57 protein-coding genes (1 of these 57 only partly in view) are annotated in these 57,105 nt (G+C 52.9%); 25 read left to right on the forward strand and 32 right to left on the reverse strand.

Annotated features, from left to right (window positions below; translation table 11 throughout):
- The 4 genes from AB7C91_RS08035 to AB7C91_RS08050 all read left to right on the forward strand — a co-directional run.
- Nucleotides 1-504 (forward strand): hypothetical protein (locus AB7C91_RS08035; protein WP_428590446.1); only part of this gene is annotated, 504 nt, incomplete at its 5' end.
- 118 nt (nt 505-622) lie between these two features.
- Complete coding sequence (locus AB7C91_RS08040; protein ID WP_332446065.1) at nt 623-1,402, forward strand: DeoR/GlpR family DNA-binding transcription regulator; 780 nt, start codon at nt 623-625, stop codon at nt 1,400-1,402.
- 17 nt (nt 1,403-1,419) lie between these two features.
- Complete coding sequence (locus tag AB7C91_RS08045; protein ID WP_428590449.1) at nt 1,420-2,562, forward strand: Ldh family oxidoreductase; 1,143 nt, start codon at nt 1,420-1,422, stop codon at nt 2,560-2,562.
- Nucleotides 2,563-2,581: 19 nt separating this feature from the next.
- Nucleotides 2,582-3,871: a malic enzyme-like NAD(P)-binding protein gene (locus AB7C91_RS08050; RefSeq protein WP_428590452.1), complete on the forward strand. Its 1,290-nt coding sequence runs from the start codon at nt 2,582-2,584 to the stop codon at nt 3,869-3,871.
- A 46-nt stretch (nt 3,872-3,917) separates the two neighbouring features.
- On the opposite strand, the gene AB7C91_RS08055 is transcribed toward AB7C91_RS08050, so the two are convergent.
- The 8 genes from AB7C91_RS08055 to AB7C91_RS08090 all read right to left on the reverse strand — a co-directional run bounded on the left by AB7C91_RS08055 (nt 3,918) and on the right by AB7C91_RS08090 (nt 12,950).
- The gene (locus tag AB7C91_RS08055) at nt 3,918-5,714 is read right to left on the reverse strand and encodes a hypothetical protein (protein ID WP_332446068.1); all 1,797 of its coding nucleotides are present in this window, start codon (nt 5,712-5,714) and stop codon (nt 3,918-3,920) included.
- Nucleotides 5,715-5,723: 9 nt separating this feature from the next.
- On the reverse strand, nt 5,724-6,863 hold the full coding sequence (locus tag AB7C91_RS08060; RefSeq protein ID WP_332446069.1) for an aminotransferase class I/II-fold pyridoxal phosphate-dependent enzyme: 1,140 nt from the start codon (nt 6,861-6,863) through the stop codon (nt 5,724-5,726).
- A gap of 12 nt (nt 6,864-6,875) precedes the next feature.
- Nucleotides 6,876-8,114, reverse strand: coding sequence for an alpha-L-fucosidase (locus tag AB7C91_RS08065; protein ID WP_428590455.1), 1,239 nt, complete (start codon nt 8,112-8,114; stop codon nt 6,876-6,878).
- 26 nt (nt 8,115-8,140) lie between these two features.
- Entirely contained in the window at nt 8,141-8,836 is a 696-nt protein-coding gene (locus AB7C91_RS08070; protein WP_332446071.1) for a FadR/GntR family transcriptional regulator, read from the reverse strand.
- A gap of 7 nt (nt 8,837-8,843) precedes the next feature.
- Entirely contained in the window at nt 8,844-9,689 is an 846-nt protein-coding gene (locus AB7C91_RS08075; protein ID WP_428590458.1) for a carbohydrate ABC transporter permease, read from the reverse strand.
- Nucleotides 9,689-10,582, reverse strand: coding sequence for a sugar ABC transporter permease (locus tag AB7C91_RS08080; RefSeq protein ID WP_332446073.1), 894 nt, complete (start codon nt 10,580-10,582; stop codon nt 9,689-9,691). The genes AB7C91_RS08075 and AB7C91_RS08080 overlap by 1 nt, the downstream gene beginning before the upstream one ends.
- A 164-nt stretch (nt 10,583-10,746) precedes the next feature.
- On the reverse strand, nt 10,747-12,087 hold the full coding sequence (locus AB7C91_RS08085) for an ABC transporter substrate-binding protein (RefSeq protein WP_428590461.1): 1,341 nt from the start codon (nt 12,085-12,087) through the stop codon (nt 10,747-10,749).
- A 263-nt stretch (nt 12,088-12,350) separates the two neighbouring features.
- Complete coding sequence (locus AB7C91_RS08090; RefSeq protein ID WP_332446075.1) at nt 12,351-12,950, reverse strand: DUF6657 family protein; 600 nt, start codon at nt 12,948-12,950, stop codon at nt 12,351-12,353.
- Between the two features lie 81 nt (nt 12,951-13,031).
- Between AB7C91_RS08090 and AB7C91_RS08095 the strand changes: the two genes are divergently transcribed.
- The 3 genes from AB7C91_RS08095 to AB7C91_RS08105 are packed head-to-tail and all read left to right on the forward strand — an operon-like array spanning nt 13,032 to nt 15,507.
- The gene (locus AB7C91_RS08095) at nt 13,032-13,685 is read left to right on the forward strand and encodes a trimeric intracellular cation channel family protein (RefSeq protein WP_332446076.1); all 654 of its coding nucleotides are present in this window, start codon (nt 13,032-13,034) and stop codon (nt 13,683-13,685) included.
- Nucleotides 13,686-13,699: 14 nt separating this feature from the next.
- Entirely contained in the window at nt 13,700-14,884 is a 1,185-nt protein-coding gene (locus AB7C91_RS08100) for an alanyl-tRNA editing protein (RefSeq protein ID WP_332446077.1), read from the forward strand.
- Nucleotides 14,881-15,507: a YqaA family protein gene (locus AB7C91_RS08105; protein ID WP_332446078.1), complete on the forward strand. Its 627-nt coding sequence runs from the start codon at nt 14,881-14,883 to the stop codon at nt 15,505-15,507. The genes AB7C91_RS08100 and AB7C91_RS08105 overlap by 4 nt, the downstream gene beginning before the upstream one ends.
- Here the strand turns inward: AB7C91_RS08105 and purB are convergent.
- Nucleotides 15,482-16,900, reverse strand: a complete 1,419-nt coding sequence (gene purB / locus AB7C91_RS08110) for an adenylosuccinate lyase (RefSeq protein WP_332446079.1) — start codon at nt 16,898-16,900, stop codon at nt 15,482-15,484. The genes AB7C91_RS08105 and purB overlap by 26 nt on opposite strands.
- A gap of 46 nt (nt 16,901-16,946) precedes the next feature.
- Nucleotides 16,947-18,035 carry an extracellular solute-binding protein gene (locus AB7C91_RS08115; protein ID WP_332446080.1) on the reverse strand — a complete coding sequence of 363 codons (1,089 nt, stop codon included), beginning with the start codon at nt 18,033-18,035 and terminating at the stop codon, nt 16,947-16,949.
- Between the two features lie 317 nt (nt 18,036-18,352).
- Between AB7C91_RS08115 and AB7C91_RS08120 the strand changes: the two genes are divergently transcribed.
- Nucleotides 18,353-19,177 (forward strand): histidinol-phosphatase, encoded by an 825-nt coding sequence (locus AB7C91_RS08120; RefSeq protein ID WP_332446081.1) that lies wholly within the window; start codon nt 18,353-18,355, stop codon nt 19,175-19,177.
- A gap of 43 nt (nt 19,178-19,220) precedes the next feature.
- On the opposite strand, the gene AB7C91_RS08125 is transcribed toward AB7C91_RS08120, so the two are convergent.
- The 12 genes from AB7C91_RS08125 to AB7C91_RS08180 form a co-directional block, all read right to left on the reverse strand.
- Nucleotides 19,221-20,117, reverse strand: a complete 897-nt coding sequence (locus tag AB7C91_RS08125) for a glycine betaine ABC transporter substrate-binding protein (RefSeq protein ID WP_428590469.1) — start codon at nt 20,115-20,117, stop codon at nt 19,221-19,223.
- A gap of 23 nt (nt 20,118-20,140) precedes the next feature.
- A complete protein-coding gene (locus tag AB7C91_RS08130) occupies nt 20,141-20,740 on the reverse strand; it encodes an ABC transporter permease (protein WP_332446083.1) in 600 nt (199 codons plus the stop codon).
- Nucleotides 20,737-21,378, reverse strand: a complete 642-nt coding sequence (locus AB7C91_RS08135) for an ABC transporter permease (RefSeq protein ID WP_332446084.1) — start codon at nt 21,376-21,378, stop codon at nt 20,737-20,739. Before AB7C91_RS08135 ends, AB7C91_RS08130 begins: the two co-directional genes overlap by 4 nt.
- Nucleotides 21,375-22,502: an ABC transporter ATP-binding protein gene (locus AB7C91_RS08140; protein ID WP_332446085.1), complete on the reverse strand. Its 1,128-nt coding sequence runs from the start codon at nt 22,500-22,502 to the stop codon at nt 21,375-21,377. The genes AB7C91_RS08135 and AB7C91_RS08140 overlap by 4 nt, the downstream gene beginning before the upstream one ends.
- A 238-nt stretch (nt 22,503-22,740) precedes the next feature.
- The gene (locus tag AB7C91_RS08145) at nt 22,741-23,100 is read right to left on the reverse strand and encodes a NifB/NifX family molybdenum-iron cluster-binding protein (protein WP_428590475.1); all 360 of its coding nucleotides are present in this window, start codon (nt 23,098-23,100) and stop codon (nt 22,741-22,743) included.
- Between the two features lie 6 nt (nt 23,101-23,106).
- A complete protein-coding gene (locus tag AB7C91_RS08150) occupies nt 23,107-23,874 on the reverse strand; it encodes a P-loop NTPase (RefSeq protein ID WP_428590478.1) in 768 nt (255 codons plus the stop codon).
- On the reverse strand, nt 23,871-24,704 hold the full coding sequence (locus AB7C91_RS08155) for an MBL fold metallo-hydrolase (protein WP_428590482.1): 834 nt from the start codon (nt 24,702-24,704) through the stop codon (nt 23,871-23,873). Before AB7C91_RS08155 ends, AB7C91_RS08150 begins: the two co-directional genes overlap by 4 nt.
- The gene (locus AB7C91_RS08160) at nt 24,701-25,576 is read right to left on the reverse strand and encodes an ATP-binding protein (protein WP_428590485.1); all 876 of its coding nucleotides are present in this window, start codon (nt 25,574-25,576) and stop codon (nt 24,701-24,703) included. Before AB7C91_RS08160 ends, AB7C91_RS08155 begins: the two co-directional genes overlap by 4 nt.
- Before the next feature lies 1 nt (nt 25,577).
- Entirely contained in the window at nt 25,578-26,438 is an 861-nt protein-coding gene (locus AB7C91_RS08165) for a 4Fe-4S binding protein (protein ID WP_428590488.1), read from the reverse strand.
- Nucleotides 26,407-26,769: a NifB/NifX family molybdenum-iron cluster-binding protein gene (locus tag AB7C91_RS08170; RefSeq protein ID WP_332446091.1), complete on the reverse strand. Its 363-nt coding sequence runs from the start codon at nt 26,767-26,769 to the stop codon at nt 26,407-26,409. The genes AB7C91_RS08165 and AB7C91_RS08170 overlap by 32 nt, the downstream gene beginning before the upstream one ends.
- Entirely contained in the window at nt 26,766-27,152 is a 387-nt protein-coding gene (locus tag AB7C91_RS08175; protein WP_332446092.1) for a DUF134 domain-containing protein, read from the reverse strand. Before AB7C91_RS08175 ends, AB7C91_RS08170 begins: the two co-directional genes overlap by 4 nt.
- 8 nt (nt 27,153-27,160) lie before the next feature.
- Nucleotides 27,161-27,376: a DUF5320 domain-containing protein gene (locus tag AB7C91_RS08180; protein WP_332446093.1), complete on the reverse strand. Its 216-nt coding sequence runs from the start codon at nt 27,374-27,376 to the stop codon at nt 27,161-27,163.
- Nucleotides 27,377-27,562: 186 nt separating this feature from the next.
- On the opposite strand from AB7C91_RS08180, the gene AB7C91_RS08185 reads away from it, so the two are divergent.
- From AB7C91_RS08185 to AB7C91_RS08200, 4 genes are read left to right on the forward strand one after another with little or no spacing between them, the layout of a single operon-like run.
- Complete coding sequence (locus AB7C91_RS08185; RefSeq protein WP_332446094.1) at nt 27,563-28,384, forward strand: electron transfer flavoprotein subunit beta/FixA family protein; 822 nt, start codon at nt 27,563-27,565, stop codon at nt 28,382-28,384.
- Nucleotides 28,377-29,372 (forward strand): electron transfer flavoprotein subunit alpha/FixB family protein, encoded by a 996-nt coding sequence (locus AB7C91_RS08190; protein WP_332446095.1) that lies wholly within the window; start codon nt 28,377-28,379, stop codon nt 29,370-29,372. Before AB7C91_RS08185 ends, AB7C91_RS08190 begins: the two co-directional genes overlap by 8 nt.
- The gene (locus AB7C91_RS08195; protein WP_332446096.1) at nt 29,369-30,796 is read left to right on the forward strand and encodes an FAD-binding oxidoreductase; all 1,428 of its coding nucleotides are present in this window, start codon (nt 29,369-29,371) and stop codon (nt 30,794-30,796) included. Before AB7C91_RS08190 ends, AB7C91_RS08195 begins: the two co-directional genes overlap by 4 nt.
- Nucleotides 30,797-30,798: 2 nt before the next feature.
- Complete coding sequence (locus tag AB7C91_RS08200) at nt 30,799-31,437, forward strand: TetR/AcrR family transcriptional regulator (RefSeq protein WP_332446097.1); 639 nt, start codon at nt 30,799-30,801, stop codon at nt 31,435-31,437.
- Here AB7C91_RS08200 and AB7C91_RS08205 read toward each other — a convergent pair.
- Genes AB7C91_RS08205 through hpt form a run of 4 tightly spaced genes read right to left on the reverse strand, consistent with a single transcriptional unit; the run spans nt 31,385 to nt 34,557 of the window.
- Nucleotides 31,385-32,107: a hypothetical protein gene (locus tag AB7C91_RS08205; protein WP_332446098.1), complete on the reverse strand. Its 723-nt coding sequence runs from the start codon at nt 32,105-32,107 to the stop codon at nt 31,385-31,387. The genes AB7C91_RS08200 and AB7C91_RS08205 overlap by 53 nt on opposite strands.
- 53 nt (nt 32,108-32,160) lie before the next feature.
- The gene (locus tag AB7C91_RS08210) at nt 32,161-33,432 is read right to left on the reverse strand and encodes an adenylosuccinate synthase (RefSeq protein ID WP_428590495.1); all 1,272 of its coding nucleotides are present in this window, start codon (nt 33,430-33,432) and stop codon (nt 32,161-32,163) included.
- Complete coding sequence (locus tag AB7C91_RS08215) at nt 33,429-33,989, reverse strand: phosphoribosyltransferase (RefSeq protein ID WP_332446100.1); 561 nt, start codon at nt 33,987-33,989, stop codon at nt 33,429-33,431. Before AB7C91_RS08215 ends, AB7C91_RS08210 begins: the two co-directional genes overlap by 4 nt.
- Before the next feature lie 10 nt (nt 33,990-33,999).
- Nucleotides 34,000-34,557 carry a hypoxanthine phosphoribosyltransferase gene (hpt, locus tag AB7C91_RS08220; RefSeq protein ID WP_332446101.1) on the reverse strand — a complete coding sequence of 186 codons (558 nt, stop codon included), beginning with the start codon at nt 34,555-34,557 and terminating at the stop codon, nt 34,000-34,002.
- A 187-nt stretch (nt 34,558-34,744) separates the two neighbouring features.
- On the opposite strand from hpt, the gene AB7C91_RS08225 reads away from it, so the two are divergent.
- The 13 genes from AB7C91_RS08225 (at nt 34,745) to AB7C91_RS08285 (ending at nt 48,794) form a co-directional block, all read left to right on the forward strand.
- Complete coding sequence (locus tag AB7C91_RS08225) at nt 34,745-35,260, forward strand: flavin reductase family protein (protein ID WP_332446102.1); 516 nt, start codon at nt 34,745-34,747, stop codon at nt 35,258-35,260.
- Nucleotides 35,261-35,333: 73 nt separating this feature from the next.
- A complete protein-coding gene (locus AB7C91_RS08230) occupies nt 35,334-37,319 on the forward strand; it encodes a dehydrogenase E1 component subunit alpha/beta (RefSeq protein WP_332446103.1) in 1,986 nt (661 codons plus the stop codon).
- Between the two features lie 87 nt (nt 37,320-37,406).
- Nucleotides 37,407-38,945 carry a phenylalanine--tRNA ligase subunit alpha gene (locus AB7C91_RS08235; protein WP_428590500.1) on the forward strand — a complete coding sequence of 513 codons (1,539 nt, stop codon included), beginning with the start codon at nt 37,407-37,409 and terminating at the stop codon, nt 38,943-38,945.
- Nucleotides 38,945-40,642: a phenylalanine--tRNA ligase subunit beta gene (gene pheT, locus AB7C91_RS08240; protein ID WP_428590503.1), complete on the forward strand. Its 1,698-nt coding sequence runs from the start codon at nt 38,945-38,947 to the stop codon at nt 40,640-40,642. The genes AB7C91_RS08235 and pheT overlap by 1 nt, the downstream gene beginning before the upstream one ends.
- 331 nt (nt 40,643-40,973) lie before the next feature.
- Nucleotides 40,974-41,837 carry an ATP phosphoribosyltransferase gene (gene hisG / locus AB7C91_RS08245; protein ID WP_332446106.1) on the forward strand — a complete coding sequence of 288 codons (864 nt, stop codon included), beginning with the start codon at nt 40,974-40,976 and terminating at the stop codon, nt 41,835-41,837.
- A 10-nt stretch (nt 41,838-41,847) separates the two neighbouring features.
- The gene (gene hisD, locus AB7C91_RS08250) at nt 41,848-43,164 is read left to right on the forward strand and encodes a histidinol dehydrogenase (protein ID WP_332446107.1); all 1,317 of its coding nucleotides are present in this window, start codon (nt 41,848-41,850) and stop codon (nt 43,162-43,164) included.
- Nucleotides 43,161-44,240, forward strand: coding sequence for a histidinol-phosphate transaminase (gene hisC, locus AB7C91_RS08255; protein WP_428590506.1), 1,080 nt, complete (start codon nt 43,161-43,163; stop codon nt 44,238-44,240). The genes hisD and hisC overlap by 4 nt, the downstream gene beginning before the upstream one ends.
- Complete coding sequence (gene hisB / locus AB7C91_RS08260) at nt 44,233-45,360, forward strand: bifunctional histidinol-phosphatase/imidazoleglycerol-phosphate dehydratase HisB (protein ID WP_428590509.1); 1,128 nt, start codon at nt 44,233-44,235, stop codon at nt 45,358-45,360. Before hisC ends, hisB begins: the two co-directional genes overlap by 8 nt.
- The gene (gene hisH, locus AB7C91_RS08265) at nt 45,357-45,959 is read left to right on the forward strand and encodes an imidazole glycerol phosphate synthase subunit HisH (protein ID WP_428590512.1); all 603 of its coding nucleotides are present in this window, start codon (nt 45,357-45,359) and stop codon (nt 45,957-45,959) included. Before hisB ends, hisH begins: the two co-directional genes overlap by 4 nt.
- Complete coding sequence (locus tag AB7C91_RS08270; RefSeq protein WP_332446111.1) at nt 45,950-46,669, forward strand: 1-(5-phosphoribosyl)-5-[(5-phosphoribosylamino)methylideneamino] imidazole-4-carboxamide isomerase; 720 nt, start codon at nt 45,950-45,952, stop codon at nt 46,667-46,669. The genes hisH and AB7C91_RS08270 overlap by 10 nt, the downstream gene beginning before the upstream one ends.
- Before the next feature lie 4 nt (nt 46,670-46,673).
- Nucleotides 46,674-47,453, forward strand: a complete 780-nt coding sequence (gene hisF / locus AB7C91_RS08275; protein WP_332446112.1) for an imidazole glycerol phosphate synthase subunit HisF — start codon at nt 46,674-46,676, stop codon at nt 47,451-47,453.
- A 15-nt stretch (nt 47,454-47,468) separates the two neighbouring features.
- A complete protein-coding gene (gene hisIE / locus AB7C91_RS08280; protein ID WP_332446113.1) occupies nt 47,469-48,077 on the forward strand; it encodes a bifunctional phosphoribosyl-AMP cyclohydrolase/phosphoribosyl-ATP diphosphatase HisIE in 609 nt (202 codons plus the stop codon).
- Nucleotides 48,078-48,200: 123 nt separating this feature from the next.
- Nucleotides 48,201-48,794 (forward strand): histidine phosphatase family protein, encoded by a 594-nt coding sequence (locus AB7C91_RS08285; RefSeq protein WP_428590516.1) that lies wholly within the window; start codon nt 48,201-48,203, stop codon nt 48,792-48,794.
- Between the two features lie 21 nt (nt 48,795-48,815).
- Here the strand turns inward: AB7C91_RS08285 and AB7C91_RS08290 are convergent, their stop codons facing one another.
- The 6 genes from AB7C91_RS08290 to AB7C91_RS08315 form a co-directional block, all read right to left on the reverse strand.
- A complete protein-coding gene (locus AB7C91_RS08290; RefSeq protein ID WP_332446115.1) occupies nt 48,816-50,258 on the reverse strand; it encodes an MFS transporter in 1,443 nt (480 codons plus the stop codon).
- Nucleotides 50,258-52,261: an alpha-glucosidase gene (locus AB7C91_RS08295; RefSeq protein WP_428590520.1), complete on the reverse strand. Its 2,004-nt coding sequence runs from the start codon at nt 52,259-52,261 to the stop codon at nt 50,258-50,260. The genes AB7C91_RS08290 and AB7C91_RS08295 overlap by 1 nt, the downstream gene beginning before the upstream one ends.
- The gene (locus AB7C91_RS08300) at nt 52,258-54,456 is read right to left on the reverse strand and encodes a hypothetical protein (RefSeq protein ID WP_428590523.1); all 2,199 of its coding nucleotides are present in this window, start codon (nt 54,454-54,456) and stop codon (nt 52,258-52,260) included. Before AB7C91_RS08300 ends, AB7C91_RS08295 begins: the two co-directional genes overlap by 4 nt.
- Before the next feature lie 162 nt (nt 54,457-54,618).
- On the reverse strand, nt 54,619-55,455 hold the full coding sequence (locus AB7C91_RS08305) for a carbohydrate ABC transporter permease (protein ID WP_332446118.1): 837 nt from the start codon (nt 55,453-55,455) through the stop codon (nt 54,619-54,621).
- Entirely contained in the window at nt 55,445-56,338 is an 894-nt protein-coding gene (locus tag AB7C91_RS08310) for a sugar ABC transporter permease (protein WP_332446119.1), read from the reverse strand. The genes AB7C91_RS08305 and AB7C91_RS08310 overlap by 11 nt, the downstream gene beginning before the upstream one ends.
- Before the next feature lie 36 nt (nt 56,339-56,374).
- Nucleotides 56,375-57,105 carry the 3' portion of an extracellular solute-binding protein gene (locus AB7C91_RS08315; RefSeq protein ID WP_332446120.1) on the reverse strand. The gene runs 586 nt beyond the window's last position, so 731 of the gene's 1,317 nt are visible here — the last part of the coding sequence; the start codon falls outside the window, past its right edge; its stop codon occupies nt 56,375-56,377.

Raw genomic sequence — 57,105 nt, forward strand, 5'->3', positions numbered from 1 at the left:
TCCCTGGCTTTCGACGCCTTGCAGCCGTCCGAACAAAGTCTTGGAGCCGATGTCTCCTTGTTCCTGTTTCCTGGGAATTCACCGATCGGCTTTGCTTCCCGCTTCTCCTCTTCCTTCTCACTTTCCGTATCTCCGGCGTTTTCCCGCCTGGCATTCTTTGTCGCGCCGGCCTTCAGAGAAGTCCTTGCCGGGGGCATTGAGGGATACTTCCTGCTGGGGCCGTCCTACACGGAATACCAGACGGTCGAAGCAGTAGCTTCGGTGACACAGGACTTCGGCATTGGAGCCGATGTAGGCGTGCGTTTTCGCCTTTCCAATGCAGAGTATTTCGATTTTGCCTTGGTGGTAGGTGTCTTCGGCGAAGCAAGCTACCTGCATCTGATAGACGGGGTGCGACAGGATGATTGGCCGATGCATGTAGTCCCTTATCTGGGATTTTCCTTTGGCTCCTGGTATTTCCATCCACCTTTCGTCCTTTATCAGCCGTACTATACCTTCTCTTGATCGTTGCTTGGAAAGAAAGCGGACAAAGAGGAGCCTTTTTCGTTGACATTTGAACGTTTATGATTGTATTATGGGGATGTAACGGGTAAAAGATACAAAAACATTCAAGGAAGTGTTCATGTCAATCATTCCGGCAAGCAGACAGCATTATATTCTCTCCTTGATTCAACAGGAGGGGACGGTCAATGTGGCCGCTCTTGCCGAAACACTTTCGGTCAGTGATCTGACCATACGCCGCGATCTGGATCAGCTTGCCAAGAAGGGGTTGGTCGAGCGTACCCATGGCGGTGCTACGATCAGGCGCAATCTTCCGATCGAACCCGATTACCTGCAGAAGGCAGGGGAATTTCCCCAACAGAAAGCAAGCATCGCAACCAAGGTTGCTGCCATGGTGGAAGAGGGAGACACGCTGTATGTCAACAGTGGCTCCACCACCTTCGAGGTGATTCGTTCCATCGTTGCACTCCAAAAGAAAGTCACCATCGTCACCAACAATATTGATGCCGTGTATGCCTGCAAGGACAGCGAGCAGATTCGGTTGATTCTTGCCGGCGGAGTCTACCGGACCCGAAGCCATTCGGTTTCCGGTTCGCTTTCATCAGCTCTGTTTGAACGAATCTATGCCAACAAGGCGATCATCGGGGTGGATGGCTTTTCCGCCCTTGCCGGACTTACCACCCCCATTCTCGAGGAGGCGGAGACCACCCGGGCCATGATCGAGCATACCGTGGGTACGGTCATTGTCGTGGCTGCCTGCAACAAGATCGGGGTGGTGTCAAACTTCCGGACAGTCGGTCTGGATCAGGTGGATGTTTTGGTCACTGATGAAAAGGGTGGGGATATTGTCAAGCAAATGGAGATCCCTGAGGGTCTCGAAATCATAATAGCAACACAGTAGGTTAGGAGGAATGCCGAATGAAGTATTTGGATGAGTATGCCCAACATTACACAGATTGTGCATGGGTGCCGTTTGAGGATTTGGAAGCGTTCATGGTGGAAGCTCTGCAGCATGCGGGAATTCCCACCGAAGATGCAAAGATCATTGGTGATGTTCTGATCGAGAGCGACAAGCGCGGTATCGACAGTCATGGAATTGGGAGACTGAAGCCGATCTACATCGACAGGATCGACATCGGCATCATGAACCCGGTTACCGAGCTTGAAATCGTCAAGGACCAGAATGCGACTGCAGTCATCGATGCCCATAACGGAATGGGACATGTGGCTGGGTACAAGGCCATGGAAATGGCTATTGAAAAGGCGAAGAAGTATGGTATGGGAATGGTGGTCGTCCGCAATTCCAATCACTATGGCATCGCAGGTTATTATGCCACCATGGCGACCAAGGCCGGAATGCTCGGTATCACCGGGACCAACGCCCGTCCTTCCATAGCACCCACCCATGGGGTGGAGAATATGCTTGGAACCAACCCGCTGACTTTCGGATTTCCCACCGATGAGGAATTCCCCTTCGTTCTGGACTGCGCAACCAGCGTCACCCAGCGGGGAAAGATCGAGGTGTACGGCAGAGCCGGAAAGGATCTCCCTGAGGGCTGGGTCATCGACCATGAGGGAAAGAACAGGACCGATACGCAGCAGGTGCTCGCAGATCTGACCACCGGCAAGGCTGCACTGACGCCGCTTGGAGGCATCGGGGAGGTAACCGGCGGATACAAGGGATACGGGTATGCAACGGTGGTTGAGATTCTGTCCGCTGCGCTACAGGACGGTTCCTGGATGAAGGCGCTCAACGGATTCGATGAGAACCACAAGCCGATCCCGTATCCACTCGGGCATTTCTTCATCGCCATCGATCCCGAACATTTCATGGGGCTTTCCACGTTCAAGTTCATCGCCGGCAGCATCTGCCGAGAGCTGAGAGCCAGCATGAAGGCACCGGGCGAAGACTACATCTTCACCGCTGGAGAGAAGGAATACCTCGCCTATCAGTTCCGCAAGGAACATGGTTGCCCGGTTCCCCCTTCCCTGCAGAAGGTCATGGTTACGCTGCGTGACCGATTCAAGATGGATTATCACTGGGATTTCGAGCAGAAATAAGGAAAGGAGCTTCAAGAATATGCAAGACGATTTGACCAAGCGCGCGCTTGAGTATCACATGATGGACGGGGTTCCCGGCAAGGTATCGGTAGTACCGTCAAAACCCTGTCAGACTGCCGATGAACTCGGTCTTGCCTACACCCCTGGTGTTGCAAAACCGGTTCTGGCGATTGCGGACAATCCTGAGGATGCATACAAGTATACCTCCAAGGGTAATCTGGTTGCCGTCATCTCCAACGGTACCGCCATTCTCGGTCTTGGGAATCGGGGAGCTTTGGCCGGCAAGCCGGTCATGGAAGGAAAGGGCGTATTGTTCAAGAGATTCGCCGACATTGATGTATTCGACATCGAGTTGGATGAGAAGGATCCGGATAAGATCATCGCCATGGTGAAGGCGATGAGCCCCACCTTCGGCGGGGTGAATCTTGAGGATATCAAGGGGCCGGAATGCTTCAAGATCGAACAGGAGTTGATCAAGCAGTGTGATATCCCCATCTTCCATGACGATCAGCATGGGACCGCCATCATCGCCACCGCCGGTTTGATGAACAGCTGTGAGATCGTGGGTAAGAAGCTTTCCGATATCAAGGTTGTCGTCAACGGTGCCGGCGCCGCCGGTATTTCCTGCGGCAAGATGTTCATCGCAGCCGGCGTCAAGCGGGAGAACGTCATCATGTGCGACAGCAAGGGTGTCATCTACCAAGGTCGTACAGCCGGGATGACGAAGGAGAAAGAGGAGTTTGCCACCGACAAGCCTGCACGGACCTTGGCAGAGGCACTGGTGGGTGCCGATGTCTTGATGGGGCTTTCCGTCGCTGACTGCGTTACTCCGGAGATGCTGCTTTCCATGGCAAAGGACCCGGTGGTCTTCGCCATGTCCAATCCGAACCCGGAGATTGACTATGCATTGGCAAAGGCGACCCGTGAGGACTTGATCATGGCAACCGGCAGAAGCGATTACCCGAACCAGATCAACAACGTGCTCGGGTTCCCCTTCATTTTCCGCGGTGCATTGGATGTCCGTTCCCGGATCATCAGCGAAGGGATGAAGATGGCCGCCGCCAAAGCGCTTGCTGCATTGGCGAAGGAGCCGGTTCCCGCAACGGTGGAGAAGGCGTACGGCGGGCAGAAGTTCAGCTTCGGCCGCAACTACATTGTTCCCAAACCGTTCGACCCCCGTGTCATCGAATGGGAAGCTGTCGCTGTGGCGAAGGCTGCCTGTGAAGAAGGCCTTGCCCAGAAACCCATCACCGACTGGGATGCGTATCGCGCTACCTTGGTCAAGCGGATGGAAAAGTACTGGAACTAGAACCTTGTTTGTACAGTTTTGAACCTATGCAGTTGAAGGCCGCCTGTCAGGTGGCCTTCACTGCATGAATCTGCGTCAATTCCACCTTCCTCACCTCCCCTGTTCCCTCATGAATTGCAAATAGCAGTGAACCGTTGCTGGGAAAATCCAACTGGAGTGGATAGGAACGGGTAGGGGAGAAGAATGTTGCTTGTATTACATATGGCTGCATCTGCGAAGCATATCCATATGCCAAAGGGTAGCGGAGATTTCGCATCTGCGGGTGTGCGATGAACAGATGATAGGTATCGTCCTGCTGCCTGCACCAGAAATCGAGGGGGATCTCGCTTTGCAATACAGGTCTGGGGTACTTTGCTGATGCATTGGACAGCTGCTTGGCCAATTTGGCATACCCGGCATGCTTGATCGTACCTGGTTCCTTTAGTTCGGTGGGTACAAGCAGAGGGGCCCCCAATTCGGCCAGTTCAGCCAACCGCTGGACGGTCGAGAACAAGAGGAATTTTGCCGGGCAATAGAGAACGCCGAGGTCGCACCCCTGGTACCACAACTTGCCATCGAGAACGGTAACCTCAGATAGCCATTGGGAAGAGAACCAAAGAGGACGATAGGGCAGCAATTCATCGGGTATATCCAATTCCTGAAGCTCCCACCAATATTGGCTGCTCGGCTTTCTCAGATGTTCCGGCAACTCATCGTCCATCCATTGGTCTTCCAATGGCAAAAGGATAGTAAGACGCGAGACCGTTTGTCCTTGCATCAGAACTTGAGAAATGGCTTGCAAGTAAGCATTGAATGAGGTGAAATCGGGTGCCAACGAGCTGTCTGGACTTACCTCCACGGTAGCATAAAATGATTGTTGCTTGGAGGGCATACCATGCCAGACTACGCGATTTACCCCCCAGGCGAACTGGGCATCGGCAACACAACGAAGGTCCTCAACCCGTTCCTGTTTCAGATACGGTGGCGAAGCAGGGCTGGGTACCCACCCGTAGATGCATGAGAAGCTTTCGCTCGAAACCATTGGTTTCTGATGAAATGTGGCAGCGGAGGCGGCCAATAACGCAAACTTCGGGTCGAAGAGAAGCGTTTCCGATTCGGGAATGTCAGACAGTGCATAGGCTGCAAGAATATCGGTAGGGGCGCCATGGCATTGGACACGGCTGGCTGCTCCCAGTTGGTGGCAGATTTCTGAGTAGGGCCGGTAGAAATGATCGAGAACACGATTGCTGATCAAGTGCCGATAATCGAAGCGTTGGTCTGCAGTGGCGTTGTGTGGATCATATGCATAGCCGAATTGCGCAACGAATTGCTCCTGAAATCCTGAGAAGCCTAGATTATGGGGGTCAACTTCCCAGGAATCGCAGAAGAATGCACAGGCATGCTGTTGCGCGAACCGACGAAAGCCATGATCGGCAAGATACTGTGCATACCACCTAAGAGCCTGCTCATCCAGATGATCGAGGACTCCGGCTTCATGCTTGTCATACCGTGACTCCCAACTGCGGTTCACCGTCTGGTTGCTGAATCCCCCAATCCTCTTGCTGCGATACTGCTGGGGAATGAAGGTACCGCAGAACGGCCAAAGCGTACCGAAGGTGAGGTCGCACCCAAGGTTTCTTTGGGCACACGCTTGCTGGGTGTAAGCGATGCATGCTTGGAATGCATCATCGAGAAAGCGTGGGCCTTCGTCAGGCTTTGACTCTGGCTGGGGGTACACCCAAGCCAACTCAACCCCGCCGAACCCATGTTCCTGAAGCCAGTCAAGCTGCTCGTTGATATCCTTGGTGTTGATAGGGCCGGAAAACCACCACCATCGTACATACGGTCTGGCATCGGTATCCATCGGAGCTTCCTATAACCGTGCAAATGCTTGGCCCAGGTCCCCAAGCAACGACTGGGTTTCCTCCAGACCTATGTGCAGACGCAACACGGAAGGATCGCCGTCCTTGGTTGCAAGCGGAGGGAATACCAAACTCTCGTATCCACCCCAGCTTACCCCTATCCTGAACATCTTCAAGGAATCGATGGCCGACTCTATCTTCGAGCGGTCGGTACACTTCAACCGTAGGGAGAGTAGTCCTGATCCCCCCTTCATCTGCGAAGAGGCGAGCGCGTAGGAAGGACTCTTTGGGTGCATGGGATAGAACACTTGTTCCACGGCCGGATGATCATATAAAAAGTCGCACACTTGCAGCGCACTCTGATAATGGTAAGGCATTCGCACCGCAAGGGTACGCATACCCCGTTGGATCAACCAAGCTTGGAATGGATCGGGAACATGCCCGATCGGAAGGAATTCTGTACGGAAAATATGGTCTATCAACGCTTTGCTTCCGATTACCACTCCCCCGATGATATCGCTGTGACCTCCCAGGTACTTCGACGCGGAATGCACTACCAGATCAATGCCGAAGGACAAAGGATTCTGGTACAACGGGGTTGCCCAGGTGTTGTCGACGATGGTGGTGATATGGTGTCGCTTTGCCAATGTTGCCAGTTTCGGTAAATCCAACACCTGCAGGTACAACGTTCCCGGACTTTCCAGATACAAAACCTTCGTATTGGGCTGTATGGCGTCCTCAACCTCTTGCAGGTTGGTGGCATCCACAAAGGTAACGGTAACCCCGAATCGTTTCAAATAGGTGCCGCTGATGTATTTCGCCCAGGTGTAGGCATTGGCCGAGCAAACGATATGATCACCATGGCTGACACAACTGAGAATGCTGCTGGCAATGGCGGCAACTCCGGCGGAAAGCAGCTTTGCAGCCTCTCCTCCTTCGAGGGCGGCGATTCTCTGCTCCACATATTCTACCGTAGGATTGTTTCCCCGAGAGTACAAATGCGTTGATCGTTCGTCCTGTAATGCCGTGCGCAGTGCATCGACGCTCGGGAAAGTGAACAATGATGTCTGATACAACGGGGCCGCAACCGGCCGTTCTTCTGCCAGAAATGAATAGGAATCGTTGGTAATGATGTCAGCTGCATATTTCATGATCTTATTCCTTCAGCCCTTGATGGGCTCGAATACTACAAAATCTTCTGCAATTTCCACACAGACAACCTGATCGATCTCTCCCTTTTGACGGGGTGGGAGGTTGATCAACCAGCTGCTGTCGCCTTCACAGGTGGTACGCTCTTTCAACGTCAGTTCCAGCCCATCGGAAAGACGATAGCAACGAAGTGGCTTGTTGGCAATGTTCAACAGATAGGCACGATCCATCTCCTCAAAAATATGGATGAAGAGCCTGCCTTGCTTTGCGGTGAAAAATCCCCACTCGATATCGTATGGATAAAGTGGCAGCGCACGGGTTTCATAGATGCTCTGCCCGTTTTTCCGCATGAACGAGCCGATGGACTCTAGAACACGAATGCTTTCCTCGGGAATGCTGCCGTCACCTCGTGGGCCGATATTCAACAGATAGTTGCCACCTCTGCTTACGATCTTGACCAAGGAACGAAGGAGTTGCTTGGGGGTTTTCCATTGCGAATCGAAGGCATTGTATCCCCAGGTGCTGTTGATGGTTGCCGGAACCTCGAAGGGGCCGGGATAGGGCAAAGAAGGTATGAAATTATCCCCGGTGGTCATGTAATCACCCAGTCCGTTGCCGATCCTGCCGCTGATCAAGCAATCAGGCTGGAGGCGTTTTACCAACTTCTTGATACGTTCAGACTGCTCCTGGGTCATATACATGGGAGTATCGAGCCAAAGCAACCCGATTTTCCCGTATTTCGTCAACAGCTCGGTTATCTGGGGGAGGCACTTGTTCTGGAAATACCGTTCGAAATCTTTCCCTTCCGGGCCGAAGCCGTCCCGGCAGGCGTCGCTGTCATCCCAATCCTGTGCCTGGGAATAATACAGTCCAAACATCAGATCATGCCGGTCGCAAGCGTCCTTGAGTTCACGTACGAAATCGCGATGAGAAGCAGTCTTTGCACTGGTATAGGAACTGAAATCGGAGTCAAACAGGGAAAATCCCTCATGATGTTTGCTGGTGAATACGATATAACGCATCCCCGCCTGCTTGGCCAGTTGAACAAGCAGGTCCGCATTGAAGGCTTTTCCGTGGAAACGGGAAGCGAGCTGCCGATATTCATCTTTCGGGATATCAAGATCATGCATAATCCATTCTGCAATATTTTCCGTACGCCTGCCTTGATATTCGCCGGCGAGCAGAGCATACAACCCCCAGTGGATGAACAGTCCGAATTTCCCGTCCGTCCACCATGCTTGTGGTGTCCCCATGTTGGTATCAACCTCTCTTTCTGATCTTATGTTTCCGTCAGACTATTCAATACTTCCAAGTCATAACGATAGATATATTCATGCGCCGCAATGGCATAACTTGCCTGACGTTGTTCAAGGGCGGTAACAATGTCCCGGTGGAAGGGGATGGTTCGAACCCAGATATCGGATACATTGCCCAGAATATTGGTGAAACTGTTCAATGAGTCGATCAAGGAAAGCACCAATTGGGTAAGCGTGGAACTGCCGCCGCATTCCAGCAAAGCTATGTGGAATTGTCTGTCCACTTCAACGGAAAACTTGCCTTCATCGGCCATCGCGCACAACCGGTCGGCCAATACTTTCAGGTGGGCAATCTGTTCATCCGTAGCACAGTCCACTGCTCTTCGGATGGCCAATTGTTCGATGCAGATCTTGATCTCCAGCAGATCCTGATAGTTGACCCGCATCAACTTGAGTTGAATGGAATCGGCGGTCACTTCCCGTTTGACGAACGCGCCCTTGCCGACCATCCGCTCAATGATCCCTTTCTCCTCAAGTTGACACAGCCCCTGACGGACCGAATTCCGGCCGACTGCCAGCTCCTGGGCCAACTGCCGTTCCCCCGGAAGCTTGTCCCCGATCTTCAAGCCGCTGCGGTAAATGTAGCTGATCAAGGCATCCGTCACCTTTTCATGGATCAAATCCTTTGCAATCGGTTTGATGGGTTTCTCGCTGTTCATAGTCAGGTCACTCCTTGACGGCTCCTGCCGTCAATCCTTCAACCACGAATTTTTGCATGAATGCAAACATGATGGCAGTGGGCAGCAGGGCGCATACACCTCCGGCCATCAGGACGCCCCATTTGACATCATATTTACCGATCAGCGACTTCAATCCTACCGGGACGGTCCATAGGTTGGAGGTGTTGATGAATATTGTACCAGCAATCAATTCATTCCATGCACCAATAAATGCAAAAACAAAGACGGCGACGATTCCGGGGAACATAACCGGCAGGACGATGCGTACCAGACTCTTCATCTTGGAACAACCATCGACATATGCCGCTTCCTCCAGGGTATAGGGAATTCGTTCAAAGAAACTGCGCATGGTAATGACACAAAACGGAAGATTGGAAATCAGGTAGAAGAAGAACAGGCTCAAACGGGTGTTGATCATGCCCAGCTTGGAAAAGATGACATACAAAGGAATGATTACCAGAATCCCCGGTATCATCTGGGTAACCAGAAAGAAGAGGAGCATCATGTCCTTCCCGCGGAAGGTATATCGTGCCAGTCCATACCCTCCCAGGATTGCGAGCATGGTAATGCACAGCCCCGTGCTGACCGATACGATGAGACTGTTCAGCAGCATCTGTCTGTAATCGTACAACTGGAAGAGTTGTACATAGTTTTCGGAAGTTACCTCATGAGGGTAATAGGTGATTTGCTGTGCATTGATGATCTCTGCATTCGTCTTGAAGGAGGTGACGGCCATCCAATACATGGGCATGATCACCAGAAGCAGGAAGAAAAGCAGAATGAGTGTTCTTCCGAGATTCCCCATGTGTCGTTGCATTCGGTAGGTTTTCATCAGAAGTTCCCCGCTTTGTTGTAATTGGTTGCTTTCAGGAAGACGGAAACATACAACACCAAGGTCACCATCAACAATACGCCCAGTGCTGAAGCAAGTCCGAAATCATAACTTGAGAACGCTTTGGTATACATGTAGGACGGCAGGGTCTGCGAGTAATTCGCCGGTCCCCCGTTCGTAATGACTACGATGAGATCGAAGGAATTGAAGATCCAGATCGTCCTGAGCAGAATCGTTACGATCACCGTTGGTTTGATATACGGCAATGTGATCTGGAAGAAACGCCGAAACGGGCCGCATCCGTCGATATGGGATGCCTCATACACATCTGCAGGAATCGATTGGAGTGCAGCGAGGATCATGATCGCAAAGAAGGGGATGCCCATCCAGATCATAGCCATGATCACTACCGCCAAGGAATATCCCGGCGTTCCGAGCCAAGCAATTTTCTCCCCGATTACCGAAAATCTGAGCAAGAGGTCGTTGACCACCCCATATTCTCCATTGAAGGACCAACGATGCATCAACCCGATCACGAAGGCAGAGAATGACCAAGGAAGGAAGACCAGGGCCTGATACAATCCGCGGAAGGGGAATTGCTTGTTCAATGCCATGGCAAGCGTCATCCCGAGTAGGAACTGCCCTGCAACTGATATGATGACATAGAGAAATGAATTGCGAATGATAAGGGAAATATCCGTTTCCGAGAAGAGCTTTGTAAAATTGGCCAAGCCATTGTAATGGATCTTACCTGGTGCGGTAAGCTTGTAATTCTGAAATGCCATAATGAAGCTGTTGATCAACGGATATCCGAACATCAACAGCAACAAGAGCAGGGTGGGGAGCATGAAAAGATAGGGTTCCGCTTTCCTTTTTGCCGCAAGGTTTCGCATGGTAGTTGTATGCTGATGTTTCGTATGATTTCTGATGAAGGCGATACCCAAGGCGCAAACAAGAGCAACACCAAGCAAATATAGAACCAAAATTCCCATAATCCTCATCCTCTCCAAAATGCCCGACACTGCAGGTTCCCCTGCAGTACCGGGTGATTGTTTTGTTACATCAAACCCTTCGGCTGCTCCACTTCAGACCCCGGATTCTCTGCAAGATACGCTTTCATGCGCTTCTCCAGTTCCTTCACCACATTGAACAAGGAAGTCTGGGCGGACTGCTTGCCCAACAAGTACTTCTGCATCTCCTCATGCATCATTCCCTGGTGCATATCGGTGTAGTTGAACGGGCCGAATGCCACGGGAACCACCATTGCAGGGTCATTGAGCTGTTGCACGAACGCGGCATACGGGCCGTTCGGTCCGTAATACGGATCATTTCCGACCGCTGTCTTGATGGGGATCAATCCGGTCAGCTTGCAATACTCAATATTATTGTCCGGTCTGGTAAGGAATTCAATCAGCTTCCATGCTGCATCCTTGTTTTTTGAGGAGGAGGAAATGGAGTATGCATACGGGGAGTTGACCGTATTGTAAATCTTTCCATCCTTGTCACTCTTGGGCATCGGCATGACCATCCATTGATCATCCTGCATGTTGGCAAGACACGTGGCAGCAACTTCACTGTCATTGATCAGCGTGCCGGTGAGGCCGCCGCAGAAGTTGTCCACCATCTCGACGAATCCCCAGTTGATCGCATCTTTGGGAGCGCATCCATCAAGATACAGACCCATCCACTTCTTGTATGCATCGACCGCTTCTTGGTTGGCGAACAACGTGGACCCGTCAGGAGCGTATGCGGAACCACCATGCAGGCTTTCCAGATAGACGAACAGAGGATCGAATGCTCCGCGGGAACCACGGAAAGACGTTCCATAATGGTTCTTTGCCGGATCGGTGAGTTTGTAGACAGCATCGAAATATTCGGCATACGTCCAGCCTTTCTTCGGGTCCAGCTGCAAGCCGGCATCCTTCGCCCAATCCTTGCGAACGAATACGCCCTTGACCATCATGCCATCGGGAATGGTGTAGATATTGCCGTACAGTTCTTTCTCGGCTTTCCAAACCAATTGGGTTACGGTCGATGCATATTCACTGGTGGTATTGCCGATGTAATCGGAAAGAGGAACCACCCATCCGGCTTCGGTGAACTGACCGAGCCAACCGGCCCATGTGGTCATGACATCAGGCAACTGATTGGATGCTCCAAGAACCGTGAGTTTGTTTGCCGCATCATCCCAGGGAACACTCTCGTACACAACCGAAATTCCAGTTTCCTGTTTGAATTTCTCAAAGGTCTTGGTGAAATACTCCTGACGCGTCGGACTGGGAGATACATCGATGAACCGAAGCGGCTCGTTCTGCTTTTCTGCAGACGGGGCTGCAACCAGTGTCGTCATGACTGCCATGAGTGTACATACCATGAACAACTTCAACTTACCTTTCATATAACCCTCCTTTGGCTATACGTTCCCTGCATACGGGATCCGCGATGGACGTATAAAATGGTCTAAAAAAGAACCACTATTGGCTATATAATTTGTATAATCGGAATAAATCAAGCTAAATTGGTTCTAAAGAAGAACCACTTAACCTTATCCTATCATATCTTTTCTTACTGTCAATGAAAAAAAGAGGCAATTTATGTATGAAACCAACACCAAAAAAAGAGCCTGCCGGGAAGGCAGGCTGTACAACTTGACGGGGAAGGTCATGCAATACCAAGCATTTCCTTGATCTGTTCCTTTGCTTGGCCAAGGATATTGGCATATTGCTCATCGAGCTGGGAAAGTTGTTTGTCAAGCAACTTCATGAACTCAGGATCTTGTTCCGGTCTCAGCGTGAAATTCGGGCCGTATTGCTGTCTGAGCTGGGCTTCCTTCTGCTGGAGGTGCGGCGCGAACTGCTGCTTCATCCGTTCCACCAAATCATCCTGGTTTTGCAGGTATTGGGAGAAGAACCCCTCCAACTGACCGAGCAGTTCAGAGAGTTGCTCATTTCCGGATCCAAGGATGAGCCCAAGATCGATGACCTTGGCAAACGAATCCTTGAACATCTTGTTTCTTGGAAGTGCAAGATTGGACAGAAGGGTAAGGACCATGCCTTCCTTCACTGCTTCCTTGGCCTGTCCTTGGTAGGATGCATACTTCTGCTCTGTTACTTCCTTGGTAGCATCTATATCATTGAGGAATGTTGCAGCCAACTGCCTTCCTTCCTTGACCTTCAGGTCCCGCTTGATCTTCTCCGGGTCGGCTTGGAGTGCTTCGGTTTTCTCCAGTGCCAATTCCCATGCAGATTTGATTATCGCCATAGCTAACTCCTCGTGACGTTACCAAAGATAGTATATCTTACCGTCTTGGACAAGTCTTGCTTTTGGTGATAGGCTCGATGCATGGGAATCGAACAAACCATCATCTATAGCTTCGACCTCTTCGGGACCTTCATCTTTGCCATAACCGGTGCGGTGAAGGGAGTTCGCTGCAAGTTGGACATCCTGGGGGTGGTCGTCTTCGCCTGTACGGTCGGCTGCGGAGGCGGTATGCTGCGCGACATGCTGCTGGGTGCCACACCGGTCGCAGCCCTGACCAACAGCGCCTATATCCTCATCTGCGTGGGAACCGGTCTGGCCGTTTTCTTCCTTGCCCCGAAATTTGTCGGTAAGTGGAGGGTCATCCTGTTCGCCGATTCACTGGGATTGGGCGTATTCACCGCCCTGGGGGTTGCCAAAGGAGCCATGTTCGGCATAGGCCCGGTAGGCCAGCTCATGTGCGGGGTTTTTTCGGCTGTCGGAGGAGGAGTGGTCCGGGATATCATGAGCCGCTCGGTACCTACCGTACTGACCAGCGATTTCTATGCAACCGCTTCCTTGATCGGGGGCTTGGCGTATCTTGGGTTGGAGTTTACCCCGCTGGGACTCTTCGGCAAATTCATCGTCGTGAGTCTCTTGGTTTTCATCATCCGGCTCATCGCCATCAAATATCGGTTTCATCTACCGGTTGCAGACACTGCACTTCCGGTGGATGATTATCTGACCATGCAAGACTAGAACGGAAGGTTTTCATGCATTCACGACCCATGTATTACGAGCAACCCTATCTCCAGAGCCTTGAGGCGACCGTTGTCTCCATCACCGATGCAGGCGTAATCCTCGACAAGACCATCTGCTATCCTGAGGGTGGTGGACAGAGCGGGGACATCGGTTTTCTCGGGTCCTCTGTACTGGAAGACACCACCAAGGATCATGAAGGGACGATCTATCACCATGTGACGGATCCCGGTTTTGCCGAAGGCGATACCGTGACGATCACCTTGGATTGGGGACACCGGTATCAATTCATGCAGATGCATACCGCCCAGCATATTGCCAGCGGTCTCTTGTATTCCCACTTCGGCATTGGTACGACCAGCGTGCACCAAGGCCAGGAAATCATGACCATCGAGACCGATGCAAGTCACATCCCCCTTGAAACCTGCTACGCATTGGAAGACCTGGTCAATGCTGCAGTGTTGGAAGCACATCCAATACGCTATGAAGTCCATACCCAAGCTTCCGCCCAATCCTTGGATCTGAGGCGGTCGATCAAGGTGGAAGGTGATGGTGTGCGGTTGGTGATCATTGAAGGCGTGGATACTATTGCCTGTGGAGGCCTCCATGTCGCCAATACCCGGGAAGTCCAACTGTTCCACTACCAAGGCCAGGAAAAGATGCGTGGTCATATTCGCCTGCTTTTCACTGTCGCCGATGCTGCAAGAAAGGCGATCAGGAAAGCCGAGCAGGTGGGAGAGGAATTGGGAGTGATGTTCTCCTCTCCGCTTGACACCTTGTCTGAAACAGCATTCCAAGCACTGGCAGCTGCAGGTCGCGACAAAGCTGCCTTGCAGAAAGCCCGTCAGACGATTGCCTCGCTTCTGCTGTCGCAGAAGGTGGAAAAAGCTGACCCGATCTCAGGCATCCCGCTGGTACTCTGGCTTGTTGGGGAGGAGCTTGCACTCAAGGAAATCGGGCAGGCGGTCACCGAATATCAGGATCTGGCACTCTGTGCCGTCAAACAGGACGGGGAGCGGGTTATGTGGTTGGTCGCGCTGCAAGGGAAGGGGGCATCCTTGGTGGACTTCTCCCGCATCAAATCATCCCTGCTTGAACCCATCCAAGGTAAGGGAGGGGGACGCCCTCCCCTCTACCAGGGATCGGGAAGCGGGGATGGGCTCACCCTGCTCGATTCCTTTGCGAGGCTGGTGCGATGAAGCTCAGGCAATGGCTGCAGGTCCTCTTCTCCAAGGAAACCTATCTGAAGGAAGATGGAACATTGAACGTGCGAAAGCTGCTCTTTCGGACCCTGCTTGCCATGGTGTGCATCTTTTCCTTGTATTTCATCGCTTTTCAGTATTACAAAAGTCTGGGGCTGGACAAGAATGCACTCATCCAGCAGTTCATCGACAACTTCGGCATATTCGGAGTTGCCCTGTATGTCTATCTGGTTGACTTGGTCGTAGCCCCGTTGTCGGTGGATTTCATCTGGCCTTTCGTGATGCATTGGCCTCCGTTGCAGGCGATTTTCGTCATGGGCACGGCTTCCGTAGCCGGTGCTTTCACTGCATACCTGTTCGGAAGGCTGGTCGGCCTGATCCCGATGTTCCGCCATTGGGTGCTCAAGCAGTCGGGAACCCATACCCAGCAGCTCATCACCCGCTACGGATTGTGGGCCATTGTGATCAGCGGCCTCACCCCCTTGCCGTTTTCCACCATCTGCATCGTAGCGGGCATTCTGGAACTCAAAGCTCCCTATGTGTTGGCTGCCTCGACGATCCGATACGCTCGGATGGGATTGTACTATCTGATCTTCAGCGGCTTGCTTGGTATTGCTTGATCACACTTCTTGCCTGATCGGCAACCCTGCGGGTTCGCTCGGCACTGTCGCCGATGTAGTGACGGGCATCCAAGGTGGCAAGGATTTCTTCCTTGTTCAGGTAGGAGCGCACCACCTGATCATCGCTGAGCATGTCGGCAAGGGTATTGGGTTTCCCCGCCTGTACCTCAGCCCATGCCTTGAGGCTGTGCTCCCTGATCAGTTCATGCATCTCCTGTCGGTTCGCTCCCTGCTTTCCCAGCTCCATCAAGAGTCGTTCACTTGCGGCAAAGATACCGTAGGCATCCAGGTTGCGTGCAATACCAGCCTTATGGATCTGCATTCCTTTCACCACGTTCACCGCGGTGCCCAGAATCTCGTCACACGCCAGGAATACATCGGGCAGGACCAAACGACGGTTGGCACTGTCGTCGAGGGTACGCTCGAGGAGGGTGGAAGCTGCATTCTGCCACAGGACGCCGACCTGGCTTTCCACATAGCGGCACAGGCTGTCGATCTTTTCACTGTTGATTGGATTGCGCTTGAACGGCATGGCCGACGAGCCGACTTGCTTCGCTCCGAACGGTTCACTCCATTCGCCGATCGGAGGACTCTGCAACAGCCTGAAGTCGATGAAGAACTTGTAAAGTGTGCAGCACAAGGATGACAGCGTACTGCCGACTTTGAGATCCTGCTTGCGGCTGTAGACCTGGGTGGCCGCCGTATAGCAGGGGAGTCCCAACTCCTGCATGACGCGATCTTCCAAGGCTTTGGCACTCAGATTTGTACCCTTGAGCAATTCGGTATAACTTGCGCTGGTTCCCACCGCGCCCTTCATTCCTTTGCCTCTGATCGTCATACGCACCCGAAGCAAATCCTCCAGGTCTTCCTTCAGATCCTGGGCGGTCTGGGCAAACCGATATCCGACGGTGGTGGGCTCGGCTGGTTGGATATGGGTGAAAGCCATACAGGGGAACTCGGCGTACGCCTCCATCTTCTCCACGAAGACCTTGAGCAGTTCGACGGTCCGGTCGATGACCAAGGTCAAGGCTTCCTTTAGCCTGATTGCATCCATATTGTCCAGGATGTCCATGCTGGTGGCTCCGAGGTGAATGATCGGAGCGGCAAGCGGGCACTGCTCTGCATACGTTTTGATTTCGGCCATCAAGTCATGATGGATTTCCGCTTCAATCTGCATGGCCCGTTCGATGTCAACGTCATTTTGATGGGCTTTCAACTGGGAAAGCTGGTCGGTTGTTACCAGACCAGCTTCCATTTCAGCGGTGGCCAATGCCACCCAGACGTTTCTGAGGAGTCTGCGCTTGTGCTCTTCACTGAAGATGGAACGCATCTCATCTGTCGCATAGCGCCACGTAAAGGGGGAAATGTAGGTGTCATGGGTAAAGCTTTGCATTCAGTCCTCCGCTTACCCATGACTCTACCGTGTTCGTCCGATTCTTTCAATCTACGTAACGGATGGTCTCCCATGCCTTGTTGTACATCTCCAGGTTCGATCCCAGATCTTCCTTCAATTCATAGTTGGTCAGCATGTCGACCGTGTAGAAGGGCTTGGTGGTCCGATACTTCTCTGCTTCGGTATTCACCGAGGCGGGGAAGTGGAAGCGATCGAGGAATTGGGCATAGTTCTCCGGCTTATGGATGTAGTTGATGAATTCCAAAGCCAGATCGTAGTTGCGTGCTCCCTTGGGAATACACATCGAGTCAATGTACATCGGGCCGCCTTGCTGGGGGAGGAAGAAATCGACATTGTCCCACTGCTGTTGGGGAAGTTCCTCGAAAATGGCTTCTGCATATCCATGGGAAACCCAATATTCCCCGCTGGCAAACGCCTTGGCGAATCCTTCCGCATCGAACTTCACCAAGTTCGGCTTCCACTTGTCATTAACGAGTTTGCGTGCCTGTTCCAACTGGGCCGGATCGGTAGAGTTGACCGAATACCCAAGGTACGCCAGGGCGTCTCCGAGAACCTCACGCATGTCGTCCATCATGACCATGCGGCCCTTGTAGCGGGTGTCCGCAAAGATGTTCCACGTCTTTTCGTACGAGCTGACCATTTGCTTGTTCACTGCAATGCCACTTGCTCCCATATAGTAGGGGACCGAATACTCCATGGTCGGATCGTAGGTGGCCTTGGACAATACCAGCGGGGTGATGTACTGCAGGTTGGGCATCTTCGAGGTGTCGATCTTCTCCAGCATGCCCAGGCTCTTCATGATCGAGACATAGTCTCCCGAAGGGAAGACGATGTCGTATCCGGCATCGCCGCTGGCCATCAGCTTGGCGAACATTTCTTCATTGGAAGCGAAGTAATCCAGAACGACGTCCACCCCATATTCCTTTTCGAATGATTCGATGACCGAGTCGGGAGTATAGTAGGACCAGTTGTACACATACAGCTTCTTGCTGCCGGTGGTATTCTTCGAACTCTCCTCGGTGTTCGTGCTTTTGGAGCAACCGAAGAAGAGCAGGCTGGCAGCTAGGACCAGGAACAGAGAAAGGATGAAGTGCTTGGTGGTAGGTTTGCGCATGGGCTAAACCTCCTGTTGTGATGATGTCTGCCCGTCCAGGTCAACATACGCCATTCCCTGGATCGGTGATAGCTGTGAAGCCTTGTCGATGCAAGGCCCGTTTGAGGATTCTAGGCTGGAGTGGAAAGGAGAAGATAGAATGGGAAGGTCGTTGATCGGCGCATCGGCATCTCCTGTAAAGTCAGCCCCATAATTGGGTATTTCCCCCCTTCAGTCAATTACTTGGGAGTGAATTTTCTCAAATTGGCCAGATTTTTTTCCCCTTCCCGGGTGTTGCACAATTCTTTGATATCCCCGATACTTGCTCACAAACTATCATGGATACGCACACCTATCATCAGGAGGCAGTAAACCTCCATACCCATAGCTTTTATTGCGGTCACGGAATCGGGACGATCGAGGACTATTGGAAGGAAGCTGAGAATAAAAATCTCGGCCTTCTGGGCTTCAGCGAGCATTGCCCTGTACCGGATGGCCGATGGCAGAGAAGCCGAATGCTGTTCGACCAGATGACCCAGTATGAACAGGACGTACAGAAAGCCAAAGCCCTGTCCCCTGCCTCGCTTACCATCCTCACCGGATATGAATGCGACTACCTCCCCGAATACCAAGGCTATTATGGAGAGGTGAAGGAACACGTCGATTACCTCATTTGTGCAATCCATGACCTGTCCTTCGACCTTGATGCTGAATATTCGGTGTTCTGGAATCGTTTGACCAAGGAAGATCTCTTTTCCTATACCGACCTCTACTGCAAAGCCCTTGAGTCGAAGTTGTTTCTTTTCGGAGCCCATCCGGACGTATTCGCCTACAATTACCATCGATGGGATGCTGAGGCCGAGGCGACCAGCCGCGCCATTCTTGACTGTGCCCACTCGATGGATGTGGCATTGGAGATTAACGCCAACGGTATGCGAAAGCGCAAGGTCATCACCGATGAAGGAGAGCGTTATTCCTATCCTATCAAGGAATTCTGGGAACTTGCCTCACAGTATGATGTCAAGATCGTCACCAACAGTGATGCCCATGCTCCTTCTGAATTGACCGACCGTAGTGCAGCTGCCAAGCTCTTTGCCTCAAGCTGCAATATATCCTTTGCTTCCTTTGTGCTCTCGGATACAGGAAAGCCGGTCATCCTTTGATGCCCGGCTTTGCCCGAATGTGTCATACAGTTGCATATTGCACCTAGAGCAGGTTTTGCGATTGTAAAAATTCCTTGGCGACCTGTTCCACCGCCTTGCCTTCGACATCAACCTGATAATTAAGCTCGGTCATGGTGGCGTCGTCGAGTTTTCCCTGCAGCAAATTCAGCACACCCTTCAGTTCAGGATGTTTCTCCAACACTTCCTTTCGGACGATCGGGGCGGCATAGTACGGGGGGAAGAAACCCTTGTCATCCTTCAGTACTTTCAGGTTGTATTGTTTGATGGGGCCGTCGGTGGCGAATGCATCGGTGACGTCCATATCGCCTTTGCCGATTGCCTGGTACTTGAGCGATGCGTTCAGTTTCATCGGTTCTCCCTTGAAGGAGAAGCCGTAGGTATCCACCAAGCCTTTGAAACCATCCTGTCGATCGAAGAATTCATGTTCTGCACCGAATACCAGGTCCTTTGCATAGGGGACCAGATCACTGAAGGTTTGTACCCCGTAGGTTTCATATACCTGAGGCGTGACTGCCAAGGTATAGGTATTGTTGAACCCGAGTGGATCGAGCCAGATGATGCCGAACTGCTTTTCGAATGCATCCTTGACTACTTGATAGGATGTATCCGGATCTTTGATCACATCCATTTTCAGATGGGCGGTCAGACCGGTACCGGTATATTCCGGATACACATCGATCTGTCCATTCTTGATCGCGTTGAAATTAACGAAGGTCCCCCCGAGATTGAGCTTCCGGACCACTTTCAGATCGGTATGGGCTTCCACCAGTTGGGAAAGCATTTCCCCGATGACGATGTTCTCCCCGAAATCCTTCGAGCCTATGGTAATCGTATCGTCCTTGGCACAACCTGTGAAGAACAGCAAGGCCAGTGTTGCCAGAATCAGGGCGAATACGGTTCGTTTCTTTTGTATGTTCATAGAATGTAACTCCTTGTAATGTATCAACGGGTATGTCTCATGAAGCGTTTTTCCGCTTTGGTCATCAACCAATCGAAGATCAGGGCGATGACCACTACCGGAATGGCCCCGATGAGGATCCGGTCCAGGTTTCTCTGCTGGATTCCCCGGTAAATGATGTAACCCAACCCACCTGAGCCGATAAGGACGCCCATGACGGCGATCGACAGGGAATTGACCAAGGCGACTTTCAGTCCGGAGAAGATCATGGGAATGGAGAGCGGTATCTCTACGTGTACCAATCGCTGGACCCTGCTCATTCCCATACCTCGGCTGGCATCGATGATGTGCGGCGGCAGTTGGGTCAATGAGGTGTAGGTGTTGCGTACGATGGGCAACAATGCATAGAGCACCAAGGCTATGCCCATGGTCACATCCCCGAGCCCGAAGACGATCATCAACAATGCCAACAATGCCAGCGAAGGGATGGTCTGGATCAGTTCCGCAACGCTGATGATCACCGAGCCGAGTCTGCGTCTCCAATAGGAGAGGACTCCCAGTGTGATGCCGAGCAGCGAAGCGAAGATCATGGAAACTCCGACGATCGCCAGATGTTCTGTTATGGCGCGCAGCAATTCGTTCATGCCTTCCTCCTCAGTCCCCTCGGCTTTATCACGTGTTGCAGCAGCGCAATGAGGCCGCTGAAGCCGAAGGCAAGTATGGCAGAGGGAATTGCTCCCGCAAGGATATATTGTGTATTGTAAGTAGCCAATCCAGTCCAGATCCAGTCTCCCAAGCCACCTGCACCGATCATTCCTGCAAGTGTCGCCCAACTGACGATATACACGGCTGATATCCTCACCCCACTTACGATGGAGGGAAGAGCCAGGGGAAGTTCAACCTTGAACAGGATCTGGCGTTTGGTCATTCCTATGCCTTTGGCGGCATCCTTGTATGCAGGAAGCACACCGATGATACCTGTATAGGTATTTCTCAGGATCGGGAGGATCGAGTAGAGGGTAAGCACTGCCAATGCAGGGACTGTTCCGATTCCCATCACGACCAAGGCGAAACCGAGCATCACCAGTCCGGGAATGGTCTGTACCGTTCCGGCGAAGGCGAGGACGATTGCAGCAGCCTTTGCATGGCGGGTCAATATGATGCCCAAAGGGAGTGCGATCAAGAGGCCGGCTGATACGGAGAAAAGGACAAGTGCGATATGCTGGCCAAGGCTCTGGAGCATAGCCATTTGGTTTTCTTGGAGAAATAGAAGGAAACTCATGCCGATAAATCCCCCCAGAGGGCTTCGCCCATGGCCTTGGCCGTACTGGTGCGCGTAATGATTCCGGCAACGGTTCGATCATCATTGAGTACCACGACATAGTTGGAGGAGGAGCTGAGCAGCTTGTCCAGCGCATCCTTCGCATCATCGTTTCGTCCCACGGTAAGGGTTTCGGTATTGATCAACTCGGTAATCTGTCGGCCGGCTTTGCCGCGTGCCTTGATATCCTCGATGGAAACGGTTCCCAGGTAGGTTTCATCGTCATCGATGACCACCAGACTGTTGATGTCCCGTTTGCTCATCAATTCGATCGAAGCGAGTGTCTTTGCATTTTTATAGACTTTGTACACCTTGGTCTTCATGAATTCCTGCGCACAAAGCGGGGCTGAAGGGGCGTCATTGAGCATATGCTTACCCATAAAACTCTTGATGACCGGGCTGGCCGGATGCTGGAGCATCTCCTCAGGGCTTGCCATCTGCACGATTTTCCCTTTGTCCATGAAGATGATGGTATCGGCAAGCCGAAGCGCCTCATCCATGTCATGCGTCACGAAGACGATCGTCTTCTTCAACTTCTTCTGGATACGTTTGATCTCTTCCTGCAGGGAATCGCGGGTCACCGGATCCAAGGCTCCGAAAGGTTCATCCATCAGGACAATGGGAGGGGAGGCGGCCAGTGCCCTGAGCACCCCTATTCTCTGTTGTTGGCCTCCCGAAAGTTCAGAGGGGTATTTGTGTGCATAGTGTTCATAGGGCATATCGACCAGGGCAAGCAGTTCCCTGACGATTCTGTTGCACTCTTCCTTGCCGTATTTCAATAATTTGGGAACAACACTGATGTTCTGTTCGACCGTCATGTTGGGAAATAGTCCGATCTGCTGGATGACATAGCCGATCTGACGGCGAAGTTGGACTGCATTCTGTTCGGTGACATCCTTGCCGTTGATGAAGACGGTTCCCGGTTTTGGATCGATCAAGCGATTGATGGTTCGTAGGGTGGTCGTCTTGCCGCATCCGCTCGGGCCGATGAGGATGACGAACTCTCCCGTATTGATCGTAAAGCTCAGGTCATGCAAGACGGTCGCCGACCCATAGCGTTTGGTGACATGTTTGAATTCTATCATGGTTCTCGATAACTCCTGTTGTATGGTAAAGAAAATTTCGTATGCGAATTAATGACAACCTAATAGTAATATATAAGTTGTCAGTTTGGCAACCCGATGCAAAAAATGTTGCATATTCTCTTCTTGACAGCAGGAATTTTACTGATACTGATGAATTTGTACTGATGGAACAACAAAAATATGCAAGAAAAACACCCCATCATAGGGACAGGGTGTTTTGCATTGACTGGATTATGCGTTACTGGTCGCACACATCATGATGTGCATGCTCATGGCACACGCTTCCTGTTGAGTGCAATTGTCCTGCCAGGTACGCTTCAACCGCCAGTTTGCTTGCTCCGCTTGCTCCAAGGATGACCTCGATGTCATGCTCATTGAAAATGTCCACGGCTCCGCTTCCCATGCCTCCACTGATGATGGTATTCACTCCCATTTCATGGAGGAAGTTGGGAAGGAATCCTGGGCGATGTCCAGGATTTGGCACCGACTCTTCCTTGATGATCTTCCCATTCTCCGTGTCGAAGATCTCAAAACTTTCACAATGTCCGAAATGTCCGCATACCTGTGCGGCCTCACTTGCTACTGCTACTTTCAGCATGATGTATTACCTCTCTTCCAATGTATTGCATAAGGCTGAAAGATCACAGCCTTCATACGATTCGATTGCTCCTTGATCACAGGCCAGGCTGAGCTGCTCATCGATTCCCAACCGGGCAAGGACGGGAAGCGCATGACGCTCCCCTATCTCCTGAAGATGGCTTTCTCCGAAGACTGCATACCGTTTCTGGTTGTCGGGGCAGAGGAAATAGGAATAATTCTCCACCAGACCAAGGATGGGAATCTGCATTGTTGCGGCCATATTCACCGCTTTTTCCACTACCATGGAAACCAATTGCTGCGGGGAGGTGACCATGATGAGTCCTTCCACCGGAAGGGATTGAAATACGGTCAAGGGAACGTCCCCGGTTCCCGGCGGCATATCGATGAACAAATAATCGAGGGTCTGCCAGTCAACGTCGGTGTAGAATAATTTCACCGTGTTGGCGATCAAGGGTCCTCGCCAGATGACTGGATCACTCTCCTCGGAAAGCAACATGTTCGTCGAGATTATCTTGATGCCGGTCCTGCTGGTCGCCGGTTCTATCCTTCCTTCCTCGCCGGTGGCCTTGGCCGTGATGCCGAAGGTCTTGGTAATCGAAGAACCGGTGATGTCGGCATCGAGGATGCCGACTTGGTATCCCTTTCTCTGCATGGCGCAGGCAAGCAGGCTGGTTACCGACGATTTCCCGACTCCGCCCTTGCCGCTGACAATGGCAATGATGTGGTTGATGTCACTGCCGGTTTTGGAACTTGCCTTCATGGATTCGTTCATGCGTGCACCTCTTGTAGGACATCCCCTCCATGCAGGTAGGAGATATGCTCCCCCATCAGGTTCTTGAGGAATAGATAGTTCTCCTCTCCGGTACAATGACAGGTAACATACTGCGCACCGCTTTCGAGCAGGATGTCGGCAATGCTGTTCAACGTATTGGCATCCTCCCTCTCGCCGGAGCTGTGGTCGTACAGGTAAAAGCCCCCGATGACCAGATCGGGATTTCTGCCATATCGTGTCTGGAATGACCTGAGAATATTCACGACCCCGCGATGCGAGCATCCGCTGACCAATACGGTTTTTCCCTTTTCCTCCACCACAAGGTATTGTTCATGGGTGAAGGAATCGAGAAGGAACGTTTGTTCTTCCTGCTTGTACAGACTTTGGTTCCCCATGGGTACAAATTGCTTGCCTTCCACCTTCGAGAAGAGGGAAAAGCCTTCGGTGATGGGGGTGAATGCAGAGGTGAAGATCAATCGGTTGCTGCCCAGTAGGGACTGCTCAAGGCCGATGTAACGAAACTGTCCGTCGCTGCGTTGCGAGTAATACGGACCGAAGGCTTCCTTTCTGACATACAGCGGGGCCTTGGTGTTCAATGAAAAGAACGTGCTCAGGCCCCCACCATGATCATGATGCCCATGGGAGAGGACCGCAAAATCGACACGCGAAAGGTCCTCCTCCAAGGCCAGGGCATTCTTGGCGAACAGGTCGCTTGCGCCGGTGTCGAAGAGCAGAACCTTGTTGTCCGACTCTATGAGCAGGCTCAGTCCGTGTTCGGCTCCTACATTCGGTTTGTTGGTGGTGTTCTCCACCAAAGCGGTGATTTTCATTGTATGTGCATCTCCTTCAATACGAGCAATGTTCGTTCATAGATGGCCTTGACGGCAGCTGAGGCAGGACAGTCATACGAAACCAGAACCTGTGCGTTGTTGATCGCCTCCAACACCGTTGGGTCGTAGGGTATGGTTCCAAGGAACGGAATCCCTTCCTTGAAACAATACAGCTCGATCTGTGCACTCATCTTTTTGTTCATATCGGCCTTGTTCACTCCTACTGCAACCGGCACCTGGAGTTGCCTTGCGCTTGCTACCACCCGTTCGAGGTCGGAAAGACCGCTTACCGAGGGTTCTGCAACCATGAGCGCCAGATCGACACCGGTCAAAGAAGCGATGACGGGACACCCGAGGCCCGGACTTCCGTCAAGGATGGCAACCTCCGTCTTTTCTGCCGCATCCTTGAGCCGTCGCTTGACCTCGCTCACCAGCTTTCCGGTGTTTCCACTTCCCATCCTCAGCGTTGCGGTGGAGAAATATGCATCCTGCCGGTGGAAAAGCTTGGTTGTTCCTGCCTGAAAGGGAATGGTGGAGATGGCGTCGGTCGGACAGACATGGGAGCAGTAGGTGCATCCCTCACAGGCCATTGCATCGATCTGATAGGGTTTTCCCGGCTTGATGGCATCGAATCGGCAGACGGCAAAGCAACGATTGCAGAGGATGCACTTCTTGCCGTCGATGACGGCTTTTTCCAGTCCGAAATATCCATGATCCTGTTCCTGTTCGAAGGATCCCATCACCAAGTGCAGGTTGGGGGCATCCACATCGCAATCGGCAGAAGCCTTTGCCTTGCTCAATGCAATGAAACTGCTTGCTACCGTCGTTTTCCCGGTTCCTCCCTTACCGCTGAGTATGAGGATTTGATGCATCCTATACCTCCTGCAGCAGTTCAGCCAACAATGTTGCGAAATAGGCTCGGTATGCATGATCCTCACGCACCGCAATCCGTCCTTCACTGGAAAGTCGGGCAAGATTCTGATCATAAGGTAGGCAACCTATGATTTTCAGATCGTTTGTAAGTGCATACTCCTGGGAGGGGTTTGCGAGTTCCTGGGTCTTGTTCAAGAGAACGGCACAGGGTTTTCCCATCATCGTTACCAGCTCATGGACCATCTCCAGGTTGTGTGCTCCAAAGCGGGAGGGTTCTGCAACCAATAGGCAAAAATCGGCTATTTTGATGGTTTCCTGCACCAGACAACCGCTGCCCGGAGGTCCGTCGATGATGATTAGGCCGTCAAGATGTTGATGCACCATCGCTTTGATGATGGGGACGGCGGAACTTTCTCCAATGCGCATTTCACCGGAAAGAAATCTCACCTGATCACTTTTTCCCTGTTTGACCAACCCCAGTGGTCGTTTTTCTTCATGCAGTGCATGCTTGGGGCAGATGGCAGTGCACAATCCGCAGGAATGGCAGACCTCCTCGAATACCAGCAATTCCTTGCCGATCATGGCCAAGGCGTTGAACGCGCACAAGTCCACGCACCTACGGCAACCGTCGCAAAGCGTTGGATCGACCACCGGCTTGGTGGTATAGACCATTTGTTGGCCAAGTATCGTCGGTTTGAAGAAGAGCTGTCCGTTGGGCTCCTCCACATCAGCGTCAAGGTAGGTTGCTTGGTCGGCTGCAGCGGCCAGATTGACCGATACCAACGTTTTTCCCGTACCCCCCTTGCCGCTGAGAATGACGATGGTGGGCTCAGCGGGCATGATGATACCCGGGATGGACATCGGTCAGCTCGACAAGCGTATGGTCCAGCAAACTGGAGATGTTGTCCGCGATGCTCAGGTTCAGCGCTTTCAGCAAAGTGACCTTTGCAGCCTTCAGGACTTTGGCTGAATTCTCCCCGCACCGAAAGGTGATCAAGGCGTCGATGTGTTGGTCAGCCAACTTCTGTGCGGCCTGGATGCCTGCGCCTCCCTCTTGGTCGACTGCCGTATTGTCGATGAAACGGCTTGTCTGTGCTTTGGTGTCGTACAGACAATAATGCGGTGCACGACCGAATGACAGGCTGATTGCACTGTCCAGGCTTTTCTCTTCTGCAGGAACTGCTACGATCATTGCGTGATTTCTCCTTCTTCGGTGCGTATGTCTTGCGCAAAGCGGCGCCTGCAACCCCTTCCACAGCCATGGAAATGGGGGCCCCCATGGTCGCAGAGACGGTAGTCTCCGCCTTCGATGAAAAGCGGACGGCCTTCCACCAGCGACTGAGCCAGTTTTTTCCTGGCACTCTCATAGATGCCTTGGACGGTCGTCCTGGCAACATTCATTTGCAGCGCGCATGCTTCTTGGGTGAGATTCTCATGGTCTATAAGCCTGATCGTCTCATATTCATCGACGGTCATGTAGAGGATTGAGATTCCATCCAGTGAGGAACCCAACGGACCGAATTTAGTGGTTTCCGGCAACGTGCAGACACTTCTCCATTTACGTGGTCTCGGCATGCAAACTCCTAGGCTTGAGGACGCTCGCCAAGCAAGGTCTCAACGGTTTTCAATTCCTGTTCCAACATCCGCTTCCGTTCTGCAAGCAGGAGTGGGGAGTTGACCCTGTGTCCGTACCCGCTTCCCCCAGCTTGTCCATACCCGAATCCAGTTCGACAAAAGCCCATTCCCTTGTTGCTTCTTGCGCCGCAGCCCAACGGGCCGGTTCCATCTCTTCTTGGCATGGTATGCCTCCTGTATGGAGTATTGTTATTGACATATGTCAGTAACTATCCATACCATACCCCAGTTTCTGGCATATGTCAATAACTAGCTGAGTATACTGGTGAAAAAGAAAAATTGACCGCGGTCATTTTTTTGATTGACGGCAGCAAAAACCCCTTGTAGGATAGGGAAAAAGAGGTGATCGCATGCACATCGTTGTACCAATCAAACAAGTGCCGCAAACCAGCGATGTCCAGATGGACAAGCAGACCGGCACCATGATTCGCTCAGGATCTTCTTCCATACTCAACCCATTGGACATCTATGCGTTGGAAACCGCTTTGCGGATCAAAGAGCAGTGCAATGGGCGGGTGACCGTTCTTACCATGGGCCCGGAGAGCGCCGTAAAAGTGCTGAAGGAAGCGGTGGCAATGGGTGCCGACGCAATGGTGCATCTGTGTGACCGCGCCTTCGCCGGTTCCGATACCTGGGCAACCTCACGTATTCTGGCTGCGGCGATACGCAACATCGGTCCCTTCGATCTCATTCTTACCGGAGAACGGGCCACCGATGGCGATACCGCCCAAGTCGGTCCAGCCATTGCTTCCTGGTTGGATCTACCGGTACTCAGCTATGTGGCGTCGATCGACGAAATCGACGAACCGTTCGTATTGGTGAAGCGCTTGGTGGAGGAGGGGTATCAGCAGGTACGATCGGAATTGCCGCTGCTGATGACCGTGGTCAAGGAAATCGCCATCCCCAGGCTTCCCACCCTACGGGGAAAGAAACGGGCGATCGAGATGCAGATCACCCGATGGAATGCAGAAAATCTGGGGCTCGAAATGCAGGGCATTGGTTTGAAAGGTTCTCCCACCAAGGTGGTGAAAATCGAAACGCCCAAGGTCAGCCGCCAATGCAGGATGGTCAAAGCTGAGCGTGATGAAGAGATTCATGACGCTGTGGCGCAGTTGATAGCTTTCCTGGATGAACGGGAGCTGTTGGGAAAGGGGGATGTCGATCATGCATGATGTATGGACACTTTCGGAAACGTATGGCGCTCAGGTCAAGGATGTATCCTTTGAGTTGCTCGCCAGGTCCCGTGATCTCGCCGATACCCTCGGCGTGCACCTGGGGACCCTGGTCCTGGGCAGCTCAATCCCTGACGAGCAACTTGAGCGCTTGATCGCCCAAGGGGCCGATATAGTGTATGTAATCGATGATCCGAGGCTCGGCAACTTTGTTTGCGATCGATATGCGGCGGTCCTGGCTTCCCTGATCAACGAATACCATCCGCAGATCGTGTTGGGAGCTGCCACCACCACCGGAAGGACGCTGCTCCCCTATGTGGCGGTCAAGGTGCATGCCGGACTTACCGCCGATTGTACCGGTCTGGCCATTGAGGAGGGAACCGGCAACCTCCTGCAGACCCGACCTGCCATCGGGGGGAACATCCTTGCGACGATCAAGACCCCTGACCACCGCCCGCAGATGGCCACCATCCGTCCCCGCTCGACCAAGCCTTTGGCGTATGACCCTACTCGCAGCGGCACCATAGTCAGACTTGCATTCAAGAGCGAATGGGACAGCCGGAAGGTGGAAGTGCTGGGTGTGATTCCCTTTTCCGACCAGCCGTGTTCCTTGGAGGAAGCTCCTCGGGTGGTCGCTGGGGGAAGGGGGTTGAAAAAGAAGGAGTATATGGCATTGGTCGAACATTTGGCCGGCGTCCTTGATGCCCAAGTGGGAGCCAGCAGGGAGGCGGTGGACCGCCAGTGGATCGGCTACCCCCATCAGGTCGGGCTCTCGGGGAAAACCATCAGCCCACGGTTGTACCTTGCACTGGGGATCTCCGGGGCAATCCAGCATCTGGCCGGCATCAAGACATCTGAATGCATCGTAGCCGTCAATACGGACGAACATGCAAACATCCTGGGTTTGGCGGATTTTGCCATCATCGGGGACCTCTTTCGGGTGATTCCGGAGTTGGAAAAGCAACTGAGCGAAAGGAGGAAAGCATGAAAGCTCATTCCTATGGAACATTGAATCCGTCCTTGCTTGCAGCATTGACGAGCATCGTCGGGCCCCAGAATGTGGTTGTCGACAAGCAGCGCATGGAAGCCTATGCGCACGATGAGACTTCGCGGGAGGAATACGGCCACCTACCGGATGTCGTACTTACCCCGAATACCACCGAACAGATCGCCTCCATCATGCGTATTGCCCATGCCTCACGGATTCCCGTAACTCCGCGCGGCGCCGGTTCTGGTTTGAGTGGAGGAGCCATTCCCGTATACGGAGGGATCGTGCTTTCCGTGGAGAAGATGAACAGGATCCTGGAAATCGATGAAGCCAACCTTACCGTGACTGCCGAAGCGGGTATCGTTACCAATGAGTTGAATGAACGGTTGAAATCCTACGGTCTGTTTTTTGCCGGATACCCCATGAGTCTGGAAACCTGTTTCCTCGGGGGAAACATCGCAGAGAATGCCGGAGGCGGCAAAGCGGTGAAGTACGGGGTGACTTCCCGGTATATCCTGGGCCTTGAGGTGGTCACCCCCCAGGGAGAGGTGCTGCAACTCGGGGGAAAGGTGGTCAAGGATGTCAGCGGGTATGACGTGAAGAGCCTGTACATCGGCAGTGAAGGTACCTTGGGGGTCATCACCAAGGCGACAATCCGGCTTCTGGGAATGCCCAAGATTGCCAGCGACCTGCTCATTCCCTTTGCATCAGCCCAACAGGCGATATCGGTGGTCCCCCAAATCATGAAACTGGGCATCATCCCCACCAGCATCGAATTCATGGACCGGATATCGATCGAAATGTCCTGTTCCTATCTTAATGAGCAGCTTCCTTTGGACGGGGTGGGGGCGATGCTGCTCATTGAAATCGACGGTACGGATGAACAACTGGTTGAGCGTCAGCTTGTCCAGGTGGGGGATCTATGCAGTGAAAAAGGAGCATTGGAAGTCTATGTCGCCGAGGATGCAACCAATCGGGAACGCATCTGGTCGGTCCGACGCAACATCGCCGAAGCCATCAAGGTCTACAGTCCCGTACAGAGTCTGGAGGATGTGGTGGTTCCCATTGGCTCGATTCCCTTGGTGCTGCCGAAGTTGGAATATCTGAGCAGGAAATATGATGTTTCGATTCCCTGCTACGGGCACGCCGGAGACGGCAATCTGCATGCAACGGTGATCAAGAACCCGGAGAGCAGCAAGGAATCCTGGTTGGAGATGGAACCGAAGATACTCGCCGAGCTCTATGCATTCGTGGTCGGGGAACTCGGGGGGAAGATCAGCGGGGAGCACGGCATCGGGTGCAAACGGAAGCGCTATCTGAAGGCTTTGACCGGAGCAAGCGAATATGCGCTGTTCAAAACGGTGAAGCAGGCGCTCGATCCGTATGGTATCATGAACCCGGGAAAGATTCTTGACGAGGAGTGATGATGGCTCAGCAGACGAAGGCACAGCGTACCAAGCAGGCGATTTTCGAGAGTGCATTGGGCTTGTTCAGGGAAAAGGGATTCGACCAGGTGTCGATCCAACAGATCACTGAACGGGCGAAGACCGCCAAAGGAACGTTCTATACCTACTTCGCCACCAAAAGTGATATCATCGTAGAGGAATTCTGGGCGATCGATGCGTACTATCGATCGATTGCCCGGGAAGTCGGGCAGGAGAGTTCCTGTTCCGACAAACTGCTGAAATTCACCGAACTGCAACTGACCTACATCCGTGATGTAATCGGTTGTCCCACCTTGAAGGTTCTGTATGCCAATCAGGTCCTGCAGGAAGGCTCTGAAAAGGTCATCACCGACCAGAGCCGGTTCTGGCATACCTTCATCCGGTCCATCATTGAGGAAGGCCAGATTTCCGGTGAGTTCAACCAAGCCCTTGATGCCTATTCCTATGCCATCCTGTTCAATCGTGCAATCAGAGGGCTGTTCTTGGATTGGAACATTGCCTCGGCATCGTTTGACTTGGTGGAGGAAGGCCTCCAGTATTGCAGACATTTGCTGCTGGGAGCCTTGCTTAGTACTCAAGCGACGCAGAAAGGCTTGGTTGGGCGGTCAGATGATTGTTGAATGAGTCCGCAATCCTTTGCAGATACGCTTCATGATCGACCGAAAGTTGGCTCAGCATGATTCCAAGCCCTGCCAGGTCAACGGCAATCCCACTGAAGCCTGTCCAGTTGGCCCAGGTAGGAATGTCGGCATGCTCATCGGAGGCAACATAGGGCACCATAAGCAGGGACAAGCCGGCAAGCTGGGTGATCAGGCCGGCTTGCATGATGTGGTTCTGTTTGGTCATGGCAGTTTTCAGTTGCTCGATCAAGACGGAGGTCTCTTCATCCAAGGGCTGCTGCCTGAGCATATCGAAAAACTCGAGCACCTGGGTTGGTTCCCCCCAACGGGTACCCACCGCATACGTCTGCCCGCGATAGGTGTATCGGGGAGCAAGCTCATAGGCCCCTCCCTTCTTCCGGGGATGGTAGATGATCATATCGTAGGTGGGGGAAAGTGTTTGCGCAATGAGATTGTCCACATCAATATGGGTACGGGTTGCAAGGACCGCAGAACTTGGGTACTCGCTTTTCGTCCCATCGGGTGCCTCAAAGCGTAGACCTGTCTTGCTTTCGTAGGAAAGAATCCGCCCTATATGCACCGAACCGTCGGAAAGCACCAGCAAATCGCTTGCTCCCAGTGAGACGAGTATCCCTATGCCAAACAGGAGCATGAACAGAAGCCTACGCATAGGCACCCTCCATAGCATCGAGGCCTGCCGGAATGGGCAGGCCTCGCAAGGATTTAGAGAATGATGATTTGATCCCGTTCGGGGCCGACGGAAATATACTTGATCGGACAGCCGACCAATTCTCCCAGTCGTTTGCAGTAGATCTGGGCATTCTTGGGGAGATCCTCCCACTTTCGTGCCCCGGTCGTATCTGCCATCCAGCCGTCGAACTCCTCGTAAATCGGTTCGGCGATTTCCTGAAGGGCGGTTTCGGGTAGATAGTTGATGATTTCCCCGTTCACCCGATATGCGGTGCAAACCTTGATCTTCTCAAAGCCGTCCAATACATCGAGCTTGGTAAGGGCAAGGGACGTGAAGCCGTTGATCCAGCAGGAGAAATCGGCTGCCACGGCATCGAACCATCCGCAACGGCGGGGTCTGCCGGTGGTCGCTCCGAATTCACCGCCGACCGAGCGCAGCTTCTCAGCCGTCTCATCAAACAACTCGGTCATGAATGGACCGCCGCCCACACTGGTCGAGTATACCTTGGTGACTCCGATGACCTCATCGATCCGGCCAGGCCCGAGTCCGCTTCCCACGGCAGCTCCGCCGCTGGTGGGGCTGCTGCTGGTGGTGTAAGGATAGATTCCCCAGTCCAGGTCACGCATTACCCCCAGCTGGCCTTCGAGGAGAATCTTGCGGTTCTCTTCATATGCCTGGCGTACGACCGGAAGCGTATCGATGATCTTGTCACCGAAGGCTTCCTTCCATTTGGTGCACAGTTCCATCAATTCGTCGACAGTGTATTCCTTCAGCCCGAAATAGGCGAGCTCCCGATTTTTCTGGGGAAGCGCCATCTGGATGCGGTTTCTCAAGCGGTCGAGGTCAAGCAAGTCCGCGGCTCTGATGCCCGAACGGGTGGCTTTGTCGCTGTAGCAAGGCCCGATTCCCCGCTTGGTGGTCCCTATCTGCATCTTTTCGCTTTTCGAGCCTTCCTGGGCACCGTCGAGTGCGCGGTGATAGGGCATGATCAAGTGGGCGCGAACATCGATGAACAGGTTGTCGACGGTCACCTGCTTTGCCTTGATGGCCTCCAATTCCTCAGCCATCGTCTCAAAGTTGACGACGGTCCCAGCCCCTACGATGTTCATCGTCTCCGGGTTGAAGATGCCTGACGGTATGATATGGAGGGCGAATTTGCCCTTGTCATTGATTACGGTATGCCCTGCGTTGTCTCCGCCTTGGTAACGGATGACCACATCGGAATTCACCGCCAAGTAGTCGACGATTCGACCTTTTCCTTCATCGCCCCACTGGGCGCCAACAATGGAAGTCACGTTGCTCATTGGTACAGCTCCTTGCCTTCTTTCGCGAATGCCTGCAGCATCTCCAGTTCCTTTTGGGTGTGGTCCTCAATATCCTCGGCATCCCAAGGGTATTTGATCCAGACATCGGCAAGTTCCATGCCGGCGAAATACCGTTTGATCTCAACGGGGAAGTCAACATCCTTTTCCTTGGTCTTGTTGTGCAGGACCAGAACGGCGATTTCCTCGGGTTTGTACTTGAGCAGTTCCCCGATGCAGTATGCCAAGGTGGCACGGGTGTCGTCCACCTCGTCGATCAGCAGGACCTTCTTGCCCACCAATTGCGATTGTACTTCGTCGATCCATTGGATCTTGGTAGGATGATCCTTGTGTTTCTTGTCGATTCCATAATAGGAGATGCCGACAGCGTAGATCGGGCGGTTGATGAAGGTTTTCATGATTCTTGCAGGGATGAAGCCGCCGCTTCCGATCGCAACGATTACCTCGGGATCGTAGCCGCTCTCAAGCAATTGCTCACTGAGATGCTTGACCAATTTGTGCACCGAATTGTAACTGACGTAGAATTTATTGTCGTCCATCTCTCACTCCTCAAGCTTGTGGGTACATCTCGGCGATGTAGGGAAGGGTTCTGTGTTTTTCATTGTAATCCAACCCGTAGCCGACCACCCAGACATCGGGAATGGTGAATCCGATGTAATCTATGTCAACAGGGACCACATGCCGGTCCGGCTTGTCCAGCAGGACAGCGGTGCGTACCGACTTGGGGTTACGGGTCTTGAAGTTCCTGATCAGGTAGTCAAGTGTGTTGCCGCTGTCAAGGATATCCTCGACGATGAGCACATGCTTGTCTTCCATGTTCTCCCTGGTGTCCATCAGGAGCCGAACGTTGCCGCTGTGATCTCCCCGGTAGGAAGAGAGTGCGATGAAGTCGACGACATGTTCGACACTCAGTCTGCGTGCAAGGTCGGCGATGAAAATGAAGGAGCCTTTGAGTACTCCTACCAGGATCAGGGTACCTTTGATATCGGCGTAATCACTGCTGATCTGACGGGCTAATGCATCAACTCTTCGGTTGATCGTATCAGCATCGATGAGAACACGGGCGAGATCCTCTGTCAGGGCAGGGATCGCGAGGGAATCTTTCATTGGGCCTCCTCAACGCAACAGCAAGGGCTGTTGGAACATGTTCCGTATGTCTGTAGGAATATACGAAAAGAGATGGAGTGTCAATGTTGCACAACCTGTCCTCTGTTGCCGGGACTGCAACAAAATCAGGCTCTTGACCACACTCTTGTCACGTAGCTACACTGTAAGTGAAATAAGGGGGCCTGCCATGTATGTTGAAGTTCCTGTCGAAATGTTGCAGATGAATCCATTCACTGCAATCGGGACCGATGGGTTTCTGGTTACCGCCGGAAATGCTGAAAAATTCAACACCATGACTGCATCATGGGGAGGCATGGGGGTGCTCTGGGAACGGAACATCATCATTCTTTTTGTCCGCAAGAGCCGCTATACCCATCAGTTTTTGGAATCAAGCGACGGCTTTACCGTGTCCTTCTTCCCCCCCGGTATGCGCGACCATCTTGTCTGGTGCGGACAGCACAGCGGCAGGGAATATGACAAAGTTGCAGAGACCGGGTTGCAGGTATCCTATATTTCTTCACCAAAAGGAGCTGAACGTGTAACCTTCAAGCAAGCTTCCTTGGTTTTCTCTTGTACCAAAGCGGTCGTGATGGACTTTGATGAGGATATGTTCCAGCTTCCTCAGATACAGGAATTCTATCAGGAAGGTGATCTGCATACCGTTTTCATCGGTTTTATTGACAGCATACTCTCCAACCAATAGGATGGGGAAACCATAACAAGGCCGATTGGCCGGCTTGAGAAGGCAGGACTGCATATCCTGCCGAGGAGCATTGATGAACCTTTCAAAACAGCAGGCTCAGTCTGCACTCTCAATCATGGCGCGTTCCCGCCATTTTGAAGAGTGTATCGACGAATTTTTCAAACGGAAGGAAATGCATGGGACCACCCATCTTTCCATTGGGCAGGAAGCCTGCCAGGCCGGCCTTTCGCTTGCCCTGAGCCAAGGGGACTGGATCGTTCCCACTCACCGCTGCCACGGGCATACCATCGCCAGGGGAACCAATGAACGCCGATTATTCAGCGAGATGTTCGGCAGCAGCGACGGCATCTGCAAAGGCCTGGGTGGATCCATGCACATGACCGACGTCGAAACCTGGAACGCAGGATCCTCGGCGGTGGTGGGCAGCGGCGTGAACCTTGCCGTCGGTCTTGCATTCGCCTTGAAGATGCAGCACAGCCAGGCCATCAGCGTGGCAATCTTCGGTGATGGGGCTACCAGCCGGGGTGCATTGCATGAAAGCATGAACCTGGCCTCGGTATGGTCACTACCGGTCCTCTTCTTCTGCGAGAACAACCAGTACGGCATGAGTGCCGCCGCTTCCCGGATGATCTCGACGAATCAGATCGCCAGTCGCGCCGAGGGATACTCGATTGCGTATGCAACCGTCGACGGAAACGATGTCGAAGCGGTGTATGCAGCCAGTTCGCTCGCAGTCGAAACCATCCGCACCACCGGCCGGCCTTACTTTCTGGAGTTGAATACCTACCGCTGTTGCGGACACAGTAAAAGCGACGCCTGCATCTACCGTGACCGAGAAGAAGAGGAAATCTGGGCGGAACGGGATCCAATATTCCTGTTCACCCGTTCGTTGGTGCAGTCGGGGATGTTCACCGAGGAAGAAGTGTCCCATCTGATTCTGGATGCTCGTAAACACATTGATGAGGCAGCCGCCGATGCCATGGCGGTCCGGGACCAGAAGATCAATCTGGAGCAGGCGATGGAATATCTCTTTGCACCGGAGGAAGAGGAAGTCTACCATGTCTGTTCTTCGACGACGCGCATCAGCTATCGTGATGCAATCCGTCAGGCATTGGATGAGGAGATGAGTCGGGACGGTTCGGTCCATCTGATCGGAGAGGACATCGGTCTGTATGGAGGCTGCTTCCGGGTGACCGGAGACCTGTATGCAAAGCATCCTGGTCAGATGCACGAGACACCGGTCAGCGAGGAAGCCTTCACCGGGCTTGCCGTCGGTTCTTCGTTGCTTGGCCTGCGTCCCGTCGTCGAGATCATGTATGGTGATTTCGCCACTCTGGCAAGCGACCCGATTATCAACCATGCTGCAAAAATCCGGTTCATGAGCGCCGGCCAATTGTCCTGCCCAATGGTCCTCCGTGCCCCGATCGGCAGCGGGACCGGCCATGGTTCCCAGCATACCCAGTGCCTGGAGGCCATGTTCGCCAATGTTCCAGGTTTGATCATTGTGGCCCCCTCCTGTCCCGGAGATGCCAAGGCGTTGCTCAAGAGTGCCATCCGCAGCAACAACCCGGTACTGTATTTTGAGCATAAGCACCTGTACAACAACCTTGGCCCGGTAGGGGACGAGCAGTATCTGCTGCCGCTGGGCAAAGCCATCGTCAAGAAGCGCGGCAAGGATGTGACGATCGTCTCCTACAGCCATGCGGTTACTACCGTTCTGGAGGCTGCTGCAGTGCTCAGCCTGCAGGATGAGATAGAGGTGGAGGTCATTGATCTGGCAACGCTCAAGCCCTTGGATACGCAGGCCATCCTCAAGTCGGTTCGCAAGACCGGACGACTGTTAGTCGTCCATGACAGTCCCGAGTATGGGGGGTATGGAGCGGAAGTGGTTGCGGTCGTCACCTCTGATGAACGCTGTTTCTCCCAAATGCTTGCAGCTCCCAAACGCTTGTGTGGAAAGGAAAGCCCCATCCCGTTCGCCCCTGAGTTGGAATTGGAGGTCATTCCCTCCAAGGAAGCGGTGGTGGAGGCGGTTCGCTCGCTTTTCTCCCCCGCATAGCCTTTCCTTTTTTCTCTGTAGACGCTAGAATACAGGGCACTTGCGCCTGCCTTCGTTGCGGCGCATATCTACAGGAGTGAGAACAGCATGGATATCGATGTAAAGAACCTGCATCCGCTGGAAGTCCGCCTGCTTAGGCATGTCGGCCTCAATGAGGCGATCAGTGCCGAGCGACTCGTTGCCGAGTTGGACTACAAGGTGGGGCAGTGCAACCAGGCTTTCAGCTGGTTGAGCGCAAAGGGCTATCTCGTTGAGAAGAGTCGTACCAAAGGCATCTTCTACGAACTGACCGACCTTGGACGTGAACAGTCGGAGAAAGGGACACCCGCACAGCGCATCTTTACATTTATCAAGGCTGAGGGACCGCACACATTGCCGGAAATCGCCTCAGCCTTACAGCTCGAGAAGAGTGAAGTGGGATCGGCTTTCGGACAGCTTTCCAAAGCCGGGTATGCTGCCATGAATGCGGAGAACAAGGCACAGGCATCGGCCGATCAGCTGGAAGGTGAGTTCATCGTGACCGCCGACTTGCTCAAGCGCGGTTGCGAAGGCGAGCTGGAGGAACGTTTGCTCAGTGCTGAGGAAACGTCCGCAATGGCCAAGATCTCCAAAAAACGCGGTGCCAGCGGGTCACCGTTCAAAGTGGTCGAACGTGAAGAGATCATCTATGCGCTGACCGAAACAGGGGCGGAAGCCAAACAGGCGGTAATTGCAGCAAACATCACCGGTGAGGAACTGGGCTCGGTTACCAGCGAGATGCTCAGCAGCGGCAGCTGGAAGCAGGCTTCCTTCCGTCCGTACGGCATCAACGCCCCGACCAGCCGCCTGATTCCCGGCCGGCACAACCCCTACGGCAACTACCTGCAGTGGGTGAAGGACAAGCTGTGCAGTCTCGGCTTCGAGGAATTCGACGGACCGCTGGTGGAAAACGAGTTCTGGAACGGTGATGCATTGTTCATGCCGCAGTTTCACAGCGCCCGTGACATCCATGATGTGTATTATGTCAAGGATCCGGTGCACTGCAAGACCATCGAGGAGCCATGGCTCAGCCAGGTGGCGGCAACCCATGAGAATGGTTGGAAGACCGGAAGCCGTGGGTGGCGGTACAGTTTCGATCATGAATTCACCCGTCGACAGGTCCTGCGCAGCCAAGGGACGGTGCTCTCCGCCCACCAGCTTACCAAGGCCAAAGTCCCGGGCAAATATTTCGGGGTGGCACGGTGTTTCCGCTACGACCAGGTGGATGCAACCCATGGGGCTGACTTCTACCAGACCGAAGGCATTGTACTCGGAGAGGATGTGAATCTGAAGACCCTGTTGGGACTGCTGAAAATGTTTGCCGAAGAGATTGCAGGAGCCGAGGAAGTGAAGTATGTTCCCGGCTATTTCCCGTTCACCGAACCTTCGATCGAAGTGCATATCAAGCACCCGGTGTTAGGTTGGTTCGAACTCGGGGGCAGCGGAATTTTCCGCCCGGAAGTGACCAAGGCCCTCGGAATCGATGTGCCGGTATTGGCATGGGGATTGGGAATTGACCGAATGGCGTTGATGCATCTCGGCCTGAACGATCTACGCGAGCTTTTCACCCCGAACATTGAGTCGGTGCGCACCAGGAGGGGAAACTAATGCCAAAGATTGAAACCACCGGCAAACATTTCTATCGTTTGTTGGGAAAGACCCTGTCCGATGCCGAGCTGGAAGCAATTTTCCCGGTTGCGAAAGCGGAATTGGATGGACATGAAGACGACGTGCTCAAGATTGAGCTTAATGATACCAACCGACCCGACCTGTGGTCGGCAGCCGGCCTTGCCCGTCAGTTGAAGGCGTACTGGGGCATCGAGGCCCCCTTGTATGATTTCTTCTCCACCAGTGAGGAGGCTTTCGACCATGAAGGAAGGGTGTTGATCGTAGATGTTTCGGCCAAGGAAGTCCGTCCCTACTCCATCGGATTCGCCGCACGGGGGCATAAGGTCGATGAAGACGAGTTGGAGGCTTTGATCCAAAGCCAGGAAAAACTCTGCTCGAACTTCGGGCGCAAGCGGAAGACGATTGCCATGGGAATCTATCGCTCCGATTTGATCACCTATCCGGTGCATTATCGGGGTGCTGATCCCGATGCCACCAAGTTCATTCCGCTCGGGATGGATCAGGAGCTGACTCTGCGGCAGATCTGCACCGAGCATCCGAAAGGACGCGAGTATGGTCCGATCGTCAGCGACTGTGCAGTCTTCCCGTATTTGCATGACGACAATAATGAGACGCTTTCCTTTCCACCGGTCATCAACAGTGCCCGCATCGGGGCGGTGGAAGTAGGTGATGAGCATCTCTTTTTGGAACTCAGCGGTATGGATCTGAAGGATCTGCTCCTGGCTGCAGCCATCATGGCCTGTGATATGTCCGATATGGGTTTCGAGATCCTTCCAGTGCAGGTTCAGTTCCCCGAGGAAACGGAGTTCGGTACCAAAATCACCGTTCCCTATTATTTTCAGGATCCGATTTCCTGTTCCCTGGCACAGATCCACAAGACCCTCGGCGAATGCATGAGCGGCGAACAGGCGGTCTCTGCATTGAAGCGCATGGGTATCTATGCCATTGAGAGTGAAGGCAGCATCTATGCCACGGTACCCGAGTACCGCAACGACTTCCTCCATCCGGTGGATGTCATCGAGGATGTCATGATTGGGTACGGTTTGGGCAACTTTGCCCCGGAAATGCCGCAGGACTTTACTGTAGGCCGTCTGAGCAAGGCTGAGGAAATGGGCCGAAAGGTGAAGGACCTGATGGTCGGTCTCGGTTTCCAGGAGATGATGTACAACTACCTTGGGTCGAAGAAGGAGTACGTGGACAACATGGCCTTCCCCCAGGAAAAGTGCATTTTCATCGCCAATCCGATGAGTGAGAACTATGAGGTGGTGCGCCCCTCGATCATTCCTTCCCTGCTGGAAAGTGAGAGCGTCAGCGCCCATGCACCGTTCCCTCACAAGATTTTCGAGGTAGGAAAGGTTGCCTTGATCGACAGCAGTGACAACAGTGGGACGACCACCCGCAACAACCTTGGCTTCTTGGCAAGCGACAGCGTGATGGGGTACAACGAGGCTTCTTCCTTGGTGAACACCCTGTTCTACTTCCTTGGCCAGGAGTATGGTCTTGCCCCGCTTGAGGGGGACGGACGGTTTATCGAAGGCCGTTGTGCAAGCGTTGTCTGCAATGATGTGCCCGTCGGTGTGTTCGGGGAAGTCCATCCGGCGGTATTGGAGAAATGGGGCAGTACGATGCCCACCATCGCCTGTGAGCTGGACCTGGATGTATTGATGACCGAGTAAGCATCTGCATCCTGTGGTAAGCAGACCTGCAGCATCTTTGGTTTTACAGAGGGCTGCAGGTTTTTTTTCGGAGCATCCAGATTGGAAAAACTACGAACCCGAAAAATTGACCTGCATATGCATAAAATATGAATATCTATGCAGTTTTCCTCTGAAACGCTTGACATTCCCGGCAGGGTGGCGGTAAGGTTTCGTCATGAACAAGAACAGAATGAGCATCCATCACCATCATTGCATGACCAAGCAACCGTAGACAGGTGGGCTCTGATACCTATACATACAGACCTCCGCATGTCGCGGGGGTTTTTTTTATACCGAGAAGGAGAAGATCATGGCGGATGTGCTGAGAATTGCGATTCAGAAAAGTGGAAGACTGAGTGAGAAGTCTCTGGAAATCATCAAGAACTGTGGCATCAAGTTCGGCAGCGATGCACGGGTACTCAAGGAAATGGCTTCCAACTTCCCCTTGGAATTCCTGTATGTGCGCGATGATGATATCCCCACCTACATCCGGGATGGGGTTGCTGACATCGGGATTGTGGGTCGGAATGAGTACGATGAACAGGCCATCGACCTGGAAGTAATCCGGGACCTTGGGTTCGCCAAGTGCCGGCTCAGTGTCGCGGTTCCGCATGGATTCCCTTACACCGGGCTGGAAAGCCTGCAAGGAAAGCGGATCGCCACCAGCTATCCCAACATTCTGGGCAAGGTGCTGTCCGAGCGGGGGGTCACGGCCAGTTTCATCCAGGTCTCCGGTTCGGTGGAGGTTACCCCGGCGGTCGGTATTGCAGACGCAATTTGCGACCTGGTTTCCACCGGAGCAACGCTCGCCATGAATGACCTGAAGGAAGTAGAGGCCGTCTATACTTCGACTGCGGTTATGATCGGCCGAAAGGAAATGGGCAATGGTGAAAAGGAAACCATTCTCAAACGGCTTCTGCTCCGCATTGATGCGGTTATGAAAGCCGCTTCCTACAAGTATGTATTGTTCAACCTTCCCGAGGAGCATCTTGCCCAGGTGGCTGATATCGTCGGAGGCATGAAAAGTCCAACGGTCACCCGTTTGATGGAAACCGGATGGGTATCGGTACAGACCGTGGTTGCCGAGGATACCTTCTGGGATGTGTTTGAGCAACTCAAGGCGTTGGGAGCCCAGGGCATCCTGGTTACCCCGATCGAAAAGATGACGGAATAGGAGCACTCCCATGGCATACCTGCAACACTTCTACAACCCGTCGGACGATGATTTTCCCCTGTTGCTTGCGCGCAACCAGCAGAACACCGGTACGGTTGCCGAACAAGTCCAAACCATTCTGAAGACCGTAAAGGAACAAGGGGACGCTGCCTTGATCCGCTATGCCAGCCAGTTCGAAGGAGCCAGCCTTTCTTCCCTGCAAGTCAGCCAAGAGGAAATGGAGCAGGCCCGGTCGTTGGTCCCCTCGGACCTCAAAGGGGCCCTCCAGCAAGCCTATGCACATATCAAGGCCTTTCATACGGCCCAGTTGCCCCAGGCCGAGCACTTGGAAATCGCCGACGGTATCCAGTTGTCGAGGAATATTGTTCCCTATCAACGGGTAGGGTTGTATATTCCCGGAGGCACCGCGCCGTTGTTTTCCACCGTTCTGATGCTTGCCGTTCCGGCTGCTGTTGCCGGCTGTCCGCAAATCGTGTTGTGCACACCCCCGGACAAGGAGGGGAAGGTGCATCCTGCAATCCTGTATGCTGCATCGCTTTGCAACGTTGGTACCATTTACAAAGTAGGGGGAGCGCAGGCGATCGGTGCCATGGCGTACGGGACGAAAAGCATTGGTCGGGTGGATAAAATCTTTGGGCCGGGCAACCGGTATGTAACCGAGGCGAAGGTGCAGGTCAGCAGCAGTTGCTGTGCCATCGATATGCCTGCGGGCCCGAGTGAGGTCATGGTGGTCGTGTCTGATGAAGCCGATCCTGCGTTTGTGGCAAGCGACCTGCTCAGCCAAGCCGAGCACGGCAAGGACAGTCAGGCGATGCTGGTCATCAAAGGTAATCGCAGATCTGCAGAAATTCAGCTTGCCAAGGTGGAGGTCGAACTCGCACGACAACTGGAGATGCTCTGTCGGCAGGATTACCTGCTTTCCAGTCTTTCCTCCTCCCGTGCGTTCATCATCGATGAGCAGAAAGCATGTCAGCGTTTGGTCAATGCCTATGGCCCCGAACATTTGATCATCAACTTGGGAAGCGATGAAGCGGATGCCGAATTTGCGCAAGGTATCGTCAATGCCGGTTCGATCTTTCTCGGCCCCTATTCCTGCGAGACGGCAGGCGATTACGCCAGTGGTACGAACCACACTCTCCCCACCAACGGATGGGCTCGTTCGTACAGCGGCGTAAGCACCGATTCTTTTTTGAAGAAAATCACCGTACAGAAGGTGACCCGAAAGGGTCTTGCCTATCTTGGACCTACCTTGTTGACCATGGCCGAACACGAGCAGTTGCGGGCACACCGCAATGCTGTTTCCCTTCGGCTGGGAGGAGACCGATGAGAGAGTTACTCAGGGAGAATATCGCAAATCTTACCCCGTACAGCTGCGCCCGCAACGATTTCACCGGGGAGGCCGAGGTGTTCCTGGATGCCAATGAGAACTGGCAGGATTTCGTGGGGAAACCGGATGCCAACCGGTATCCCGACCCGTTGGCTACACAATTGCGCAAAGCACTCCAGGACGTCTTGGGACTTGCAATGTCCAAGACTGTCATCGGCAACGGAAGCGACGAATTGATCGACAACTTGATGCGTTGTTTCTGTCGGCCCGGGAAGGACTCGGTGCTGCTGCTTCCCCCGACCTACGGTGCCTACCGGGTGTTTGCGGACATCAATGATGTTACGGTCCATACCGTTCCGCTCACTCCTTCGTTCGCCATCGATATCCCCGGTTTGACGAAGTTCCTCGAACAGGAAAAACTGAATCGCAACGAGAACGGGCGGGTCAAGCTGCTCTTCATCTGCAGCCCGAACAACCCTACAGGCAATGCGTTCGACCGTTCGGTGATCGAGCAAGTCTGCTCTTTGTTCGACGGCATCACCGTCGTTGACGAAGCCTACTATGACTTCAGCAACAAGGGAAGTGCGGTCAGCCTGTTGGAGAACTATCCAAATCTGGTGGTGCTCAGGACGCTCTCCAAATGCTGGGCATTGGCAAGCGCCCGGGTAGGGATTGCCATTGCCAGCGAAGAGATCATAGCGGTTCTCAGGAGTATGAAGTATCCCTATAACGTCGGATCTCCCAGTCAGGATCTTGCCCTGCACGCCCTCAGCCAGGCACATCAGGTCCAGAAGGGCTTGGCGTTGATCAAGGCAGAGAGGGAGCGAATGGAGCGCGCGCTTTCCCAGCTGGATTGTGTACGGACCGTTTTCCCCAGTGACGCGAATTTCTTTTTGGTACGTGTCGGCAATGCCCTCGCCGTCTATCGGTATTTGTTGGACAGGGGTATCATTGTACGCAACCGTAGCAAGGAATTGCATTGCGAGAACTGCCTGCGCATCACCATCGGCAGCAGAGAGGAGAACGACCGACTGCTGGCCGAGCTTTCATCCTACAAGGAGGAACAGGATGCCTAAACGTGTGTTGTTTCTCGACCGTGACGGCATCATCGTCGAGGAAACCCAGGTTGACAGCCTGGAGAAGATCAACTATATACCAGGTGTGTTTTCAGCCCTCGGACGGCTGTGCAAAAGCGGACTTTGGTATCTGGCCATGGTGAGCAACCAGGATGGGGTGGGAACCCCCTCCTTTCTGCAGGAGGACTTCGACATCCCCCATCAGCGTATTCTTGACACGCTTGCAGGGGAGGGAATCCTCTTTGATGCCCAGCATATTGATTTTTCCCTTCCCCAGGATGCATGTCCGGGGAGAAAGCCCGGGATCGGGATGCTTGGTGAGTACCAGAACGAAGCCTATGATCTTGCCAACTCGGTGATGATCGGTGACCGCCTTACCGATCTACAGCTTGCCAAGAATCTTGGATGCAAGGCAATTTGGTTCGCCGATCCTTCCTTGGCGACGCAATTGGAGGAATCGTTGGCATCGATCTGTCTCTTGGTCAGCGACAATTGGGCACAGATCGCCTCGTTCTTGTTGGATGAAAGTCATCTCTCGCCCCGTATGGCTGCGGTCAACCGAAGCACCAAGGAAACGCAGATCTCTGTGAATCTGAACCTTGATGGAGGGGCTCTGGGAACGATTCATACCCATGTACCCTTCTTCGACCACATGCTGGAGCAAGTGAAACGCCATAGTGGTTGCGACTTGGATATACAGGCACATGGGGATCTGGAGGTTGATGAGCATCATACGGTTGAGGATGTGGGATTGGCATTGGGCCAGGCGTTTTTCGAGGCGCTGGGGGATAAGCGGGGGATCAACCGCTATGGCTTCGAACTATTGCCGATGGATGAGGTGTTGGCTCAGGTCTCCCTTGATTTTTCCGGTCGTCCGTATCTGCAGTGGAATGTTGAATTCAAGCGGGAATATGTCGGTGAGTTTCCCACGGAAATGGTCCAGCATTTCTTTAAATCCTTCAGCGACAGTGCACGGTGCAATCTGAGTATGACCGTCGGCGAGGGGAATGCGCACCACCAATGCGAAGCGCTGTTCAAGGCATTTGCCCGTGCGGTCCGCAGTGCGGTGCACCGCAATCCCTATTCGATGCAGCTGCCATCCACCAAGGGGGTGTTATGAACATTGCCTTGGTCCAATACAATGCCGGAAATATTCGTTCGGTGCTTTGTGCGCTCAATCGGTTGGGGTACGAAGCGGAGGTCACCGATGATCCGAAACGGTTGGACGCAGCCGACCGGGTCATTTTTCCCGGAGTGGGGGAAGCGTCGAGTGCCATGGCATACCTGCAGGAAAAAGGGCTTGATTCGGTATTGGTGAATCTGAGACAACCCTTTTTGGGCATTTGTCTGGGTATGCAGTTGATGTGCAGCCACAGTGAGGAGCACGATACGAAGGGTCTGGGTTTGTTCGATGCACCGGTGAAAAAATTTGTGCTGGATCCTGCATACAAGGTGCCGCATATGGGATGGAATACGCTCAAGGTGAGTGCAGATCCCTTGTTTTCCGGTCTGAATGCCCCTTCCTGGGTATATTTCGTACATAGTTATTACGTTCCGCTTTCGTCGCAAACGATCGGAACCACCGAATATGGCGGTTTGGAATTCTCCGCGGCACTGAGGCGGGATAATTTCTTCGGCTGCCAATTCCATCCGGAAAAAAGCGGCGATGTGGGTGAAGTGATTCTGAAAAATTTCCTGGAGGTCGTAACATGGACTTGATTCCGGCCATAGACATCATCGAAGGAGAACTGGTGCGACTCAGCCAAGGCTCCTATGACCGAAAGACTGTGTATTTTTCCGACCCGTTGGAAATGGCGAAACGGTTTGAAGACCACAATCTGAAGCGGTTGCATCTGGTGGATTTGGATGGGGCCAAAGGCAAAGGCATCGTCAATCTGAAGGTCTTGGAACGGATTGCCTCCCACACCTCCCTGGTCATCGATTTCGGAGGAGGCATCAAGCATACCCAAGATCTCGTTTCCGCCTTTGATGCAGGGGCGAGTATGGTGACCTGCGGATCGGTTGCCGTGAAGAATCCGGAGCTGGTGCTTTCCTGGTTGCAGACCTACGGCGCCGATCGGCTGATCCTGGGAGCCGATGCCAAGGATGGGCTTATCCAAAGCAGTGGTTGGATGGAGTCCAGCTCCCAGGAAATCGGACCTTTCATCGACTATTATCTGGCTCAAGGGCTCTCTACGGTCATATGTACCGACATCGCCAAGGATGGGATGCTTGGTGGACCTTCCTTTCCTTTGTATCAGCAGCTGCTGCAAACCCGACCCGCACTGCGTTTGATTGCAAGCGGGGGAGTATCTTCTCTGGAGGATCTGGTACGTTTAAAGGAGCTTGGACTTGGGGGAGCCATCATCGGCAAAGCCATGTATGAAGGGGCGATCAGTCTTGCTGATCTCGCCCGATTCGGGGAGTAAATCTATGCTGGCAAAACGAATCATACCCTGCCTGGATATTCGCGACGGACGTACCGTGAAGGGGATCAATTTTGTGAATCTCCGCGATGCCGGGGATGCCGTGGAACTTGCCCAGGCATACAGTCGCTTCGGTGCCGACGAACTGACGTTCCTCGATATCACCGCTACCGTGGAAAACAGGGGAACCCTGCGTTCCTTGGTACGACGTATCGCCGATCATATCGGCATCCCGTTCACCGTGGGCGGCGGCATCAGGTCGACGGCAGATGTAGGAGCCCTACTGGACAGCGGGGCCGACAAAATCTCGATCAACAGCCAGGCGGTGGCCAAGCCCGACGTGGTTGATGAACTGGCTCTGCAGTTCGGAAGCCAGTGTGTGGTCTGTGCCATCGATGCGCGGCGCAACCCAGCGTTCGACCGTCCCGGTCTGCCGGGATGGGAGGTGTATGTCCATGGAGGAAGGACCCCCACTTCGATCGAGGTGGTTTCCTGGGCAAAACAAGTGTATGAACGGGGAGCGGGGGAGATTCTGCTCACTTCCATGGATCATGACGGCACCAAATCAGGGTTTGCCGTCGATCTGACGCGTCGGGTCTCCGAGGCGGTGGGAATTCCGGTCATCGCCAGCGGGGGAGCGGGAACCATGGAACATTTTGCACAGGTCTTCACCGAAGGCAAGGCCGATGCAGCGCTTGCCGCTTCGATTTTTCATTTTCATGAAATAGATATCCCACAGTTGAAGATTTTTCTCGCACAACATGGTATAACTATGCGTACCCGGTAGTAAGGAGTTGTGAACATGGGTCTTGATTTTGAAAAACAAGGGGGCTTGGTCCCTGCCATCGTCCAGGATGCAGTAACCCGCAGGGTTCTGATGCTTGGCTATATGAATGAAGAAGCGCTCAAATTGACCCAGGATCGCGGGTTGGTCACCTTCTGGTCGAGAAGTCGCCAAACACTTTGGACCAAGGGGGAGACGAGCGGCAACTACCTCCAGGTTCGTGAGATCATCGAGGATTGCGACCACGATACGCTTTTGATCAAGGCGATCCCTACCGGACCTGTCTGCCATACCGGCAGCGATACCTGCTTCAACGAGATCAACGACCCCGAGGAAATTTCTTCCAATGAATTCCTATTCTATTTGGAAGAGGTCATCCATGACCGTCGTGATTTTCCTCAGGAAGGATCGTACACCAACCATCTTTTCAGCCGGGGGTTGAACAAGATAGCCCAGAAGGTTGGGGAGGAAGCGGTGGAGTTGATCATTGAAAGCAAGGATGACAACAAGAGTCTCTTTCTTGGGGAGGCGGCCGATTTGATGTACCACTTCCTGGTGCTCCTTACCCAGAAAAACGTACAGCTTTCCGAGGTCATAGACGTGCTGAAGGGCCGTCACAGCCGCTGATTATTCGACACACACGCTTTTGTTTGGAACCATCACCTGCCTGAGAACGGCAGGTGATCTCATGTTGAGACGGTGTACAAGTCCGTACCTGCATCGTAGACTGACAGGGAGTTGGAGGTTCGGATGAGTATCTATGTGATCCGTCATGCTGAGAAACAAACAGGTGATTTTCATCACAATGGATTGAAATTCAATGATCAACCGATCACAGAGACCGGTATGCAAAGCTCCCGTTCTCTGGTTTCCTTCTTCGCTTCGATGGAAATTGCATCCATTCATGTCAGTGAGTATGCAAGGACTCGTCAGACCATCGATTTCGTTGCACAGGCGAAATCCATCGTCCCAAAAATCGACGGAAGACTCAACGAGATCGATGTCGGCTGTATCGAGGACATGACGGATGCAGAAATCCAGGATCAGTTTCCTGATTTCTGGAATGCCTATCATAGCAGAGACCGTGCATTCAGGATGCCTGACGGCGAAACGGGGGAAGAGGCTGAAAAGAGAATCCGTGCACTCTTCGATTCTCTGGATCCGAATACGAACCATATCCTTTGCACCCATGAAGGTCTGATCAGGATCCTGCTGTGTTCATTGCTCGGCCTTCCTCCCCATCGCAGGCATCTTTTCTCCATCGATTATGCTTCCATCACGGTATGTACCTTTCTCCCTGCATTCAACTGTTGGTCGGTTCCCAAGGTGAACATGGTGGTGTAGTCGGAATCTGTATCCAGGTATTCACTGCCAATTGCACTGCTCATATTCCAGGCCCGAAGTGAGTTTGCAAACCGTCCTCACTTCGCCCGAAGCCTCGCTGCGTTTTCCCCCGGCTCTCAGTCGTATCAGTTCGGATGCAATGACCTCGCTGTTTTTGGGACTCAGCTCGAACCAAGCGGCGGCTATGATTCCTGCGATGATCAACAGAGCCGGTCCTCCGATGAAAAAGAGGAAGAATCGGGAGAGCACCCGGGGAGTCTGTTCCGCATTCGAGACAAACCCGACCATCTGGAGAAACAGTCCGATCAACGGCATCACCAATGCGCCTTGGATGAGCTTGCGGGTAAGCGTCATTGCCCCCGAATAAACTCCCGAGCGTTGCATGCCGGTCATCAGCTCATCCACATCTATGACATTGGGCAGGATTGCATAGGGGATGAATACTGCAGCGGAGGTACCCAACCCGATTACTGCGCATACCAAGGCCACCAGCCATACCGGTGAAGCGGGGGAAAGGGCAAGGGTGCACAACATCCCCACCAGCCAGATGAGCATGCCCATCCGGTAGGCGAAACGCTTTCCCTTGCTGTTGGCAATGCGTACGTAGACCAGGATCATTGCAAGCTGCACCACCATCAAGGTGCCCATTGCCACGGAGTAAAGCGTAGGGCGCCGTAGATAATAGGTGAGATAGTAGGTGAAGAGAGCCATCAAAAGGTCCATGGCACTGTAGGCGAAAACATACATCAGAATATGGATCCGAAACGACGTATTGCGGAAAATGGTAAGGAACTCCGTGAAAAACTGTTTGGAAACGCTCTGCTGGACAACCCGGGAATCTTCCCAGGTACCAAAGTAGGTGATCACCCAGGGAAGCGCGAAGAAAATACCGAAGCAGATGGACATCGTCACGTATCCTTGCGATGGTGTGCCTTGGGAAGCATCGATGATCAACTTGGGTATGGTGGCGGCAAACAGGGAAGAGAAGCCCGAGAAGAACAAGCGTGAACCGGAGAGTTTGTTGCGGGTTTTGTAGTCGCCTGACAATTCAGCGGCAAGTGCGCTGTAGGGGACCATCACCATGGTGAACACCGTGGCGAAGAGGATGTATGCCACGCTGTAATACAGGAACAACGCTCCTTGGGAGGAGAAATCCATCGGAAGCCACAGAAGGATGAAGGAGAGGGTGATGGGGAGAATACCTGCCAACAGGTATACCCTTCGACGTCCGAAGCGGGATCTGGTCCGGTCGGAAAGGTATCCCATCAGGGGATCGGAAATTGCATCCCAGACCTTACCGATGCCGAAGACCAAGCCGGCCAGTGCAGGGGAGAGCCCCACCACTTCGGTCAGGTAGAACAAGAACAGCAAGCCCACGATCATGAAGGCCCCACCGCCGTAGATGTCTCCCAATCCATAGGCGACAAGGGTCTTGAATGTCACCTTTCGCTCTTGTTTTTCCATCATTCACACTCCTTTTGTGCGATCTGTCTGCATAATGCCAGATAGCTGCTTTCTGAACGGATGAATACCGGCGGACGGCCTGGTCCGGAGCGTACACGATGACGTCCTTGGGTATAGGGTTTCCCGGTCCAGAAGTCCACCCAACTTCCTTCGCCCAGCCATATTGTCTGTTTCTGCACGTTTCGTTTCAGTCGAGGTGCGATGAGAAGGTCCTCACCATAGAGGTAGTGCCCCGGTATTGCCCGCAATCCGGTTTTCGTCCGGCATACGACCGGCTGGATAGGGGGAATTCCCGACTCTTGATACCGTTGGGAAACGAGTTGATGATACGCAAGCAGTGCTGCATGAATGCGAGTCATCCGGGCGAAATGGGAAAGCATTTGGGGATCGGAATCAAATTGTGCATTCACCGTTGGATTGATGCCTTCATGAGTGCGCATTACTTGGGTGAATGCAGCCAGTTCACAACTTTGCATCAGCAAGGCCCTGCTTCGCTTGATCCAGGCGAAGGAGAAAAATCCTCCGATGTCAAAATGCCAGTACCCGATGCCGGAGAGTGAGGAGGAGATGCCTGCCGGAATGACCGACGGCAAGCCGCTGTCCTTAAGGAAATTCACCAGCTGATCACCGGCCCACACCAGCGGGACGGCCGGAGCGCTCCCGGTGAAACCCGAACGGCAGAAATACACCACTTCCTTGGAGCGGCCCGCTTCCTGGACCGCCTGTGCATTAAGTTGTGCCCAGCGGACCGGGTATCGATTGTGTTCCCACGCTGGATTCGCATGCTCGTACAACGCTCCATCGGGGGGAAGATACTCGCCGAAATCAGCCATCCAGCCATCCATTCCGATCGCAAGCATATTGCGCTTGATGATTTGCCGGTACCAGGTGCAGGCTTCAGGATTGCACAGATCAATCATTGCCACCGGGAACGTAGTGGTGCTGGTAACGTAGATTGCTTGATGTTTGCTGTCATGGACGAAGTACCCCTTTTTTGCTCCTTCCTGGTAGAGTGGGGCGTCGGTACTGAGAAAGGGATTGGTGTATCCGAGGAACCGGATACCCCGTTCGTGCAGGCTTTTGATGAATTCGGGGAGATCAGGGTACAGTGTCCGGTCATACTCCCAATTCCAGAACAACTGTTTGCCGTAGGGTGTCATCCGGATGCCCTGCCAATCCTGACACCAGACGGCTGTGACGGGTATGCCGGCTTTCAGCGCAACCTGCAGTTTCTGCTCAACTGAAGAGCGGCCTCCCTGCAAGCCGAGGATGATGCCTTGGTAGATCCAATCGGGTAGGGCTTTCTGCCTTCCGATGCTATTGCTGATCGCCGCAGTTGCAGTGGCGAGGGAATGCGTCTGTCCGATCAGGATGGAAGTGGGAATTGCATGAGTGGTGATTACACAGGAGGTACGGCCACTGAAATCGAATCGGCTGAATGCAGTGGTGTCTACCATGGTCCATTGTCCACCGTAGGTGACATAGCTGGCTTGGGGAAAGTAGGTGTGTGCTTGGGACCCTCCACGGCCTGAATGGAGATCGGCAAGTACCCGCACATAATTGGGGCCTCTTCCGATTCCCGGTTCCGATACCCAGAGCGGGAGGACCTTCCCCCGCAGGTCCAGATGGGAGAATTGTTCCCCGCACCCGAATACCGGTTCTCCGACAGGAAGCTGGAGACGGATGAAAAACCGGTTGCATGCCAGATTAGGCGAGGGAATCGGGGTGAGGCGCAAAGCCTGCCCCGTTTCTTCTAGTCGCAGGGTAAACACGTTTCCAAAGCTGATCAGGAGCATACCTTCTGATCGATTGATGGTTATCGGTGTGGTGTCCTCCCACCGTATGGATTGCTTTTCCTTGATGCGATACATCCCGTGCTCCATGGTGATGTCGGCCCTACCGGTTCCCATTCCTATGCAAGGATGGCTAAAAGTATGGCTTAGGATTGTTTTTTCTTGGTAGGTGAGAGCAAATCCGTCCTGGGTGGGGAGTATGTTGATCATTGTCCGGCTCCAGTTGCGAAGAAGTGCTGTGCAACCTTGCAGAGCTCCTGAGGCGGTTTGTCGCCGGTATACGGGGCGATCAGAAGGGAGAACTGAACGGTCTTCCCTTCCCATGAGGGGGCGGAGGGAAACAAATGCTCTGATGCGAGCAAGGCAGCACGTCTTCCCCACCCGGTGCATGCTGCTGGATATCGGTATTGCCTGCCCCAATAAGTGCCGAAGGGGTTTGCGGTGATGGTTTGGGTGTGCTTTCCCCAGATCTGACGCAGGGGGCAGAATGCGAAGGAGTGCAGGTTTTTACCGTTTTGTGCAAGCAGAAGTCCATGCTTTCCATCACTGATTGCCAGATAACACGGGGTGATGTGGTTGTTGATCGAACTCAGTATTATGTTCTTCCCATATGCGGCATAGTCCAGGGAGTAGGAACTGAGATTTCCTGAGAAATCCTGCTTCCATACAGTGATGGTACGGCTGAGGGGAATGTCTTGGAAGAGGATGATCTCACACGGGGCTGTTTGCTTCCACCGTGCATCCCAGGTACGTTGCAGGCGGTCAGCCTTACTATTTCCATATCCTTGGTGGGGTGTGGTCGGGTAGGTAATACGGTACTCCAAAACCAAGGTTTGTGAATTGTCGTCAAGTCGGATGTCCCGTTCCCAGGTTACGTGCGAGTCGGACTTCTTGGCGAGGGGGATGACACCCTGTGTCTTCCCTTTTCCTGTTTGGACTCGGATGCTTCGTCGGATGCGACCGGCATAGGTAACCCAAGGGTTTGTGAGGTGATGGATTTGCAGGTCTTCGCCGTTTCCGACGTGTACGATACCACTTCCATCTGTGCAAGGTTCAAAGCTGAGTGGAGGGCCTGTCCAGGAAATCCGTTGATTCTCGGTTTTCTGTGGTACTCCTTTGCTGTGGCACTCTGTCTGTACCGCATCAAACAACTGGCGTGCCTGCGTCAGGGCATCCTCTGCCAATGCGGTCGCAACTGCAAGACGATGTACATTCATTACCGGTGCAGACAACCCGAAATGGGTGGTACTGAGCACTTGTAGACGAGTGGCAATGGCTTGGGTTGCCAGAGTTTGCAGTTCCTTGGGAAGGAGTGTTTTGAATTGGGAAAAATCCTGGAGCATTGAAGGGGAAAGCTGATTTGCTTCGGCTGTCAGGATTTTTGCAGCATCCCAATACGTTCGCGCTTCGGTGATCTTAGCCCAAAGGACATGGTTTTCGTATTTCTCCGCCCAGGACGCATACCCGTCGAATGCGCCGTCCGCCATATCCTGGCCGATGCTGAGGTTTCCCGTATTCGGATGGGTTGCGAGATAGTCGCTTGGTTTGATGAATTGCACAAAGTCCAGGGTGGTTATGCTTTTCAGCAAACGATACAAACCTGCGAATGAGGGTACGAGATTCCCCAGTCCCCCAGGGATGAATCCCTGCCAGAAGGTATCGTCGGCATCCATATCGAGGATAACGATCAGGTCCGTAGGAGAAACAAGTCTGGTTTGCGCACTTCGGATGCATTTGAGCATGCGACGGGCACTGAATCCATATTCTGCGAGGTCCCCTTGGTTGATCGCAGGCAGGAGCCGCATCGATGATCCGGAGTTTTTATCTTCAAGCAGCATCGGATTATAGCGTTGTTCAATGGGAAGCTCGGGAAAGAAGGAGCCGAATCCATTGAAGGGTATGGCACTGTAATACACCGAAACGGTATCAACTCCCAATTGTGTGTACAGCTTGAGGTGAGTAGGAGAGACCATGCATTCCTGTGGCCGAACGATGGTGGTGCAGGAGGAAAATACGTCCAGGTTTCCCGAGAGGTCGGGCGCATATTTAGCCCATGCTATGGCTAGTTTGAATTCCTCGGGGGTATGTGCACCCAGCAAGCCGTTGTTCCAGGACATGAGATGGATTTCATCCAATGCCGTATCCACCCGCTCTTTGATGCGTGCAAGGATATCCGGGGCATGACGGGGAATCATCCGTCCCAGGGAGAATGCATTGTCGAAATCCCAGGCGCAATGCACACCGATACCTTCTTCCTGCAGTTTGTCCAGATCATCAAGTATACCCCTGATGATGCGGATGTCCTTGCCGAATCCTTGCTCATCGGCACGGTCACCCCGGTAGGAATGGTAGAAATTCACATGGAAGCGTGGACAGAAGTAGATTCGCGTCTCTTTTTGTTTCATCGGGCCTCCTTACCAATGGAACATGCATTTTGCCTCACTTCACTATAGCCCAGCTTTGCATGGTGTCAAAACATTACTGAACAAGGATACAAAAAATGTATCATCGGCATTGGGAGAAATCTTTGCACATGGACAACCGATGATTTTCTAAGAAGGCGAATGCTAACCCTTGACGCCCGTACTGGTGATTCCCTCGACAAAATACCGTTGGGTAAAGATGAACAGGAGGACGATAGGAATGATTGCGATGGCTGAACCGGCTAGTTGCACGGGAATATCAGCTCCTCCACGCTCTTGGAAGTATTTCAGAGCCGGAGTCAGGAGTTGCCGATTGATGGAGGTTATGAATAGGTAAGGATCAAGAAAGTTGTTCCAGATATTGATGAATGAAAACAGCACGGTCGTTGCTATTGCCGGACCCGAAAGTGGAATATAGATACCAAAGAGGATGCGTTGCTGTGATGCCCCATCTATACAGGCTGCTTCATTGAATTCCCTTGGGATGGCTTGAAAGAATTGGATGAGCAGCATCAAGTAGAAAACCTCGCTCAGCTCAGGGAGAATGATGACCCACAAGGAATCGAATAATCCCAATGATTTAAAATAGAGGTAACGAGGGACCATGGTGGTTTCGCTCGGCACAACGAGTGTCACCATGAAAAGCATGAGCAGCGCCCTGGCTCCACGAAATTTCAGCCGTGCAAATGCATAGGCAGCCGGTAATGTTACGATCAGGCGCAAGACAATGGCAACAACCACCGTGACGATGGTATTACGACTCCAATTCAGGAAGTTTGGATGGGTGATGACGGTAATGAAGTTATCCAATATGGGTTTTGCCGGGTAGAACAGCGGACGATACGCCAAACCGGAAGGACGGAATGCAATGACCACCATGGTGACAAATGGATAGAACATCAACAAGCCGAGTAGCCACATGATTGCCGAGAAACAAGCTTGCTTGATTTTTTCCCTCTGCTGTACATGCTCAATATTCATAGTTCTTCCTTTGGATGAGCAGACTGATGATGAATATAATCGAAGCAAGCAAAGTGCCTTCTGCGGAAGCGATCCCCAATTTGAAATACTTGAAGGCATCGGCGTAAATCTGCATCGATGCGACCTGGGTGGCTGTCCCCGGTCCTCCTTCGGTCAACGCCATGATCACGGTATAGTTCTTGAACGAATTGATGATGGTGATGGTCAGGATGAACATGATGGCTGGTTTGACGGAAGGCAACAACACATATCTGAGACGCTGAAATGGTGTGGCTCCTTCCAGGTCTGCGACCTCCAGCAGCGAGCGGGGTACTTGCTGTAATGCAGCAAGCAGGGTGATGACCGGGAAAGCCAGACCAACCCAGGTGTGGATACATGCCGCCACGGATAATGCACTGTTGTTGCCGCTCAACCAAAGCGGCAAGGTTTTTTCCGTCCACCCGAGTGCAAGAAGCAATCGATTCACCGGGCCTTTATACGGATTGAGGATATAATTCCATACGACTCCGATGGCGATGAGGTTCGTTACATAGGGCATATAAAACATGGTGCGAACCGTTGTCCTTCCACGGAACCGTTTATTCAGCAAAAGAGCGGCCAGGATGGAGAAACACATCGTAAAAATGGTGTAGGTGGCGGAGAATTGGAATGTACGTGCAAAGGCTTGCATGGTGGTTTGGTTTGAGAAAACTTTTCGGTAGTTTTCAAACCATACAAATTCAGTCGAATATACATTCCGAAGCGCGTTTCTATTAAGAAAACTGATTGCCACTCCATATACCAGCGGGTACAGCTTGAATATGATGAACAAAAGGGTAAAGAGTGACAGGAACAGCCACGCAGTACGTTCCTCCGCCCTGAGTCTTCCACTTGTTCGATGCATATACTCCCTCCATACCCGGCCGCAAAACTTGGTCAATTATACGTTTTTCAATACCTCATCCATTCTCTGCTTGATACGTTGAACAGTCACTTGGAGGGTTTGCTGGTCGATGCAATATCGTTCGGCTTCTTCCTTGATGATCTGGTTGTATTCAGCAGCAGCAGGCCCTACAATGTCAACATTGATGACATTCAGGGCGTTGTCAATCAGAGCTTTGTTCAAATCGTCGACGGTGATACTTCCATTTGAAGCATCTGCTGTGCTCTTGAACACATTGGCCAGATCCTCTTCGCTCATATTCTCCAACGCAGGAATCCCTTTTTCGAATCTCCACTGGTTCTGACCGAGCCATAGGATGTATTCCAAGGCTTCTTTAGGATGGGCTGCATTCTTGTTGATACTTGCATAGGCCATCGAGACAAAATTATTCGCACTTTCCGGTTTTCCGGTGGTTGGGATGGCAACAACACCATATTTCCAATCACGGGGATAATCTGATGGACTATTCAAAAGTCTGGTAAACCAGTTTCCTTGGATGAACATGGCCATGTTGTCTACAGTCGCCCAATAGTTCCAGGAAGCCTTTTCTGCCAACAATTGTTTCACATCCATCTGATATTTCTTGCTGCTTCCCAGCTCCTTAAACCATTGAAGGCTCTTTGTAAAAGCTGGATCATCAAAATTGCTTGTCCCGTCCGCTTTGTAGAGCGGTACCTGTTCCTGCAGTGCCTTGATGATGATATGCGGTGTTTCGAGACGCATCAATG

The sequence above is a fragment of the Sphaerochaeta sp. genome, from assembly GCF_050256055.1.
Lineage (GTDB): Bacteria > Spirochaetota > Spirochaetia > Sphaerochaetales > Sphaerochaetaceae > Sphaerochaeta.

Coding starts and splice junctions, on each gene's coding strand:
- AB7C91_RS08040 (WP_332446065.1), top strand. CDS start 623: ATGTCAATCATTCCGGCAAGCAGACAGCATTATATTCTCTCCTTGATT.
- AB7C91_RS08045 (WP_428590449.1), top strand. CDS start 1,420: ATGAAGTATTTGGATGAGTATGCCCAACATTACACAGATTGTGCATGG.
- AB7C91_RS08050 (WP_428590452.1), top strand. CDS start 2,582: ATGCAAGACGATTTGACCAAGCGCGCGCTTGAGTATCACATGATGGAC.
- AB7C91_RS08055 (WP_332446068.1), bottom strand. CDS start 5,714: ATGGATACCGATGCCAGACCGTATGTACGATGGTGGTGGTTTTCCGGC.
- AB7C91_RS08060 (WP_332446069.1), bottom strand. CDS start 6,863: ATGAAATATGCAGCTGACATCATTACCAACGATTCCTATTCATTTCTG.
- AB7C91_RS08065 (WP_428590455.1), bottom strand. CDS start 8,114: ATGGGGACACCACAAGCATGGTGGACGGACGGGAAATTCGGACTGTTC.
- AB7C91_RS08070 (WP_332446071.1), bottom strand. CDS start 8,836: ATGAACAGCGAGAAACCCATCAAACCGATTGCAAAGGATTTGATCCAT.
- AB7C91_RS08075 (WP_428590458.1), bottom strand. CDS start 9,689: ATGAAAACCTACCGAATGCAACGACACATGGGGAATCTCGGAAGAACA.
- AB7C91_RS08080 (WP_332446073.1), bottom strand. CDS start 10,582: ATGCGAAACCTTGCGGCAAAAAGGAAAGCGGAACCCTATCTTTTCATG.
- AB7C91_RS08085 (WP_428590461.1), bottom strand. CDS start 12,087: ATGAAAGGTAAGTTGAAGTTGTTCATGGTATGTACACTCATGGCAGTC.
- AB7C91_RS08090 (WP_332446075.1), bottom strand. CDS start 12,950: ATGGCGATAATCAAATCTGCATGGGAATTGGCACTGGAGAAAACCGAA.
- AB7C91_RS08095 (WP_332446076.1), top strand. CDS start 13,032: ATGGGAATCGAACAAACCATCATCTATAGCTTCGACCTCTTCGGGACC.
- AB7C91_RS08100 (WP_332446077.1), top strand. CDS start 13,700: ATGCATTCACGACCCATGTATTACGAGCAACCCTATCTCCAGAGCCTT.
- AB7C91_RS08105 (WP_332446078.1), top strand. CDS start 14,881: ATGAAGCTCAGGCAATGGCTGCAGGTCCTCTTCTCCAAGGAAACCTAT.
- purB (WP_332446079.1), bottom strand. CDS start 16,900: ATGCAAAGCTTTACCCATGACACCTACATTTCCCCCTTTACGTGGCGC.
- AB7C91_RS08115 (WP_332446080.1), bottom strand. CDS start 18,035: ATGCGCAAACCTACCACCAAGCACTTCATCCTTTCTCTGTTCCTGGTC.
- AB7C91_RS08120 (WP_332446081.1), top strand. CDS start 18,353: ATGGATACGCACACCTATCATCAGGAGGCAGTAAACCTCCATACCCAT.
- AB7C91_RS08125 (WP_428590469.1), bottom strand. CDS start 20,117: ATGAACATACAAAAGAAACGAACCGTATTCGCCCTGATTCTGGCAACA.
- AB7C91_RS08130 (WP_332446083.1), bottom strand. CDS start 20,740: ATGAACGAATTGCTGCGCGCCATAACAGAACATCTGGCGATCGTCGGA.
- AB7C91_RS08135 (WP_332446084.1), bottom strand. CDS start 21,378: ATGAGTTTCCTTCTATTTCTCCAAGAAAACCAAATGGCTATGCTCCAG.
- AB7C91_RS08140 (WP_332446085.1), bottom strand. CDS start 22,502: ATGATAGAATTCAAACATGTCACCAAACGCTATGGGTCGGCGACCGTC.
- AB7C91_RS08145 (WP_428590475.1), bottom strand. CDS start 23,100: ATGCTGAAAGTAGCAGTAGCAAGTGAGGCCGCACAGGTATGCGGACAT.
- AB7C91_RS08150 (WP_428590478.1), bottom strand. CDS start 23,874: ATGAACGAATCCATGAAGGCAAGTTCCAAAACCGGCAGTGACATCAAC.
- AB7C91_RS08155 (WP_428590482.1), bottom strand. CDS start 24,704: ATGAAAATCACCGCTTTGGTGGAGAACACCACCAACAAACCGAATGTA.
- AB7C91_RS08160 (WP_428590485.1), bottom strand. CDS start 25,576: ATGCATCAAATCCTCATACTCAGCGGTAAGGGAGGAACCGGGAAAACG.
- AB7C91_RS08165 (WP_428590488.1), bottom strand. CDS start 26,438: ATGTCCATCCCGGGTATCATCATGCCCGCTGAGCCCACCATCGTCATT.
- AB7C91_RS08170 (WP_332446091.1), bottom strand. CDS start 26,769: ATGATCGTAGCAGTTCCTGCAGAAGAGAAAAGCCTGGACAGTGCAATC.
- AB7C91_RS08175 (WP_332446092.1), bottom strand. CDS start 27,152: ATGCCGAGACCACGTAAATGGAGAAGTGTCTGCACGTTGCCGGAAACC.
- AB7C91_RS08180 (WP_332446093.1), bottom strand. CDS start 27,376: ATGCCAAGAAGAGATGGAACCGGCCCGTTGGGCTGCGGCGCAAGAAGC.
- AB7C91_RS08185 (WP_332446094.1), top strand. CDS start 27,563: ATGCACATCGTTGTACCAATCAAACAAGTGCCGCAAACCAGCGATGTC.
- AB7C91_RS08190 (WP_332446095.1), top strand. CDS start 28,377: ATGCATGATGTATGGACACTTTCGGAAACGTATGGCGCTCAGGTCAAG.
- AB7C91_RS08195 (WP_332446096.1), top strand. CDS start 29,369: ATGAAAGCTCATTCCTATGGAACATTGAATCCGTCCTTGCTTGCAGCA.
- AB7C91_RS08200 (WP_332446097.1), top strand. CDS start 30,799: ATGGCTCAGCAGACGAAGGCACAGCGTACCAAGCAGGCGATTTTCGAG.
- AB7C91_RS08205 (WP_332446098.1), bottom strand. CDS start 32,107: ATGCGTAGGCTTCTGTTCATGCTCCTGTTTGGCATAGGGATACTCGTC.
- AB7C91_RS08210 (WP_428590495.1), bottom strand. CDS start 33,432: ATGAGCAACGTGACTTCCATTGTTGGCGCCCAGTGGGGCGATGAAGGA.
- AB7C91_RS08215 (WP_332446100.1), bottom strand. CDS start 33,989: ATGGACGACAATAAATTCTACGTCAGTTACAATTCGGTGCACAAATTG.
- hpt (WP_332446101.1), bottom strand. CDS start 34,557: ATGAAAGATTCCCTCGCGATCCCTGCCCTGACAGAGGATCTCGCCCGT.
- AB7C91_RS08225 (WP_332446102.1), top strand. CDS start 34,745: ATGTATGTTGAAGTTCCTGTCGAAATGTTGCAGATGAATCCATTCACT.
- AB7C91_RS08230 (WP_332446103.1), top strand. CDS start 35,334: ATGAACCTTTCAAAACAGCAGGCTCAGTCTGCACTCTCAATCATGGCG.
- AB7C91_RS08235 (WP_428590500.1), top strand. CDS start 37,407: ATGGATATCGATGTAAAGAACCTGCATCCGCTGGAAGTCCGCCTGCTT.
- pheT (WP_428590503.1), top strand. CDS start 38,945: ATGCCAAAGATTGAAACCACCGGCAAACATTTCTATCGTTTGTTGGGA.
- hisG (WP_332446106.1), top strand. CDS start 40,974: ATGGCGGATGTGCTGAGAATTGCGATTCAGAAAAGTGGAAGACTGAGT.
- hisD (WP_332446107.1), top strand. CDS start 41,848: ATGGCATACCTGCAACACTTCTACAACCCGTCGGACGATGATTTTCCC.
- hisC (WP_428590506.1), top strand. CDS start 43,161: ATGAGAGAGTTACTCAGGGAGAATATCGCAAATCTTACCCCGTACAGC.
- hisB (WP_428590509.1), top strand. CDS start 44,233: ATGCCTAAACGTGTGTTGTTTCTCGACCGTGACGGCATCATCGTCGAG.
- hisH (WP_428590512.1), top strand. CDS start 45,357: ATGAACATTGCCTTGGTCCAATACAATGCCGGAAATATTCGTTCGGTG.
- AB7C91_RS08270 (WP_332446111.1), top strand. CDS start 45,950: ATGGACTTGATTCCGGCCATAGACATCATCGAAGGAGAACTGGTGCGA.
- hisF (WP_332446112.1), top strand. CDS start 46,674: ATGCTGGCAAAACGAATCATACCCTGCCTGGATATTCGCGACGGACGT.
- hisIE (WP_332446113.1), top strand. CDS start 47,469: ATGGGTCTTGATTTTGAAAAACAAGGGGGCTTGGTCCCTGCCATCGTC.
- AB7C91_RS08285 (WP_428590516.1), top strand. CDS start 48,201: ATGAGTATCTATGTGATCCGTCATGCTGAGAAACAAACAGGTGATTTT.
- AB7C91_RS08290 (WP_332446115.1), bottom strand. CDS start 50,258: ATGGAAAAACAAGAGCGAAAGGTGACATTCAAGACCCTTGTCGCCTAT.
- AB7C91_RS08295 (WP_428590520.1), bottom strand. CDS start 52,261: ATGATCAACATACTCCCCACCCAGGACGGATTTGCTCTCACCTACCAA.
- AB7C91_RS08300 (WP_428590523.1), bottom strand. CDS start 54,456: ATGAAACAAAAAGAGACGCGAATCTACTTCTGTCCACGCTTCCATGTG.
- AB7C91_RS08305 (WP_332446118.1), bottom strand. CDS start 55,455: ATGAATATTGAGCATGTACAGCAGAGGGAAAAAATCAAGCAAGCTTGT.
- AB7C91_RS08310 (WP_332446119.1), bottom strand. CDS start 56,338: ATGCATCGAACAAGTGGAAGACTCAGGGCGGAGGAACGTACTGCGTGG.